Source organism: Spirulina sp. CS-785/01 (assembly GCF_028330525.1).
GTDB lineage: Bacteria > Cyanobacteriota > Cyanobacteriia > Cyanobacteriales > Spirulinaceae > JAQMSD01.
In genome coordinates, this window is the sequence record NZ_JAQMSD010000164.1 from 1 (window position 1) to 52,531 (window position 52,531).

A 52,531-nucleotide genomic window follows, 5' to 3' on the forward strand; every position below is an offset into this window, starting at 1 on the left:
CCGCCCCCTTACAGCTAATCCGGTCTAGAGAAACGACCAGTAGTGTTAATCCGCAATACCCCTGGAGAGCTATTCGCAGCTACGGGAAGGTTATCTCTCCCCACTCCCCCACCTCACGAAGTAGGTGGGGGTCATTGAAGACCAACTTAAATAAACAACGAAGAATCGAGACTAAAAGAAACTTACTAAAATGTTTCTCTATTACATTACCATTAACCCCAGAGACGAAAGAGTAACGTAAATTACGAGTCAGGGTATTTTGATAATTCTTTGTAAAACTTTAGGGGCAAGGGGAATGAACTGAGTTAAGCAGCCTCTATCTTTGAAGAACTGTTAAGCAAACGGGAGTTAGTCCTCCTCAACAGAATTCTGTAAAAAGTCTTCTAACCAAGTTTTGAGATGGTAAGTAGCCCGGCAATCATCTTCATTGTAACGAATAATCGTGTCCAAGAGACTGCGATCGCCAACTTTTAGCCATTTATCATATAAACAAACGGTCTGATCCCCACTCACCGCTTGATCTCGCCATGCAAACCCCAACCATTTCGCCAAAGTTTTTAAGGAATAATTTTCCACAGGTAATGTAGTCGAAGTGACAATCCAGTGATGAATATCCACAAAACGAGACACCAAACTCGATAAAGAAAAATAAGTACACCGATAAAGTTTAGTTAACCGTTTCACAGTTTCGACCTCGTATTCTGAGAAATGAAAAATGGGGGCTTGAGGATACCGCCAAATTAAAGCCAAAAACTGCTGCCACACCAACGGTTCATCCTCCGGACGTTCCGCGAGAAAGCGATAGAATTGTTCCTCTTGGGTTTCATGGTTAACACAGAGAACCCCAAATAAATAATCCACCTGTCGATCCGGTTCTGCTTCTAGGTCAAAATATAACTCAATGGGGGCAGAAGGAAAAGGGGGCAACCGTTTATTCGGATAGCGAAAGAGGGGGCGATTTTCCGAGATAGACTGAGCTTGTTGTTGTAATTGGGCAAATAACTCCCCTTCAATTAACTCCGCATCCGGTAACATCTCCGACTCTGCCAACTCCTCTGGGGTTTCAATTCCCAACGCTTGTAACGCTTCATAGCGACTGGGGGTAATCCCTGGCACAAGGGATAAATGATTTTTTTGTTGGGCGATACCATGACAATAGGTTTGCCAATCACACAACCCACAACGCTGTCGAGAAATAAAAACATCCGGTTCTTGCCAAGATTGCAGCATCGACCCGCAGGATTGCAATACCTCCTCCATGGGAGGCAACCACATCCCTAAATCCACCGTATAGCGTTTCCCACCCCGTAAGCGTAATTCGGGGGTTAGGGGGCAAAATCCTTGAATCTGCTGGAGTAAATAGCCATGAAAGGCCGCCACCACTTTATACTCGGTTTTGGGGCGTTTCCCGAGTTTGACATTCACCGGAATGTAACTCCATTCCCCCAACTGAGAGGGATAGGGTTGTTTAACTAACAAGGTGGGATGTCCCACTAGAGTTAAGGAGGGGAGGGTTTTTGTGGGTGGGGTTTGATGGGACAGTAAACCGCGATAAATGCACTCAACCCCCGCGTTCATTAACTGGATAGTTTGGGCAATGCGTTGGGGCCAGTCGCGGCTTGGGGCTTCGGGCCCGGTCCAGTTATATTGTTTTAAGAGTTCTTGAATTTGCCGTTGATTTTCTGCTTTCAGCTTACCCACAAACTCCCGTTCCGGGTCTCGTTGCTGGGGGTCCCCATACCGATTGAGGAATGCCCGGCGATCGCAACGTTTATAATCCAGCAATAACTCATCGGTTAACAGCAAAGAAGAGGAGTTGGGATTGCGGGGGGGAGAGAAAGTATTATTCATGCAAAACAATTCCAGTGCAGACTAGACGAGTACAAGTTCAGACGAAGACGAGAGAGACAAGCAATTCCCCTGTCTTAGCTTGGCATTCCTTTCCTCTTACCTCACTGTACCCAAAATAGGCAACTTGCGTAACTTCCCTTCTAGGATAGCCCACCGGGACGCAATGTCTCTATCAGCATGGCCCACGGATTTTCTCCCCCTCAGCAACCCAGTACAATAAAACTTGGTCAGCCAATAACCCCATTTATGAGTAGCGTATCTTCCACCCAAACCGCCATTAAAGAACATCGCCAACATTTTCCCCGTTTAGCCAATAAAGCCTATTTTAACTATGGGGGACAGGGGCCAATGCCGAAACCCGCCTTAGAAGCCATTTATCGCGCTTATGAGTTAATCCAACAACAGGGACCTTTCTCTGCTAAAGCCAACGAATGGGTCCAACAAGAAACCCAAGCAGTTCGGGCTGCCCTGGCCTCGGAACTCGAAACCAATCCAGCTAACATTACCTTAACCGAGAACGTCACCCACGGTTGTAATATTGTTCTCTGGGGAATTGACTGGAAACCTGGCGACCATATCCTGATTACCGACTGTGAACACCCTGGTATTATTGCCACCCTCAAAGAATTGTGTCGTCGCAAAGGAGTGAGAGTCACCACCTGTCCACTCCTGGCCACCCTAAACCGAGGCAACCCCATTAATGTCATCCAACAGCATTTACAAGACGAGACTCGTTTAGTGGTTCTCTCTCATTTATTCTGGAATACCGGACAAGTTTTACCCCTCGCCGATATTGTGGAACTGTGTCGGGGATGTTCCGGGAGTCGTCCTATTCAGATTTTAGTGGATGCAGCCCAGTCGGCGGGGTCTCTCCCGTTGCATTTAGATGAACTGGGGGCAGATTTTTACGCCTTTACGGGTCATAAATGGTTTTGTGGGCCGGCGGGAGTGGGGGGACTGTATGTCCACCCTAACGCCCAAGATAGCATTAGTCCCACCTTTATTGGTTGGCGGAGTGTGAATATTGATAGCACGGGGATGCCTGGGGACTGGAAACCTGATGGCCGACGGTTTGAGGTGGCGACTTCTGCTTATCCTCAGTATGCTGGATTAAGGGCTGCGATCGCCATTCATCAGAAATGGGGAACCCCCCAAGACCGCTACACCAAACTGTGTTACAACAGCGAATATCTCTGGCAAGGACTCTCAATTTTGCCCCAAATTAGTTGTTTACGACAGGAAACCCCCGAAGCGGGTATTGTTTCTTTTCAATTAAAAGTCGATATTCCCCATAAACAATTAGTACAAGCTCTCGAACAACAAGGGTTTTATCTCCGCACCCTAGCCAGTCCAGACTGTATCCGAGCTTGTGTCCATTATTTCACTTTACCTGGAGAAATGGATCAACTGATCAAAGTGTTAGGGTCTTTGTAACTTGAACTGTACCTGAACCTTGGGGGAGAGCCTAGAAACTCCACCAGTGGCTCAGAAAAAACTCAAAATAGGGGCAACCACCGTTACCCCTACTTGAGAGAATTAGAAAATTTCCACCTAATTATTTCCACCTAATTATTTCCACCTAATTATTTCCACCTAATTATTTCCATTTAATTTAGGCTAATTTAGGCCCCTAAATTAGGCGTGATACTTCTTAAACGCCAACGTTACATTATGGCCACCAAAGCCAAAGGAATTGGACAACGCCACCTCAATGGGAGTCTCACGACTCTCATGGGGGACATAATCCAAATCACAATCAGGATCAGGATTGGTTAAATTAATTGTAGGGGGAACACAGTCATTGGCAATAGCCAACGCCGTAGCCACCGCTTCAATCCCCCCAGAACCACCTAACAAATGTCCCGTCATCGACTTGGTAGAACTCACCACAATTTGATTAGCTCGTTCCCCTAACGCCTTTTTAATGGCTCGTGTCTCCGTGACATCATTGGCCGGGGTACTCGTCCCGTGAGCATTAACATAACTCACCTGTTCCGGAGTAATTCCCCCATCTTTTAACGCTAACTCAATAGCACGGGTTGCCCCTTGGCCATCGGGGACCGGGGAAGTCATGTGGTAGGCATCACAAGTCATGCCATACCCCACCAACTCACCATAAATTTTTGCTCCCCGTTGAACCGCGTGGTCTAACTCCTCCAAGATGAGAATACCGGCCCCTTCTCCCATGACAAAACCATCTCGGTTTTTATCAAAAGGACGACAGGCTTCCGTTGGATTATCATTGCGAGTAGATAACGCCCGTGCCGACGCAAACCCGGCAAAGGAGAGAGGCGTAACAGCAGCCTCCGTTCCCCCGCAAATCATCGCCTTAGCATATCCTCCTTGGATTAAACGGAAGGCATCACCAATAGCGTGAGACCCTGCCGCACAAGCAGTTACAGTGCAAGAATTTGGCCCCTTAGCCCCGGTATGAATCGCCGTTAACCCAGCGGCCATATTGGCGATCATCATCGGGATCATGAAAGGACTACAGCGAGACGGCCCCTTATTAAGATAGATTTCCTGTTGGTCTTCCATCACCTTGAGTCCACCAACCCCAGTCCCGATCAGCACTCCCACTTGGTCTGCATTTAACTCATCAATGACCAATTGAGCATCAGCAAGGGCTTGTTTACTCGCGGCAACCCCGAATTGTGCAAAGCGGTCCATGCGCTTTGCTTCCTTCCGTTCTAAATAAAGATGAGGGTCAAAATCTTTGACCTCTCCAGCAATACGACAAGTGTGTTTTGACGCATCAAAGCGGGTAACTTCACCGATCCCGTTACGACCTTCCATCAAGCCTTCCCAATAGGATTGGAGATCATTGCCGATGGGGGTAATCGCGCCAAGACCCGTGATAACAACTCGTTTCCGTTGCAAATTTGTCATGATTCTCGATAACTAGCTGGGTGAACCCCAAGAATGCAGATTGGCCAGAGAGTGCTTAGGGTAAAAGCGGGATGACAAGAGTTAGGCAGAGGCCATTACTTTTTCGCTGATGTAATCAACCGCTTTCTGTACGGTGTCAATACCTTCTGCGGCTTCATCGGGAATTTCGATATCAAACTCTTCTTCCAATGCCATGACTAACTCAACAGTGTCTAGGGAGTCGGCACCTAAATCATTGGCAAAAGTCGCTTCTGGCTGCACCTTACTTTCTTCAACTTCTAATTGCTCAGAGACGATGCTTTGTACTTTTTCAAGAATTTTACCTTTATCCATTATGATTTCCTCAATCCGTTTTGCCCAAACAGAAACTTATAAAAAAATTTACAGCATTCTTCATCATATCTGAAAGCGGTCACTCCTGTAGAGGGTTGTCTAAATCTTTTTTTACAAAGGAGGGGTGTGGGGGATGTGTAGGGGATGGGGAAGATGGGGGAGATGGGGAAGATGGAGGAGAACCCATTACCAATTACTTATTACCCCATCCAATCCATTACCAAAAAAAAAGCCAAAGGATGGTAGCGATCGCGCAACCCATAAGAGAGAATAAGACTATCGAGTCTAACCGTTATCTCAAAAGAAGCTACTCATGTCTGCTCAAACCTTACAATACGCTTACTTTCCGGGTTGTGTCGCTCAAGGGGCCTGTCGAGAATTGTACGATTCGACAGCAATTTTGGCGCAAACTCTGGGCATTGAGTTGATAGAGTTGAAAAAGTCGGCCTGTTGTGGATCAGGGACTTATAAAGAAGATTCCCAACTCCTCGAAGATACGGTGAATGCACGCAATATTGCTCTGGCCGAGTCCTTAAATTTACCCCTGCTTACCCATTGCAGCACTTGTCAGGGAGTCATCGGCCATGTAGATGAACGCTTGAAAGGGTTTCAAACGGATAATCCCGCGTATTTAGAGCAGGTGAATGGTTTTCTCAAACAAGAGGGGTGTTCCCCCTATCGTGGGACAACGGAAGTCAAACATCTCCTTTGGGCCCTAGTGGGGGATTATGGTTTAGATCAGTTAGCCGAAAAAATCACCAGACGGTTAGAGGGGTTAAATTGTGCGGCCTTTTATGGCTGTTATTTACTCCGCACCCAAGATAACTTACCCTACGATGACCCTGTTAATCCCCAATCCTTAGAGAACGTTTTTCGCACCGTCGGAGCAACCCCCATTTATTATCGGGGCCGCACGCAATGTTGTGGTTGGCCAATTTCCAGTTATGACCCGGACTCCTCCTTTAAAATGGCAGGACAGCATATTGAGGAGGCCATTTCATCAGGAGCAGATTGTCTTGTCACCCCTTGTCCCCTCTGTCACATGAATTTAGATTCCCGTCAACCGGAGGTGGCCAAACTCCTCGGTAAAGAATTGGGACTCCCGGTGTTACATTTACCGCAGTTAGTTGCTCTTGCGTTAGGAGTCCCCCCGAAACAGTTAGGGTTTGACCGTCATTTAGTCTCCCCCCGTCCGGTTTTGGAGAAATTGGGATTTTAGTGGAGAGTTGAGAGTTGAGAGTTGATAGAGAAACCGGGTTTCTGAGGCTCATTTTCCCGTGAAATACCAAAATTTAGATAGAAACCCGGTTTCTAACTCTCCTGCAAACCAACAGCAAGCAATCATCCCATCACCAATTAACTAGCGACTGATGACTATTTACTATTTACTGTTTACTGATTACTGTTTACTAATTACTGCTTACTGATTAGCGGTTTCCAAACGAGACTCTATAAACCGATCCATCCAGGGTTTGAGGAATTGGCGATTGGCGGCTTTTTCCTCCGGGTTATCGGTGGTGAAGGGATAGGGGGCCAACCCTTTTAAGGCCGCAGTGGTGACACAGAACATGGATTTTTGGAAGGTTTGGCAGATTTGCACCCGTAAATCATCTTCCCCTCGGATGGTGTTTTGATAAAACTGGTGTAAATAGTCGGGTAAATAATGGCGCATATCCTGCATTAATAAAGTCGGAGGAATGCCAGACCCCCCAATGGGTAAGGGATCAGCAAATAAGGCCCCGTAGGTAAACGCCCCTTGTTCATCGGGAATCTGATAGGCTTGGGCATTATAGGAAATTGTCCCCATGAAAGGGGCCCCCCGGAAGAAAATGGCCTCGACGTAGGGGACAGCAGTGTCCATTAAAAAGGTTAATCCCGCAGACTTGGGGAGAATGTCGTAGGTTTTCCCCCGTAACTGGACTTGATAGGTAATGGGTTTGTTGGCGGCGGCCACTAAGCCTTGTAGGATATGATCGACGACTTGGGGAATGGTTTGAATTTCGCCGTTGTCGTAGCGATCGCTCAATGCAATAAACAGATCACTCATCACCCGCCAAAATTGCCCCAACCCGCTATAGTAAGCCATCACGCGCACTTGTTCGGGGAGAAAATCGGGAAATAATTTATGCAATGTCAACATAAATAGATTCCCCTTCCACTTCCCTTGAATGGCCTTTTCTGCGGCCCGAGCAAACTCTGGGGTGTCTAAATACTCATCCAGTCCTCCCCCACCATGCCAAAACATGGACTTCATACAATATTCGGCATATTCATAATTAATCCGATCATGGCCCCAATGTTGCAAGAGACGTTTCAGGGAGACTTCACCGTTAAAGTATTTAAAAAAGGGAAAGGGGTTTAAAAATTGGTGTTCGGCAATATAGATTAGGTTGCGGGAATAGGCATCTAAGACAACTCCATAACTTTTGAGAATCCCCACCACCTCTAGCACGTGATCGGGGGTATCCTTGAGGAGAGCGTCTCCCTGTTCTAGACGTTGGATATAGACTTCTAAGGGATGGTGTTTTCGGGGTTTTTGTTCTAAGCTGACCATTGCTTGTATCAATAAACGGCTAAACTGAGAAAAATTATTTTACGGGTCTAGAGGCAATTGACTCACTGAGGCCGGGACTTCTAGGGTATCGCGGAGACTCGGTTCGACAATTAAGGCAGTGGTTTGGGTTTCACTCCAACGGACTAACCAACCTGGTTGTAGGCCAAAGATGATAATAAAGAGGGTTAAGACTAAGGCCGGGATGCGATCGCCCCATTGGACTCTCGGTAAATTCGACAACTGTTCCGTTAACCGACCGAAAAACACCCGGTTCACCATCAACAAGAAATAAACCGCCGTTAATCCTGTTCCTACCATACAGAGTAACGTAGGCAAGGGATAAATAGGCAAAGACCCCCGGAACACCATAAACTCGGCCACAAAACCCACCATTCCTGGAATCCCCGAACTGGCCATCACCCCTAAAATCGTTAAACTGCCAATAATCGGTAAACCGCGTTCTGGGTTTAATAACCCCCGTAACACCATGACATCCCGTGTCCCCGTTTTCTTATACACCACCCCTACTAACAGGAATAATAAGGCCGAAATTAAACCGTGACTGATCATCTGTAACATAGCAGCGATCAGACTCAAGGGAGTAGCAGCAGCCGCAGCCAGCAACACATAAGCCATGTGGGCAATGGAGGAATAGGCCACAACTTTTTTCATATCTTTTTGGGCAATGGCACTCAATGCCCCATATAATGCACTCACCGCCGCTAAAAATGCCAACCACGGGGCAAATGTTACCCACGCATCCAGATACAACCCAACCCCAAAGCGCAATAACCCATAGGTCCCTAACTTCAACAATACCCCGGCCAACAAAATCGACACTGGAGTCGAGGCTTCTACGTGGGCATCTGGTAGCCAAGTATGAAAGGGGAAAATGGGGATTTTGATAAATAACCCCACCAACAACATCCCCAGTAAAATAAACTGCAATTCTACAGGTAATGCCTGTTGTCGCAAGGGTTCATAGTCAAAGGTAGTGGCCTCACTAAACCACACCAACCCTAAAAAGGAGGCCAACACCAAAAACCCGGAAATGGCCGTATAAATGAGGAATTTCATGGCCGCATACCCCCGTCTGCCCCCTCCCCAAATGGCAATTAAGAAATATAACGGTACAATCTCCACCTCATAAAAGAGGAAAAACAGTAAAAGATTTTGCGCCAAAAATGCCCCTGCCACTCCCGCATTCAGGAGGAAAATTAACCCATAATAGAAGCGAGGCCGTTGTATATCCCGGTTACTACTAAAAATCGCCACCCCGGTTAAGAAGCTGTTGAGAAACAGCAACGGCAAGGATAACCCATCCAACCCCAAAGCATAATCTAACCCCAATGTCGGCAACCAAGGCAGAAACTCAGAAAACTGCATCTGGACATTATTGGGGTCAAATTGCACCGCCAAAACGATAGTCCACAGTAAGATCATGCTGGACAAGACCAACGCAATTTGCCGAAACCGCGAGGCAGCCCAGTCTTTAGGTAGCAAGTTGAGAAGAATTGCGCCTAAAACGGGTATCAAAATTAAAGCACTAAGCATTGATAACTGTAACCTCCTTCATTTTTCAATCTCCGGATTCAAATTTCTAGATTGCCCTCTACCCTCTGCCTTTTAACCCCTTCTGCCCTCTGCCTTTTAATCCCCTCTGCCCTCTGCCTTTTAATCCCTTCTACCTTTGAAAACCTGATTAATTCGCTAAAAATGACCAATAATCGAGGATGAGGGACCATTGACCCCGCAACAGTAACCAAAAGATCACTGCCAGTCCCATTAAAATCGTCAATAAATAAAACTGAGATTTCCCCGAAGCATTATATTTCAGGGTATTGCCACTAAAAATGGTCACTAACCCAATTAAATTCACTAACCCATCTACCACGTAACGGTCAAACCAAGCAGTCATCTTCGAGGAGAGAGACACCGCAGCAACAACGGTGACTTGATAAAGCCGTTCAATATAAAAATCGTAGGCCAGTAAATCTTGGAGAAACCGCCAGTATTTTTGCGTTGGTCTGACCCACATCCGTTGAGGTTTGCGAGATAGACCGATGATACAGCCAATTAAACTGGCGGCCATTAATAACGGCATCCCCCACTGTACGGGAAATGCGTCATAGTTACTCAAGGGGGCATTAGGACTCAGCCAAAATGACCATTCAATGGGGACGGAGGGGGCCAGTAAGGTGATGATGGCTAAACTGGCCATGGGAACGATAATCGGCCAATTGGCTTCTGGGACTCGACGGGTTTTCGGTTGGGGACTACCGAGGAAGACTAAGCGAAAGACTCGTGTGAGGTTTAAGGCGCTGAATAAATTAACAAACAGTAATAACCCCAGTAACCACAGAGGCACGTTCCATGTCCCATTTAACCAACGTTGCAGCGTCCAAAAGAAACCGAGGGGTAAGAGGGAAATTAAGCCCGCAGACCCGATGACAAAGGAGGTGCTGGTGACGGGCATTTTTGACCAAAGACCGCCCATTTCGGTGATGTTTTGGTTGCTGGTATTGAGAATAATTGAGCCAATACTCATAAAGAGGAGGGCTTTGGCGGTGGTGTGGGCAAAGAGGAGTAAGAGGGCGATGTCCACTTGGCCTAACCCGACGGCGACGAAGACTAACCCCAGATAGGCACTGGTGGAATGGGAGAGGGTGCGTTTGATGTCAATTTGAGCTATGGCCATTAACGAAGACCCAATGGCCGTAATAGACCCAATTAAAATTAACGCATCGGCGGAGATGGGGGAGAGGGTAAATACTGGCTCAAGTTTAATTAACACATAGGCCCCGGCGGCTACCACAATGGAATTCCGCAAAATCCCGGCAGGGTTGGGCCCTTCCATGGCTTCGTCTAACCATAAATTTAGGGGAAATTGGGCGCATTTCCCCGTTGGCCCGGCAATTAAGGCCAAACCTAATAAGGCGGCGGTTAAGGGGGGAATGGGGGTGCTTTCTGCCCAGGTTTCTAAGGAGCTAAAATCTAATCCTGCTCCATAACTGGACAGGCCCACAACTCCCATCAGTAAGATAATATCTCCCACTCGTTTGGTGAGAAACGCATCTCTGGCGGCAGTGACGACGAGGGGTTGGGCATACCAAAATCCCACTAATAGGTAGGTGGAGAGGGTGAGTATTTCTAAGAGTCCATAACTCAAAATGAGTGAGTCACTGATGGCAATACCGCCTAATGCGGCTTCAAAAAAGCCCATTAGCCCGAAAAAACGCGCCATGGCCCAGTCTTTCTCCATGTACCCTAGGGCGTACAGTTGCGCTAATAAGCTAATTCCGGCTACGACTTCTAGGGCCCCTAAACTTAGGGGGGAGATATCGAGGGTGAGGGTTAAATCTAGATCGGCGGCCTGTAACCAATGCCAGACGAGGTGTTGGGGGTCTTTTCCCCAGATTTTTTGAAAGGCGAGTGACCCATGGATAAAGGCTAAGAGGGTCATTAGTAAATTAAAATAAGCGGCGGGTCTTGGCCCGGTTCGTCGGATGATACCGATTGACCATGGTAGGGTTAAAAGCGCACCTATTAACCCGTATAACGGGGCAAGCCAACTGGTTTGTATTACAAAATCAGTCATATTTTAAGTTTTATATAGCTACTGAGCGTGGGGATTGTTCGCGCCACAGTTTGAGGCTTCTCTATGTCCAACCTAAAGGAATTATAAAGGACGCTCACCCCCCAGAAAAATTCTCACCCCTTTTTTGGGGGGATCCGGTCTCGCTCTGATGTATTAAATTTTATTAACTTTATTATTTGAAAATATCATAAAGATTTATATTGTCAAAGGTACAAAGGTTTCCTATGCTTTTCTTTAGGTCAAAAATTAGCACTCCCCGTCCAAAAATTAAATCGCCACTTAGAAAGTTTCTATCTGGGCGAGTTGCGATCTGGGGTTGGCGTTTGATCTGGGGTCAACTGATCTGGGGTCAATCGTTCAAGCGAAGCAAGTTCAAAAACACCGGCTTAGTCACCGAGAGATGATCATAGAGGAATTTTGCTAGAGAAGTTGTGCTAGAGAAGTTGAGCTAGAGAAGTTGTGCTAGAGAAGTTGAGAGAGGAGTTGATAGAGGAGTTGATAGAGGAAGCGTCGGTCGATTGAGGACAGTGGATGAGACAAGTGGAGTTCGTGGAATATCCTGGTTTGGGTCCCTGAGTTTCTCACGCGCGATCGCGCTGATGGCTAGAGTAGCTAGATTTTTTTCTAATCAACTGTCCTGTCTCTATTCTCATCGCCCCTATTCTCATGGCCTCTATTCTCATCGCCTCTATTCTCATGGCCTCTATTCTCATCGCCTCTATTCTGATGAAAATAGAACAGAGAGAGTCCCATGGGTGATCTCATGTCTAAGGGTCAAAGGTCTAAGGGTCAAACTAAGGAAAAAAGTGGGCTTGCCTCTTGCTACCAAGCATGGATTAGGAGTGATTTTTAACTCATATCTTTTTGTTATTGACTGGATTTAGGAGCGAAGAAAAAAATGCCAATTGCAGTTGGAATGATTGAAACATTAGGGTTTCCCGCCGTCGTCGAAGCGGCCGACGCCATGGTGAAAGCGGCTCGTGTCACCCTAGTGGGTTATGAAAAAATTGGGTCTGGGCGAGTTACGGTGATTGTGCGTGGAGACGTTTCTGAGGTACAAGCCTCAGTGTCTGCGGGGACAGATGCCGCTAACCGAGTGAATGGGGGAGAAGTGTTATCAACTCACATTATTGCCCGTCCTCACGAAAACTTAGAATACGTGCTACCGATTCGCTACACCGAAGAAGTGGAACAATTTAGGACTTATTAGCCGGGATTAACTAGCCGGGATTAACTAGCCGGGATTAACTAGCCGGGATTAGCCCGCTAATACGCCCAAAGAGCCAGCGTTCAGACTCCTGAGCGAGATGGCTTTAGTAAAGCATAAAGGAGGCTGTAATACGTCCTCCTAGAGAAAGATTAAACGGAAACAGCAAGCGAGGAAAAAATTATGTCGATCGCAGTGGGAATGATTGAAACCTTGGGCTTCCCAGCCGTAGTAGAAGCCGCCGATGCCATGGTGAAAGCGGCTCGCGTCACCCTAGTAGGGTATGAAAAAATCGGGACAGGACGAGTCACCGTGATTGTGCGCGGTGATGTTTCCGAGGTGCAAGCCTCCGTGGCCGCCGGGACAGAAAATGTCAGACGAGTCAACGGCGGAAAAGTTCTCTCCACTCACATTATTGCTCGGCCCCACGAAAACTTAGAGTATGTACTACCGATTCGCTATACCGAAGCAGTGGAACAATTCCGGGAAAGTGTGAACCCCGGAGCTTTAAGACGCTAAGACGGATTGGGGCAATAACATTATGCAGCTGGCTCAGGTTCGTGGCACGGTGGTTAGTACCCAGAAACTCCCAGCCATGCGGGGAATCAAACTTTTGCTTTTACAATTTATTGACCAGGAAGGCAACTTGCTCCCCCGTTACGAAGTGGCCGCCGATCAAGTGGGGGCTGGCGTGGGAGAATGGGTCTTAGTGAGCCGCCGTGCGATCGCGCCCCATCCCGAAGACGAGAAACAACGGCCTCTTGATGCCATCGTGGTGGGCATTGTCGATACCGTTTCCGTGGATAAAAATCTTCTTTATAGCAAGAAAGACGAATACCGCAGATAGTACGGGAGTGGAACGATAAAACCCATTACCCATTACCCATTACCCATTACCCATTACCTATTATTGAATTTGGAGGACAAAAATCATGGTAGTCCGAAGACGGGCGGCCCCTCCCACCCCCTGGTCAAGGAATCTCGCCGAACCCAAAATCGACGAAACCGCTTACGTTCATTCCTTTTCTAACATCATTGGGGATGTGCGCGTGGGGTCTAACGTCCTCATCGCCCCTGGAACCTCAATCCGTGCTGATGAAGGTTTCCCCTTTTATATCGGAGATAACAGCAACATTCAAGATGGGGTTGTCGTTCACGGTTTAGAAAAAGGCCGGGTGGTCGGGGATGATGCCCAAAGTTATTCCGCGTGGATTGGAAAAAATAGCTGTATCACCCACATGGCCTTAATTCACGGGCCGGTTTATGTCGGGGATAACTGTTTTATTGGCTTTCGGTCCACGGTCTTTAACGCCAGAGTGGGCAAAGGCTGTATTGTCATGATGCACGCCCTCATTCAGGATGTGGAAGTTCCCCCCGGTCGCTACATTCCGTCTGGGGCGGTGATCACCAACCAACAGCAAGCGGACCGTTTACCGGAAGTTCAAGAAGAAGATCGGGCTTTCGCCCATCATGTGGTGGAAATTAATGAGGCGTTGCGGGCGGGTTATCGCTGCGCCGAAGACCCCAGTTGTATTTTACCCCTCCGCAATGAAGTTGAGGCGGGCAACGGGGCAAGCCAACGGCCAACAGGCAATGGCAAAAGTCAAAAAACAGAGGTTGACTATCAATCATTGGTGGGAAATATGAGTTTGAGTGCAGATATTGTAGAACAGGTGCGATCGCTCCTAGGACAAGGCTTTAAAATTAGCTTAGAACACGCCGACAAACGGCGATTTCGGGCTAAATCTTGGTTAACGGGCAGTTCCTTTACAGGCCGTCCCAACCAAGTCTTAGCGGAACTAGAAGACCATCTCGCCGACTATGCCGGGGAGTATGTTCGTTTAGTGGGCGTAGACCCCAACGCCAAACGGCGTGTTTTAGAAGAAATTATCCAACGGCCCGGAGAGAATGGCAGTAATGGTGCGTCCCCCCATGGCCGCCAAGCCCAAGCCGCCCCAAGTAAAGCCCCGGCCTCATCAGGCCGTCGCCGCAGCAGCCAAGCTGCCGCCACCGCCGGGTTAAGTGCCGAGACCGTGGAACAAGTGCGATCGCTCCTCAGCCAAGGATACAAAATCGGCACAGAACACGCCAGTCCCCGCCGTTTCCGCACCAAATCTTGGTTAACCTGCCCCCAAATTGAATCCACCTCCGAATCCGCCGTTTTTGCGGAATTAGAAAACTGTCTCAGTGATCATGCTGGGGAATACGTCCGCTTAATTGGCATTGATCCCAACGCCAAACGGCGCGTCCTCGAAACCATCATTCAACGGCCCAACGGGGAAAACCCAGCCCAGTCTAACGGGTCAAAAATTAGCAGTTCTGGGGCTTCTCGTTCTGCCAGTCGTTCATCTCAGCCCAAGGGACAGAGTGGGGCTAGTTCCACCGGAACATCGGGATTAAGCCCAGAAGCCGTGCAAGAAATTCGCTCCCTCCTGCGCCAAGGCTACACCATCAGCGCAGAACACGCCGACCAACGCCGCTACCGGGCAAAATCCTGGCGGACTTGCCCCGGCATTGACGGCACTAGCGAAAGCCAAGTCGTTGCTCAGTTAGAAGATGTGTTAGCCGAATATCCTGGGGAATACATCCGCTTAATTGGCGTGGACCCCAATGCCAAACGGCGCGTGTCTGAGACTATTATTCAACGGCCCAACGGGCAATCGTCTGTAACTCAGACTACGGTTTCGGGAAAAAAGACTCAAACCGCCACTGCTCCCCGTCGCCAAGCCAGTAGTAATGGCAAAGTGAACACTCAACTCGACTCGGAAGTTGTTGAGCAGGTGCGCTCCTTACTCCGTCAAGGCTACAGCATCGGCACTGAACACGCCGATAAACGCCGTTTCCGGGCAAAATCTTGGCAACCCTGCTCCCCCATTGATGCCGGGAATGAGCAAGAAGTGTTCCAACACCTGGAAGGCTGTTTACAAGAACATAGTGGGGAATATGTCCGCTTATTGGGCATTGACTCCCAAGCCAAACGTCGGGTGTTAGAACAGATTATTCAACGTCCGTAGGCTCAAAATTGGGCTAATTCGGCTTATGGAGCAGTCGGGATTGACGGGAGTGGGTTGAACCGCTTGCCTCCTCCCCCCGACTCGCTCACCCCCCCTAGGGAGAATAGAAGCGGTTTTCTTGACACCTTACCCCGCTTTTCCGTCGCCTCATGTCTTTGCAACCCTTGCCACTTGCGAATCATCCTCATATCTGTGTGAGAGGGGACGTGGTGATTGATCCCAGTGCTGCGATCGCACCGGGTGCTATCCTCCACGCCGCCCCTAACTGCCAGATTTGGATCGGGCCCGGGGTTTGTTTAGGGATGGGAGTGGTGCTGAATGCCTGTCGGGGCAATATTCGCCTCGAAACTGGGGTGAGTTTGGGCCCTGGGGTGTTAATTGTCGGGGAGAGTACCGTGGGGGCGAATACTTGTGTGGGAGGCGCAACAACGGTGTATGAAGCCAATGTGGCAGCCATGGAGGTTATTGGGGCGGGAAGGGTGATCGGAGATACCTCCCGTCAAGTCTCTATGGAGGTTCAGGTGAAAGAGTCCACCTCGGCCAGTGCAGCGTCTGTAACCGATGATCTCTGGGATGACGCTCAAGAGGCCACCCCTCCAGCGTCAGACTCCTCTCCCTCTCCGGTACAGGAGGAGGTTGAGTCAACGGAGGAGGTTGTGGAACAGGAAGCTCGAGAGCCACCCCCTGAAGAAGAAAACTTGCCAGCGTCTCGGCCTTGGAGTTCTACTCCTCCCCAAACGACGGCCTCTGGGAAAGTCTATGTGAATCGACTTTTATTGACTCTTTTTCCCCAAGGACAGCAGGGAAAATTCTCCCCTGATTCCGCCCAAGATTCGTCGTCGGAGTAGCTCGGTGACAGATACAGCAGTAAACAGGAATCTGTAATTAGTAGTCTGTGAGCAGTAATCTGTTCGATAAGCCCTTTAATCATGAGGTTTTTTAGCGTTGACTCTGAGTGAATGTATTCCCCTAAGGTCATAAAAAGGAAAGGGTGATCCGGTTTAGGTCTTTTTCTCTTTTTTTAAAGCAAAAAGTGAGCATTTGCTCAAGAAATGTAAATAAATATTTCAATTAAGCGAGATAGAGGTGAGAAAAATCACAGACTCTGCGTTTTGAACAACTTGAGGCGATTATCTGGATAGTCTTGCTGTTTTTCTCAAGACAATACCTGTTTTTGTTCACGGCTCAAGTTAGTTTTATTAAATTTTAGACTAAGTTATAGGCTGGAATGCTTTCGCAGTGTTCCAGTATCTTCATGTTTTTTAAAACCTGTTAACAAAGTATTAAATAAGTTAATCTGACCGACAAGAAACCTATATTGCGGTCTGGCCAATTTTAGAAATTTTATTGTGAAAAAAAAGTAAACTTCGTGGTAAGCTAAGACATAATGAAAATTCATGGTCAAAGTTAGATTTGACATTCAAGTTGTTAACGCAGATTGCCTGAGTTGAGATTGCCTGAGTTGAGATTGCCTGAGTTGAAACGTAACAGGGGACAAGAATCAGTTGTTCGTCGGACTCTTGCTGGTCAAGAAAGGAGAACAAAGTGGGAAGCCTTGAAGACGCTCCCCCTTGTTTTCATGGCAACCCAGCAGACCACACAGCAACAGAAACAGCAACCAACGCTGACGGACCCCCAAGCCCAACAAAACGCAACCTCCTCAACGCAACCCCCTCAGCCGTTTACCCCCAAAGGAACGGGTCAAAAAGGAACGGGAGCGAACAGTGATTTAACCCATCATTGTTTAGGTCTGCGCCATAACCAGAATTAAGACTTATGCCAAGCGTGATAAGGAGAAATTGACAACATGGTACAAGCCAACAAACAGGGATTTAAGGCCGGTGTACAGGATTATCGTTTAACCTATTACACCCCTGACTACACTCCCAAAGACACAGACTTACTGGCCTGTTTTCGGATGACCCCGCAACCGGGTGTTCCTCCTGAAGAAGCCGGGGCTGCGGTAGCGGCAGAATCCTCCACCGGGACATGGACAACGGTGTGGACAGACAACTTAACCGACTTAGATCGGTATAAAGGGCGTTGTTACGAAGTTGAAGCCGTCCCTGGAGAAGATAACCAGTATTTCTGCTTCGTGGCTTATCCCATGGACTTATTTGAAGAAGGGTCTGTCACCAACATATTAACCTCTATTGTCGGTAACGTATTCGGGTTTAAAGCCCTGCGGGCTTTGCGTTTAGAAGATATTCGCTTCCCCGTTGCGTTAATTAAAACCTTCCAGGGACCGCCCCACGGGATTACCGTAGAACGGGATAAATTGAACAAATATGGTCGTCCTCTCTTAGGGTGTACCATTAAGCCTAAACTGGGTCTGTCTGCGAAAAACTACGGTCGTGCGGTTTATGAATGTCTTCGCGGTGGGTTAGACTTCACCAAAGATGACGAAAACATTAACTCTCAGCCGTTCATGCGTTGGCGCGATCGCTACCTCTTTGTCCAAGAGGCCATCGAAAAAGCCCAAGCCGAAACCAACGAAGTGAAAGGTCACTACCTCAACGTGACTGCTCCCACTTGCGAGCAAATGATGGAACGGGCAGAGTTCGCCAAAGAACTCGGTACCCCCATCATCATGCACGACTACTTAACCGGTGGTTTCACCGCCAACACCACCTTAGCTCGCTGGTGTCGCGCCAATGGCTTATTACTTCACATTCACCGAGCCATGCACGCGGTGATTGACCGTCAACGGAATCACGGCATTCACTTCCGCGTCCTCGCCAAATGTCTGCGTCTGTCTGGAGGCGACCACCTGCATTCCGGAACAGTTGTGGGTAAATTAGAAGGGGAACGGGGCATCACCATGGGCTTCGTTGACCTGATGCGTGAAGATTTCATCGAGGAAGACCGTTCTCGCGGTATCTTCTTCACCCAAGACTGGGCCTCTACCCCCGGAGTCTTCCCCGTGGCTTCTGGTGGGATTCACGTTTGGCATATGCCCGCCTTAGTGGAAATCTTTGGCGATGACTCCTGCTTACAATTTGGGGGTGGGACATTAGGCCACCCCTGGGGGAATGCACCTGGGGCAACCGCCAACCGGGTTGCACTGGAGGCTTGCGTCCAAGCTCGTAACGAAGGCCGCAGCTTGGCTCGTGAAGGAAACGAAGTCATTAAAGAAGCGGCTCGTTGGTCTCCTGAACTGAAATCCGCTTGCGAACTCTGGAAAGAAATTAAATTCGAGTTCGAGGCAGTGGACACCCTGTAAAAGAAAAATAGTAAGTTACTCTCTACGGGGAGTAACTTGGCTCTGTGGTCGAAAGGAACGGTTAAAGGGTAATCAATCGACCAATTTTTCCCAAAACTTGGGTTTAGAATCGGTCAGGTTGGGACAGGTGAAACCAATGGATGCTAAACAAATTGCGCGAGAAACTGCACGCACCTTGCAAAGTTACCTCACTTACCAGGCCGTCCGGGTGATCATCGAGCAGCTATCGGAGACGAACCCCCCCCAGTCTATTTGGCTCAGTAATTATTCAGCCGGAAAGTTGAATGATGGCGAAGCCTATCTAGAGAATTTAATGCTCGAACATAAAGACTTGGTGGTTCGCATTCTGACAGTACGTGAGGACATTGCCGAACAGGTGTTAGACTTTGTGCCGGAAATGGTGAGAAGTAATATTCAACAATCCAATATTGCCCACCGTCGCCAGCTTCTAGAACGTCTCACTCGTTTACAACCCACTGATTCCGATCCCCCTTCCTCCGATCAGAGATCAGGAGAATTACAAGACGATTCTCCCTCCCAACAGGATTCATCTCATTCTTCCGAGTAGTTACACGAAACCAGTCAGAACGCCATCCGTTTCAAACGGATGGATGAATCAACCGACTCATAGTAAAGGAAACAATCATGCAAACATTACCCAAAGAAAAGCGTTACGAAACTCTGTCCTATCTTCCCCCCTTGACAGACCAGCAAATTGCCAAGCAAATTGACTATATGCTCGATCAAGGGTTTATTCCTGCGGTTGAATTTGAAGAAAACCCCAGCCCTCAAGATCACCACTGGACGCTGTGGAAGCTGCCTTTGTTTGAGGCTCAAAATGCTCAAGATGTCCTCAACGAGGTGCGGGAATGCCGTCAGGAGTATTCTAACTGCTACATCCGGGTGGTTGGATTCGACAATATTAAACAGTGTCAAACGGTAAGTTTCATTGTGTATAAGCCTGGAATGAGCCGCTATTAAGGGAAACTTAGGCTTTTGAGGAAAGTGTGGGGCTATTCCCCACACTTTTTTTAGAAAGGTTTGCAAAATTCGAGAATAGTGTGTTAGATTAATAAATCGCAGGGACGCATAGCTCAGTTGGTTAGAGTACCACGTTGACATCGTGGGGGTCACTGGTTCGAGTCCAGTTGCGTCCATTTTTTATTTTGTTTTAAGGAAAACTGTTTCCTAGTGTTTATTGGCTAATAGAAAATATTAATGTATAGAAAGTGTTTTATATCAGTCACCTTTTAGGAAACAGGAAATAAAGCGTATTTGTGATGGTATGAGGTTCTATAAAAGCTGTGATGATCTCCTCTACGAAGGCTTATTCAAGGAAGAAAACCCTGAGAAAAGACGCTTAAAGGCTAGGTTATGTTTATGCGCCTCTTGGTCATTAGCTTTATCTAACAAAGATTTTTATGAGGATCAACTCAAGCTACATGATCCTATGGGAAAAGTGTTAAAATTTGAGCCAGACGAAATCAATGAAATTCGTAGACTCATTCATCTCAATTATCAAGCAGGATGAATTTAGAGGGAAAGAAGGGATGACAATTGGTAGTTACAAAAAGTTATATGAGACAGATTTTGCGATTTGGATCGAAGATACGGTTCAGAAGTTGCAGTCTCGCAATACGAAGGATTTAGATTGGGAGAATCTTATTGAGGAAATTGAGTCTTTGGGGAAGCGAGATAAACGGGAATTACAAAGTCGTTTAATAACGTTATTTGAACATCAACTCAAGCGGGGTTATGTTTCGTTACCCGACTGTTATCGGGGCTGGGAAGTCACGATTAATCGGACTCAGCAAGCCTTACAGTTGATTCTTGACGATTCTCCGAGTTTACGCAGTTATCTGTTGGCTGTGATGGATGATTGTTATCAGAAAGCGTTACAAAATGTTCAGAAGGAGTATGACGAGGAATTTCCCGTATTTTGTCCCTTTGTGAGAGATGTGGATGCGATACTGGAGAGGGAGACGTAAGGGGGAAGTGTGACAGATGACGAAACGTATTTTAATTATTGATGATGATGAGGGAATCCGTGAGATTGCTCAAATCTGTCTAGAAACTGTTGCGGGTTGGGATGTTTTGATGGCCGCATCGGGGAAAGAGGGTATTATGATGGCTCAGGTGGAACAACCGGATAGTATTTTATTAGATTTAACGATGCCGGAAATGAATGGAATTGAGACGTTTCAACAGTTACAAGGAAATTCACAAAGTAAAGAGATTCCCACCATTTTGCTTACGGCACAGGGCAATAAGGGGGATAATCAACAGTTTCTAGAGTTGGGATTTACGGGAGTGATTAATAAACCCTTTGAAGCGATGGAGTTAGTCACCCAAATGTGTCAAATTTTGGGCTGGGAGTTTTAATGGATAATGAATCATAGATAATTGAGAAATTTAATCAAGAATCAAGAGGCAAAAACCAAGAACAAAAATTACTTAAAAAGTTCCTGAAACCCTTTTCTACGAGTTTCAGGGGAGTTCGGTGTGATATAGCCCCATAAACTTTCCCAATAGAAGAAAGATACCCCGGAAAAGTCTTCTTGACGGACAATTTGGACTTGGTTTTTAATTTGTTCGATAGACACAGGTTTGGAGAGAACTCCGCTTAAAATACCAATGCTAACGGGAATCCGAGAGCGGGCAAATTGGACGGCGGGTTGGTGGAGTTCTTGGAGGAAGCGATCGCGCTTATTTCGATACACCTGTAACACTAACTCATCCACATACCCCCGTTCCACCCAACTTCGCCAATTTTGGAGCGAATGTTGATAGGAATAACTCTGAGAATTAGGTGATAAAGACACAATACAATCCGGGTTTACTGTTTTCACCGCTTGATAAATATCCCCCATAAACTCCGTTAATTTATTCGCTCTCCAGCCCATCCACCGGGGATTATAATAATTAAGCGGGGGTTTTTGGCCTTGGTGTTCTTGTTTGTAGAGTTCCACTGTATAGGAATCATAGCCCATTTCCACAGGCAGACCAAAATGATCATCGAGTTGTATCCCGTCCACATCATACTGGGAGACAAGCTCCACAATCATCCCTTTAATAAAATCTTGTACTTCGGGATGGAAGGGATTTAACCATTGTTGTTGAATGCCTAGAGAACTTTCTAACAGACGATTTAACCAAAAATCAGGGGGATTTTCAGCAATTCCTTCGTAGGGGACATCACTATGATCAATATTATGGGTTAACCAGTCGGGATGACGTTGGGCCAAAAGAGAGTTTTTAGGAGTCATTAACCCATACTCAAACCAGGGAATGACTCGCAACCCTTGACGGTGACTTTGTTGTAAGAGTTGCTCAAAGGCATCGGTCCCCCAGTGCATAATGTTATACAGAGGTTGCTGTTTGCGTCCTGTCACCCCCTGAACCACCTCACTAGGGTAAAACGTATCCCCTCGATTCCACACTACCGGATAGACGGTATTAAACTGCATTTTGGCTAAACTTGCGATCGCCCGTTGAATTCCCCAAGGGACAAACAACACCCCACTATTTACATTGGTTAACCAAACCCCTCGTACTTCTCCACTGGCCCCACTAGAAACCGAAATCGGAAGGGGAACACGCAATAAAGCCAGAATTAACCCCCCCATTAACCCCCACACCAGTCCCCTTTTCAGCCAAAGACGTAAATTTTGCTGCATCTACCTACAGGTATATATCTGCAATCCTAATTCCTTGAAAAATACCATCTTGACGGCTCGCTGCTTAAAAAAGTTTAATATAAACTAACGGAATTTAGAGTAATTGACTCAGTTCACTGTAACTTTTGCTAAGATTTCTTAAATAATAAGGGATCAACACCCAACCTTCGAGGTACACCAGAGAGAAAGCCCAGTCTGCTTTCCACCTCATCCCAATAATAGCGAGGACAAATCCAAGCCATGAGCATGGAAACCCTAGAATTTATCATCTATCCGGATGGTCGTGTCCAGGAAAAGGTCACAGGCATTGTGGGGGCTTCTTGTGCGGAGGTAACGGCAGCCATTGAGGAACAACTCGGCACCGTCTTATCCACCGAAAAGACCTCGGAATACTATGCTCAAACCCAAACAACCACGAACACAGTCACCCAAGCCGCTTGGAGTGATTGGTAAACGTCTGGGTTAATCACTTTTTGTCATATTCGTTTACAAAGCAACCCATATCCAACTATGTCTCATTTCAGCAACATCAAAACCAAAATTCGCAATCTCGATGCTTTAAAAACCGCTTTAACCGACTTAGGGATGGACTGGAAAGACGGCCCCGGTCAAGTGCGGGGATACCAAGGCCAAACCTATGATGCCCAAATCGTCATTGAACAAGAAAACAACTACGATATTGGCTTTAGCTGGAATGGCCAAGAATACGAAATGGTCACAGACTTGCAATACTGGCAACAACCCCTTTCCGTGGAAGGCTTTTTGCAAAGAGTGACCCAACATTACGCCTTAAATTCCGTTCTCAGCACCACCGCCCAAGAAGGCTTCCAAGTGGCTGAGAAGCAAAAAAATGAAGACGGTTCAATCCGTTTAGTTGTCCAACGCTGGAGTGCCTAATGACTGATTACAACCCAACTCAAGAGCGTTCTGGTTTAGAACCTGAGTTGGGTGGTGTCTTCCGAGATGCACCCGAACGCACAGGCTTTGAACCAGAACTCGGCGGTCAATTCCGCGAGAAAGGGGTTTATGTGGATGAGTTAACCTGTATTGGTTGTAAACATTGCGCCCACACTGCCCCCAATACGTTTTACATTGAACCCGATTATGGCAGAGCCAGAGCGATTCGCCAAGATGGTGATCCTGAAGAATTAATTGACGAGGCCATTGATACTTGTCCGGTGAATTGTATTCACTGGGTCGATTATACCGAACTCAAGGAACTTGAGGAGGAGCGCAAGTATCAGGTGATGCCCATTGCGGGTTTCCCCGTTGATGCCTCCGTCACCGCCGCCCACCATCGGTTACAACGGGAACGCAAAAATCAGAAAAAAACGAAAAAGTCAAGTTAATTTTATAACTTGTTACATTTTAGCAAAACTCCTTGCCTGTAGGTTGAGGGGTTTTTTATTGGTAATTGGTTCTTTGTTCTTTGTGTCTTTTGTGGTTCACCAATTCTCAATTCTTAATTCTTAATTCTTAATTCTTAATTCTTAATTCTTAATTCTTAATTCTCAATTCTTAATTCTCAATTCTTAATTCTTAATTCTCAATTCTTAATTCTCAACTATCCAATTGTTTGAGAGAAAGCGATCGCAAATACCCCCAACACCATAATACTAGCCCCTAACAACCGTTCCCGCAACCCAGTTTCCTGAAAAAATAACCGCCCCCAAAAGACACTTAAAATGGTGCTAGTGCGCTTAATCGAAATTACATAAGCGACTAGCGTTAAACTCAATGCCGTCATCTGACAGCTTACCGTCAGCCCGTTAAATAGACCCATTACCGCTAAATTTCGTAACGTTTTCCCCCGCACCTGCTTAAAATTAGCAGCACGAAACAAAGCCACAGGAAATAATAACAGCGTAATCACCGCATAAACACAAATAATCCAAAAAAGCGGTGAAGAATTTTGTAACCCCAATTTATCAAAATTACTATTCAAACTCCAAATAAACGCCACCGCCAAAGCACATCTTGTCCCCGTATCATTGCCTAATGCTTTCAGGGGGGCAAAAAAGCCCGCTTTGCGCTGGTTAATATTGAGAAAATAAGCCCCCGTAACAATGAAAATAATACCAATAATGCCCAATTGACTGGGGTATTCTCCAACAATCAGAGGAGAAGTAACAAGAAGAAAAAGTGGGGTAAAACTGGTAAGCGGCATCACCTTAGATAAATCGGAAAGTTGAATCGCCTTCATTAACAGAGAAAACGCGATCGCATTTCCCACCCCACCCCCAACCAAGGCAACCCAAAACGGTTGGCCAATCTCCGGAATCTCAATAAAAAAGAGTAAAGGAGAGAGAAATAAAACCGTAAAAAAATTTAACGCCGTCGCCACAAAAATCGCGTCTAAATTTTGCAGCGACTTCTTACTAAAAATATCCTTACAAGACTCAAAAAACGCCGTTGCCCCTGCAAACAATAACCAAAGCATAGAAAAATCCAGTCATACAGAACTAGAGTACATGATTCTTGACTATTACGAACTGTCTCCTCTCTGGGAAACTTCATCAAAACTTCACATAAAAGCCGCCCAATGCTTACACACTTCACACAATCTTGTCAGAGATTCTACCACCAACCTGCTAAAGTCAGGGTAGATGGATAAATCTCAGTCATCGACTCCCGACACCAAACCATTTAAAATCTGCTTGAGAGGGTGCTAACCATGCTAGGACGTTTATTCCGGAAATCTCCAACCCCAACCTTAGAAGTAAACCGAGTCAGCGACTCCACTCAACTCTTACAACACTGTGAACTACCGGATGAGTTAATTGTCTCTGAAGACAATACCCCAGAGCAAACTTCCTCAGAGACTCCTCAACCCACCCCAGACCCTCAAAATCCCCTTGTGATAGAGGAAGTAACGGTAACAGAAGATAAGTCCTCAGAACCCCAAAAAAAAACCTCAGAGAGTCCTCAACCCACCCCAGAACCCGAAAATGATGAGTTAATTGTTACTGAAGATAAGTCCTCAGAACCCCAAAAGAACCCTTCAGAGAGTCCTCAACCCACCCCAGAACCCGAAAATCCTGTTGTGATAGAGGAAGTAACGGGAACAGAAGATAAGTCCTCAGAACCACAAGAAAACCCCTCAGAGACTCCTCAACCCTCCTCAGAACCTCAAAATCCTGTTGTGATAGAGGAAGTGACAGTCCCAGAGGGAAGTAACCTAGAAAACCCTGATCCTGTGATTCCCTTTGCTCAACAATTTGATGCAGGTATCTTCACTGTAGATGAAACTGGTCAAGTGAACGTTGATTTCCTCGCAGATGGTCGCAAATATCGGGGTCAACTGGCCATGATCAACGTCGAGGGGATGGAACAATTTGACTATGGGACAACAGAGTTCATTCAAGAAGCAGCAAGACGCGCATTGAGTGACTCCCCTCTCGGTCGCATCATTATTTCTGACCGAGACGAAGGAGCAAGGTTTAATAAACAGTTCTTTGGTAAATATAACCGATCCAATTACTTAGGAAACAAAACCTTTGATCTGCAACCCGGTGGCCAATATGCGTTTATGCTCATTCCCAAGGGGAAAATGAAGTCTGTACTGAAACGGCCTGTTTTAAATAAAGTTCGCAGTCCCCTCTTTTCCTTTGAACAAGAGCAAATGGCCTCACTCTCCGGGGGTGCAGCATTTGCTTGGGAAGATTTGGATGTGGAAAAAAGAAGTGATGCGGATTTTAATGACTTAATTTTTCGGGTTGAGGGAGTCACAGGAGAGGCTGTAACGAGTGTAGAGGAAGCGATTAACCCCAGTCAAGATTGGCGGGAGACTGAAGCAGGTCGAGAGGTTTTAGACTATCTGGAGTCTATCCAGATACCACAGGAGAATGAAACTCCTCAAGATGTGAAACTCTTGGTGGATGCGGTTTATAATCCGGGGGAAACGTTGTCGTTTCCGGGGTTGGTGGCCGATGAAGATGGGGGAAGTGATATTGCGCGAGTGGATTTCTGGTTACAGCAGGATGGGGGAGAGTGGGTTGATATTAGTGATGCGGTAACGTTTACTTCTGATCATTATGATGCAGAACGGGCTAAGTTTAATTATGAATTAGAAGGACTTGACCCTGGACGGTATCAATTAAAAGCTGTGGCCTACGATAGTACGGGGGCAGCAGGGGAAGAAAGCACCCATGGGTTTACGGTGTTATCTGTACCGGAAGATGCGGGACTCTCCGATCGCACTCGCATGGCCATTGAGCGATCGCTGAATCTCAACAACTACAACCCCAATGCCCTCAGTCAAGCCACCCAATGGGTTGTCAGTGTCAACTCTAGCATAGCAGCCGATGAGTTAGCCGCAGCTTGGGGCGCGACCAATTTAGGAGCAACGGGAGAGATTCCCAACACCTACACCTTTCAGTTTACCTCTGGGCTTGACCCCTATTTCCTCACCAGCCAATTAAACCAAGATGCGGCCATTGAATTTGCCTATCCTCTCGTCCCCATGTACCTCGATTTTTACGGCAACCCAGAGGATGAACCCTTGGTGAAAGATGGCACACAATGGCATTTACGCAGTGGCATTGAACCGGAAGCCGATGCCAATGTTACCCAAGCATGGCAGAGTACAACGGGAGAGGGTGTTGTTATTGGGGTTGTGGATGATGGGTTTGAGTACCAGCATTCCGACCTGAGCGACAATTATCGTTCGGAATTAAGTTATGATTTTGACGAATACGACGGTGAACCCACCCCTCGGTTAAAACAAGTTCAGGTCGATTATCACGATTGGACGGACAATTGGATTAATGATGAGGCCAATTATTTTCAGGTAGGAGTCCCGGCCAGTGGGGATGTGGCCCAATTGACCCTGACGTTTGATCTCTGGCATGATGCGATCGCAGACCTAGACATCTCCCTCAAAAGTCCCCACGGCACAGTCATTCCCTTAGAAAACATCGGCGGCCCCTCCTATTCCGCACCCCTCCATGGGTTTACCGGAGAAAATGCCCAAGGATACTGGACATTAATCATCGAAAAAAATGAATCCGTAGCCAATGGGTTACTCGACTCCTTTTCTTTAACCCTAGACACCTACAACGGTCACGGGACAAGAGTTGCAGGAGTCGCCACCGCCCATGGAGAAAACAGCTTTGGCGGCAGTGGAGTCGCCCCTAATGCCCACTGGGCCGGGTTACGCATGGGATCAACTGCCGTCACCGAATATCAAATTACCGATGCCCTCTCCCACTACAAAAACGACATTGATATTTATAACAATAGTTGGGGGCAAGGCTTTTATAGTGCGGCTCTGCCAAACGTTGAGAACCTGTTTGCCAATGTTGAAGATGGCCGCAATGGAGCAGGGAATATTTATGTCTTCGCTGCGGGTAATGATCGCATCGATCCCCACACAAATAACTATCCCTACGGTAACGTCAACTATAACAGCCTAGCCAATGCCCGACAAACCATCGCCGTCGGAGCAATTGACCACCACGGAGAGCAAACCGTTTACAGTACCCCAGGGGCCGCCTTACTGGTGTCGGCCTATTCCGGAGATGGGACAACCGACATTACCACCACCAGCGTTAATAATAGTTATGTGGATGACTTCAGTGGGACTTCTGCCTCAGCCCCCTTTGTATCGGGTGTAGTCGCCTTAATGTTAGAAGCCAATCCTAATTTAACCTGGCGAGATGTCCAAACCATCTTAATTGAAACCGCCCAACCCGAAAACGGCAACCAAGACAACTTAAACGACCCCAACGACCCCGACTGGGTACAAAATGGAGCAGGATACTGGGTTAATCATAAATACGGTTTTGGGGCTGTCGATGCTCAAGCAGCCGTCGAAAAAGCCACCAACTGGACACTGTTAAACCAAGAAACAAAGCTCTCACAACGCGCATTAGTCGCCCAAGCTATCCCCAAATATAACCCCAATGATCCCTTAACCTCCACCATCACCCTTAACCCCCAAGACAACCTGAGTGTAGAATGGGTAGAAGTCGGTTTTAGCACCCAACACCGCTACATCGGCGACTTAGAGATTACGCTCATCTCCCCCGACGGTACAGAATCCGTCTTATCAGAACAACACTTCCACCACAGTTACAACCACCACAACTATCAAGAGAAAGTCTATCATTGGACCTTCACCTCCGCCCGTCACTGGGGCGAGTCAGCATCCGGAGAATGGGAATTACAAGTCCGAGACAAACACAACGGGAATGGGAGTAGTCCCTTCTTTCACAACATCTGGAAAAGTTGGAGTCTCAACCTTTACGGCACATCCCCCAACACTCCTCCAGAATTTAAGATAGTCACTAATACCAACGATAGCGGTGCAGGCAGTTTACGGGCAGTACTAGAGTGGGCAAATGCCAACCCTGGCACAGATCTGATTTCCTTTAACATTCCCACTACAGACCCCGGTTACAATGCAACTACCAACACCTTTACCATTCAACCCCTCTCCGCTTTACCGAAAATTACTGACGCAATCATCTTAGATGCAACAACTCAACCCGGATTGACCAACAAACCCATGATCGAACTTGATGGCAGTTTAGCAGGAAATGAAACACATGGACTGCATATCAGAGCAGGAGATAGCACTGTAAAAGGTTTTGTTATTAACCGTTTTGACCGTCAAGGAATTTATCTAGACTCTGCCGATAATAATATCATTCAAGGAAATTATATTGGAACAGATGTTACAGGAACAAAACTTGGTCGTAATGGTGGAAATGGTATTTATATGGCTTCTTCATCAGGTAATTTAATTGGAGGGGCTACATCTAATGCACGGAATATTATTTCTGGCAATGAAAGTTATGGTGTAAGTATTTATTCCTCAAAATGGCAAAAAAACTTCGTACAAGGAAATTATATTGGCACTGATATTACAGGAAAAAAAGATTTAGGAAATAATAAATATGGAGTGGTTATTGGCAGTAGCAGTAATAATGTTATTGGAGGTATTAATCCCGGTGAAGGAAATATAATTGCATATAATGGATGGGATGGAGTAAGAATTAAAAATAATAATGCTACCACGATTAATAATAGTGTGCTTTCCAATTCCATATTTGGAAATAAATATTCTGGAATAACATTAGGTAAGTATTTTAATCAAAGTTTACAAAATGATGAAAAAGATATAGATGAGGGTGAAAATCACTTACAGAATCACCCAAATTTGGTTTCTGTAAATCTTGCGGAAAATTCAATAGAAATAAATGGAAATTTTAATAGCACGCCAAACAAAAAGTTCCGATTAGAATTTTTCGGTAATCCCAATAATGATGGAGAAGGGAAAAACTTTTTAGGTTCTCAGAAAGTCACTACAGACAGCAATGGTAATGCTAATTTTAATATATTTTTATCTAATGTTGCGGCAGATCGATTTGTAACGGCTACAGCTACTGATTCACAGGGAAATACCTCCGAGTTTTCCAATGCAATCAGAATTGTTGGGACTCCCAATAATTCTCCTACTTTAACTAACATCGATTTACTTTCAGGAGTAGTTGGTAATCAACCTTTTAAGATTAATTATGAAGATTTGTTAGCAGCATCTAATGCAGCAGATACTGACGGAGATAAAATTTCCTTTCTTATTCAATCAGTAAATTCTGGAACTCTAACCAAAAATGGCAAATCTGTAATTTCTGGAGTAACAACCCTATCTCCTGGAGAAGTTCTAATTGGTGAATATAGCCAAAAAGATTTTATTCAAACCATGCATTCATACATTCCTGCGTTTACCGTGACAGCTACGGATGGTATAGAAAAATCTCAAAAACCTGTAGATGTAACCTTGTCATCAGGATACTACTTAACACAACCAAAAATTGAGCAATTTAGTCTTTCAAATGCAAATGGATTAACTTTATCAGTCCAAGGGTATTTTCCAACTCAGGGGTGGACATTGAACCCCGTTACACACGAACGCGACGGTAATACATTTAAAGTTGGAATCACTGCACTTGCTCCTTATATAGGACTCACAGCAATAGAGTCGTTTAGCAAAGATATTGTATTGGACTCCGATATTTTTGACACGGAAAATTCTTCCTATAAAGTCATCATCAATGACACGATAACAACAGAAATTTCTCTCACTTCATCCACTATAACTTCTTTCAATACCAACCCCTACACTAATCCCTACCAAAGCGAAACCGACAGTCCCTTCTATACCCACCCCAACCTCATCCTCGAAGACTTTGAAGACGGACTCCTGAACACCCCAGGAGTCACCGCATCCACCGGGACAATTTCCAACACCACCAACACCGTGGACTCCCTCACCGGACAAAGTTGGCGTATCTCAGAAAACACCCTCACCCTCACCTTTGATGACACTGTACTCGGTATATACCCCATTGATGTTGGCGTGGCCATCACCGACATCGAAACCAACAACGGAACAGGAACAGTGAGACTCGAAGCATGGGACGCACAAGGCGTTTTCCTCGGTGCAACCCAACCCCAAGACTTCGGGGATGGCCTCACCAACGGGTCAACCGCAGAAGACCGTTTCTTAGGCATTAGCCACGATAACGGCATTAGTAAAGTCACCCTAAGCACCGATAGCACCAATTGGGAGTTAGACCACCTCCAGTACGTCGTTTAACCTTTTGGGGAACTGTCACCCCCTCCTCACACCAGCACAGCCCATTATGAAGTTTTGTAAAAAATTGCCATCTCTTGCATAAAAATTTCCCTTTTCCCAAGAGATCAAGACAGAGTTCCCAGTCCCATAGTCAAATTAAGGAGAAACAACCATGCCTTACTGGTCAGCAGAAACCCAAAGTTACCAGAATACAACCGGATTAGCCTTTGACTTAATGAACAGTGGCTATCTAACCATTGCTCCATCCAATGATGCAACGGAGACAATAGACGTTCCCTTCGTCTGGTGGCTACCCTCTAGCAGCTATTCTTCAGGAATTAATTGGTGGGATGATTTAGAGATTCCCACAGATAGCAGTTCCTCAGATGCAGGACTGGATACCCTCGATTTTGTTAATTTTGACCTCTATAATGCTCCAGATGAATATTATCTAGTGCTGCCAGAGTTAGAGAGTAACGCTTTCCGTGAACTAGATGGAAACTGGTTAATTTCAGACGGCTATGATCCCACAGTGGACAATAGCATTTTTGAGCAAATGCTGACCGAGGATTATCAGTTCGTCTCGGTACAAGAGAAAGATGTAAGTATTGAGGACTTAGTGAACTATCCCGTCAGTCCACTCCCTCCCAATGACACCATCCCGACTTCCGTTCCCGAACCATCTTCTGTGGTGAGTACCCTAATTTTAGGTGCAGTTTTTGTGGGTACAGTCGTCAAACGGATCTTTTTCTCCAAAACTAAAGCGAAAACCGCTTAAACTGCATTTTTAAACCCCTTACACCCGAACCCGTTTTGTCAACAATACTCCATTCCAGAATTTATATGAAAATCACCTAAAAATGTGCAACCTTGTGCATAAAAAATCATCAAAATCCCAAAGGTACTCCTAGAACCCTTAAAACTAAGGAGAGTCAGTGATGGTTTATTGGCAGGTTGCGCTAGGTTGGTGGAAACCCGGATACTGGTCAGTAGAAACCCAAAGTTACAAGAATACAACCGGATTAGAATTTAACTTGATGAGTAGTGGTTATCTGACCATTACTCCATCTCATAATGGAATACAATCTATAAGTCCTATTCCTTTTTCGTAAATCCTTTTAGAATCCCCTGTATCCCCTGCCGGGGAGTACGTCAAAGAGGCAAAACATCGTCTAACCGTAGTTGTAAATTAGGCAGTAGTCCCGATGAAATCGCTTCACCCCGTCGATATTGCTGCTGACAATATTCATCTCCAGCCAGTTGGCAGACAGTGAAGGTGGGTTGTTTGGGTTTGCCAATGAAGGCATTGCCTCCTAGCCCCCGATAATCGACGATCCAATATTCAGGAATACCTAAAAGCGCATATTCTTCAACTTTACGGGCATAGTCGGTTTCCCAATTGCTGCTAACCACTTCTACCGCTAATTTGATGGAACGACCTAATGTAATCACAGGTTGCCGTTGCCAAAGGGGTTCGTTGGCCAAGACTGTTTCGTCTAGAACGATAATGTCGGGACGACGCGCTGTAGCAATGTCGGTAAAGGGTTGAATGAGGCAAGTGCGGGGGATAAACCAAGGGTGTTTGGCCTGCATAACCGCCATCCCAATATGAACGGCCAGCTTGCCGCTAACGGTTTCGTGAGGCCCGGTGGAGTCCATGTCAATCAGTTCTCCATCCGCCAATTCGTAACGGGCCTCATCGCCATAGCGAGCAATAAATTGGTTAACGGTGAGGGTTGATGTTGGTGTGTCAGTCATGGTGCTAGCGTATGCGCGACTTCCTGCCCAAGACTGATTGCTCCAGCATAATTCGCTTTTTGCTGTAAGTCGGCATAGACTTCATCACTGAGTTCTAGAGTGAGTCGCTGACTCATGTTTTTGTCTTGGCTAGAGCATTCAACCGAATCTACCAGTAATTATAGTTTCATAAGGGCGATCGCACTCCTCGAAACCCTTTCCCAATTTCCCCCAACTAGCCTACAATTTTCAGCAAACACTAGAGAGAAAACTCCCCGTGCGGCTCAAAATTGGACTCCTAACCACCCTACTCTCCCTTAGTATCTCCCCCACCCTAGCCAAAGCCCAAGTTAGTGCAGATACCACCCTCCCCAATAACACCATTGTCACCCCTGCGGGTGCAGCCTTTCAGATTACCGGAGGGACAACAGTAGGGAGTAACTTATTTCACAGCTTTAGTGACTTCTCCCTCAATGCAGGAGAAGCGGCCTTATTTTTCAATAATCCCGCCATTAACAATATCTTTAGTCGCGTAACAGGGAATAACATCTCAACCATTAACGGGTCAATTCAAGTACAAAATCCCGTTAACTTCTACCTCCTCAACCCCAACGGAATTCTCTTTGGCCCCAATGCTAGTTTAAACATCGGCGGTTCATTCTTTGCCAGTACCGCAGACAGTCTCATTTTTGCCGACGGTACAGAATTTAGTGCCACCACCCCCACCACCTCCCCACTCTTAACCCTGACTGTCCCCATTGCACTACAATTTGGTGGTTCTCCTGGCAATATTACCGTACAGGGGACAGGACATAATCTGCAATCGGGGCCCGGTGGAGCAGTGGTTTCTTTGCCCCCTGCAACGCAGTTAAACGGAACAACTGGGCAAACTATTGCGCTAGTAGGAGGGGAAGTTAATTTAGAAGGGGGAAATGTAATTGCCAGAGAAGGAGAAATTGAAATTGGCAGCGTAGGAAGTAATGAAAGAGTGGCGATTACGCCGGATTTAAACTTAGATTATACCGGAGTTAGTACCTTTCAAAATATTAACCTCACTCAAAAAGCCTCAATTGATGCGAGTGGAGTAGGAGGAGGCCGCATTCATCTCCAAGGCCAACAAATTAATGTTAGCGGTGGGTCAAATATTCTCTCCATTACCGAGGGAGGCAATGCAGGGGTTGGAGTGACGGTGAATGCGTCGGAGTCGGTGAATTTAGTCGGGACAGATAGCACGGGAGTCATTCCCAGCGCTATTCTCACCGAAACCATTCCTCGGTTTCCAGGAGGGGGGTCTGGGGGACGGTTGGAGATCAATGCACCGCAAATTAGTATTACTGAGGGGGCCCAAGTGTCGTCTTCGAGTTTTACGCAAGGACGAGCAGGGAATATTGTCATTAATAGTCCATCTTTAGAGATTCGTGGGAAAACGCCTCAAGGGTTTCCCAGTGGGATTTTTGCCGCAACGGTGGGGTTAGGTGCAGGGGGAAATGTCACAATTAATAGTGAACAAATGACGCTGCAAGATGGGGTGAGGGTCGAAAGTACCACCCGACAAGTTGGAAACCAACCCGCAGGGAATTTAACAATTACGACGCAAAATTTATTAGTGGAAGGGGGGTCGCAAGTATCCACTTCTACATCCGGAGGAGGGAATGCAGGAGGGTTACGTATTGAAGCAGAAAATATCCATCTGAGAGGGACAGGAGAGCAAGCAAGTGGTCTGTTTAGTCAAGTCAATTCCTCGACTGCAACGGGACAAGGGGGGAGTATGACCTTGGAGACGCAGCAATTACAGATCGAAGCAGGAGCGCAAATTTCAGCAGGGACATTTGGCCGAGGGGATGGGGGTGTAGTTGATATTCGTGCGTTTGAGGGAATTGAGATAGAAGGACGGGGGAGAAGTCGTCAGGGTCAACCTTTGCCAAGTGGCATTTTTACGCAGGTGGATGAGCAAGCAAGGGGTGAGGGGGGAGATATTCGGGTGCAGACTCCTCGTTTAACGGTGCGGTCGGGGAGTGCGGTTTCTGCGGGGACATTGGGGATAGGAAATGGGGGGACGGTGACGATAAATGCGTCAGAGTGGGTGGAGATACAAGGGGAGAATACGGGAATTGCTGCACGGACTAGGGGGAGTGCAGATGCAGGTGATGTGAGTATTACGACTCCTCAGTTAATTATTGGGAGTCAAGGGAGTGCCACGGTGGAAAGTTTGGGGAGTGGGGATGCAGGGAATTTAAAGGTGAATAGTAATTACATCGACCTCAACCAAGGCCGCATTACGGGGGAAACGACTTCTGGACAGGGGGGGAATTTAACGATTACGGGTCGTGATATTCGCCTTTTAAATAATAGCCAAATCTCGACTACTGCGGGAACGGAGGATCAACCGGGAGATGGGGGAAATATTACTATTACCACAGATACCCTAGTGGGGTTACAAAATAGCGATATTACGGCCAACTCCTTTCGCGGTCGGGGGGGTCAGATTAATATTACCGCAGAGGGGATTTTTGGCTTGGAGGTGCGGGAGGAATTAACCCCCAATAACGATATCACAGCCTTTTCTCTGTTTGACCCCAGTCTCAATGGGGAAGTGAACTTACGGACTCCAGATATTGACCCCACCCAAGGGTTAACGGATGTTCCCACCATTGAGTCTCCCGAACAGGTGACAGAAGTCTGTCCAGAACGCGCAGATAATGAAGCGAACGAGTTAACCACCGCAGGCCGCGGTTTACCCACTGATCCCACTGCACCGTTAGGAGAGAGTGAAATTCTGGTTGAACCCATTGCTCCGGTTACGGAGACGGGAGAGGGGATCAATTCTTCCCCCCAAGTGGAAACGACTCGTCGGGAGGTTTTGGTGGCTCAAGATTGGTATATTAATGAGCAAGGCCAGTTAATTCTAACGGAAATGGCGGTTAATTTGAGTCCACGGTCTTCTTTAAAGTTTCCGGTGCGCTGTCAGAATCGCCCTTAATTGTTGTTTTTGGGGTTAATTTAGCCTTGGGTTTAAACCTAAGGCTGAGAGCGAAAACCCGTTAAAACGGGTTGAAGATAAAAGATTATATGAAATCCGCTTTATTGTTTATTGGTCTTCAATTGGCTTAAAAAGAGAGAGTGAGAAACCGGGTTTCTTATTAGTATATTGTGGCACATCAACAATTTTGAAAGAAACCCGGTTTCTTGAACTACAGTGAAATTCCCATATCTGCCAAAAATTTCATTGCATTAACTCCACTGGTTTATCTGTTTGATCCCAGTCTCAATGGGGAGGTCAATTTACGCACTCCTTGATCAAGGACAAGGAATTGATTACAAGATAGTAATTCAGCAATTAAAAGAGAAATCACAAAAATTAAAAGAAATGCAGACAACAGATTTAAAATAAAGATGCTCAATCTGTTAATGAGTCAGTTCATGAGACGGAACAGAGTGTTTATGATCGGTTAGCCGAGATAGGAGCAATTGGTGTTGCTAAGAATTTACCCCCTGATCTTAGCAAAAATTATGTTAACAAACGCGCTAGTTTTTTATAAACTTCATCATCATTTCGTTTATCTACTAAAATCACTTCTACTAAGTCCTCTTCGGGGTTAAATCGATAAACGATCCGATATTCACCACTATCAACCCGATAATAACCCGGATAACCTTTTAACGGTTTGCTGTCATTAGGTAAAGGGTTTACGTTGAGAGATAAAGTTTTTTTGGCAATTTGAGCAGCAATTTTAGGTTGTAAACCTTTTAAGAAATCTAAAACTGCCTCTAACCCGTCTAGTTTAGCCATTCGCCAACTTCTCTAATGTAGTGGTAAACGCTTCACTCCCTACCATTGAAGATTGACTTAGGGCGTTTTCTGCTGCCTGTCCCCAGTGTAAATCCTCTAATTCTTCGAGTCGGGTCACGAGTTGCTGATAAGCCTCTGCTGACAGAATAACATGGCTAGGGCGTTTTTGCTTGGTGATCAGCACGGGTTCAACTGTTGCTTGATCAAAGACTTCCCCATGTTGATTCCGCGTTTGGGTCAAGGTGTAGCTTTTCATAGTTATGAGGGGTTGAGGATTATCTTGAACATTATGTCTATAATAGCAAAAATGTACATTTTTTTAATTAATAGTTTGTCCTGACCCAATTTTTAAAATGTTGAATGGCTTGACTACTGCCAGAAGTTTTGCTTTGCTGGACATATTGATTGACTAATTCAATGATCGGAATCTCAGGAAAATTAGGACTATAATTTGCTTCTCTATATTGTCCATTTTGTAGTAAATTAATCTGGAGTCCAGTGGCAGAATATCGCCATAATTCCAACCCCCCTAAACGCTGATAATTGTCTAATTGAGTCCGTGATGTTAAATCAATTTCTATGGCTAAATCCGGCGGAGGATCAAGGGTCATATCTAAACGGTTTTTGCCAATGACTGCGGCTTGATTTTGAATATAAAAACAAGCATCGGGTTCAACGGCCTGTGTCATGAGTTCATTTTTTAAAGTGGTTGAACCCAAGGTTTCATAATTCCTGCCTTGTTCGCTGAGTAAAATTTTGCTCATGTCGCCAATGATTTCTTTGGCTTTTTCATGTTCAGGGAGGGGGACTCTAATTTCTAGTAAACCATTACTATAAGAAAATCTGGCAGCGCGATGTTCTCCAAATTCAGTTAAAATACTTTCAAATTGCTGCCAGCTAATATCTTCTAGTAAGAGTTGTTGCCCTGCTTGTAGCTTTAATTGTCGTAATTCCAATAACATCTTGTTTTCCCTTATTCAATTGTCAATATGAATCGCCAACTGTCAAATACTCAACTAGGAACTTTTTTTGCTTCTTTTGGGGTGGGTGCAACGATCGCGCTTTTCCCCCATTCCATATTAGCCCAAACACCTCCCAATCCCGAACTCCGACCCCCCACCCCTAACCGCGAAACCCCCACTCTCCCTAACAGGGAAACCCCGGAATTGCGACAAGGGGAGGAGAGTTTCTTTAATACTGATGCGGCCACAGAATGCGAGATAGAAACCGCCACAAAACCAGAAAAATTGTTAGAGACTATCCCACCCCCAACTGGGGAAAGAGGCGCGATGACAAACCCACCTAACTCCCTCACTCTAGAGTTTATCGGCAATCGGGTTTATAGTGACGGCCAACTCCAACAACTCCTAGAAGATCAGCAAATTCCCACCCAACCTGACTCCTTCCCCCAAGTCCTCGCAGCGGCCTCGGCAATTACAAAATATTACAATGATACGGGATATATTAACTCCTATGCCGTTCCCCCACCGCAAACGGTGACAGATGGCGCAATTAAAATTGTGGTGATTGAAGGGGGGATTGAAACGATTCGACTGATCCGGGAGAATAATAGGAGTCGGCTTAGGGATAATTATATTTGCGATCGCATCGCCGCAGCCACTACCCCCCTCAACCTCACCCAACTCCTCGACACCCTACGACAACTCCAACTCAACCCCCTCATCAAAAGTATATCCGCAGAATTAACCCCCAGTGCGCGGTTAGAAAGTCATCACCTCAACCTCCGCTTCCAAGAAGCCAAAACCCTCACCGCCAGCACCACCCTCGCTAACAGTCGGCCCCCCAGTGTTGGGGGGTTTCGTCGTCGCGGCCAACTCACCCAAGCCAACCTCTTAGGGTTAGGAGACAGTCTCACCGTGGGTTACAGCAACACCGACGGGAGTAACGCCTTTGACATCAACTACACCCTCCCCATCAACCCCCAAAATGGCACAGTTACCCTCGCCTATGGTACAGCCTCCAGTGGGGTGATTGAAGACCCTTTTAAAGCCTTAAACTTACTCGGAGACTCCCAATATTTTGACTTCACCTTCCGTCAACCCCTCCATCAAACCGCCAGCGAAGCAGTTGCACTCAGTGTCACGGCCTCCCGTAGAAATAGTCAAACCTCAATTTTAGGCTTTAACTTCCCCCTCTCCCCAGGGGCCGACGCAGAGGGAAAAACGCGACTCTCTGCCCTGCGTTTTGGGGTAGAGTGGGAACAACTCAGCGATGTAGAAGTTTTCGCTTTGCGGGGCCAAGTGAGTGTCGGGTTAGATATCTTCAATGCAACCATTAACTCTGACTCCCCCGATAGTCGCTTCCTCTCCACCCAAATACAAAGTCTCTGGTTACGCAGTTTAGCCCCCGATACCCTCCTATTATTACAGGGAAACCTACAATTAGCAGATCGGCCTCTCCTCTCTCAAGAACAGTTTACCTTGGGCGGGTTAGGGAATGTGCGCGGTTATCGCCAGGATGCCTTTTTACGGGATAATGGGGCGTTTGCGTCGGTGGAGGTGCAATATCCCCTCTGGGGCAACTCTGAGGCGAATTGGGGCGTTTTACAGGTGACTCCCTTTCTTGATTTTGGCACAGCCTGGAATCATGGGGAAACCACCGAGGCACAAACGTTATTATCCATTGGCACGGGATTACGCTGGTCGATTGGCGACCACACATCGGCTACAATTTACTGGGGTATTCCTCTAATTGATATTGCAGGACGAGAGGCAACATGGCAAGACAATGGCATTCATTTCGTAATTCAATCCCAAGGCGGATTTTAAAGCAATTGGGGCGATTTTTTGGCCTTTGTCTGTGTAGTCTCTTGCTCATTCTTGGGGTATCCACAGTGACGGTTTCCCAAGTTTCTCCCCCTGCAACGGAAATCGACAGTTTAGAAGCCAGTTTAGTGGAGTATCGTCAACAGGGGGATATTCTCAACCAAGCGGCCACGTTGAGTAATTTATCTCTTGCCTATCAACAACAGGGGAATTGGCAAGAGGCTGAGAATAGCATACAACAAAGTTTGGGTTTGTTGGCGGATTATCCGGTGACAAGGGCGAGGGAGGAGGTTTATGCAGAAACCAATAATATTTTAGGCCGTTTATATTTTGCTAAGGGGGAGTTCGATCGCGCTTTAACGGCTTGGGAAAATACGGTGAATCTTTACACTAATTTAGCACAACCCATAGGGGTGCAACGGGGGTTAATTAATCAAGGGAAAGCGATGCAGGAGTTGGGGCTGTTTGATCGCGCTTGTACGGTATTATTACAGGCAACGGGGTTAAAAGGTCAGTTAGAAGGGGTTGAGGGGATTAGTTATTTAGATTGTCAGGCATTTATTGAATGGCAAACACAGTCTGAGGGACTAAATTTATCCTCTCTTTCTCCTAGCATTACTCAGGTTATCGGGTTAAGACGATTAGGAGATATTTTACGACCTATTGGGGAATTTGACTTAGCTCAAACCATTTTAGAGCAGAGTCAACAAATGGCGCAAAAATTGGGGGATAGAGAGCAAGAGTCTCTCACTATACTGAGTTTAGCAAATTTAGAACGGGCTAGGGGCGATCGCGCCAAAGGCCAACAAGATGCCGCAGGTTCACTCCGCTTTTCCATTACCTTCTGTCCTCAACTCCCAGAAACCGGATATAACCAGGCAAAAGAACATTATCAAGAGGCGATAAGATTATATAAAAATGCTGCTCAATTGACCCATTCAACTGTTCAATTTAAAGCAGAAGTTAATCAGCTTAGTCTCTTATTAAAGCTCAATAATCCTGTAGCAGCTAATCCTTTAATTCAAACAATTTCTCAACAAATAACACCAGAATTTATTAAAAATCAACGAGGGATAGATTATAGTTTAGTTAATTATGCCCAAAGTTTAGCTTGTTTACAACAAAAGTTAAGTTATAAGAGTTTAGATAATCAAAAAACTTGGCAATTCATTCATGATTTATTGTCCAGAACTATTGAGCATAGTAAACAACGACAAGACTGGAAAGCATTAGCTTATACATCAGGATATTTAGGTCATTTATATGAACAAGAATATCAAGTTAATTCCTCTAACCCTGAATTACTTAAAAAAGCAAAAAAATATACAATAGAAGGGCTAATAAATGCCCAGTCGGGAAAACAAGATGCTGCTACTATTGCTTATCAATGGCAATGGCAACTAGGTCGCATTTTAAAAACAGAAAAACAAGCCGGTTTTGATATTTCTCAAAGCAACATTATTAGCACTTATAAAGCAGCATTTAATACATTACAAGTTTTGCGAAATGATTTACTTGCGTTTAATCAAGAAATTCAGTATAATTTTAGAGATAAAGTTGAACCCGTTTACCGAGAATTAGCCGATTTATTATTAACTCCAGTTAATAACCAACCTATTTCTCAACCGAATTTAAGAGAAGCAAGGCAAGTAATAGAAGCGTTACAACTAGCTGAACTTGATGACTTTTTTCAAAATCCTTGTACATCAGTCAATCAAGAAAGTATAGAGGGGTTAGACCAAAAAACAGCTATCCTTTATACCATTATTCTTAAAGATAGAATAGAAACTATTATCAACTTACCCAAGCAAAATGAGTTAGAACACTCAAGTTATAAAATACAATGGGAGGTAGCACAAAGTTGGTTAGAAGAATTACAAAAGGCACTAGGTGAACCGAATGGAACAAACCGAGTTCAAACCAATTCTCAAGAAATTTATAAATGGTTAATTAAGCCAATTCTATCTACCTTGCAAACGCAACAAGTTAAAATCTTAACCTTTGTTTTAGACTCGCCCTTGCGGAATATTCCTATGGCGACGTTATACAATGAAGCAGGACATTATTTAATTGAAGATTATGCAGTATCTCTTGCACCTGGTTTACAGTTAGTCGATCCTAACGTTTTAGAAAGAGAACAATTACAAGCTATTTTAGCAGGTTTAACAGAGTCTAGGTTCGGATATGCACCGTTAAGAAATGTGAGTGGTCAACTCGAAAGCGTTAGTGCAGTAATCCCTAGAGAAAGTAATATTTTATTAAATGATAATTTTACGCAAAATGATTTTCAAGAGCAAGTGAAATCCTCTGCAAGTCCTATTGTTCATTTAGCCACTCACGGTCAATTTAGTTCGCAAGCTGAAAATACGTTTATTGTCACATGGGATAACCGCATTAATGTTAGAGAATTAAGACAGTTTCTGAAAGGACAAGAGCAAACCCGCCAAAACCCTATAGAATTACTGGTTTTGGCGGCTTGCGAAACGGCTCAGGGAGATAAGCGAGCCGCATTAGGACTGGCTGGTGTTGCTGTAGAAGCAGGAGCAAGAAGTACCTTAGCGACCCTCTGGAAAGTCGTTGCTGATGAGTCACCGAACAAAATACTGACTGAATTTTACAGACAGTTACAAGACCCCACAGTGAGTAAAGCAGAAGCCTTACAAGCGGCTCAACTAAAATTTATCAATGATGACCGTCGCCGAAACCGTCGTCCTTATATTTGGTCGCCCTATATTTTAATTGGGAATTGGCTCTAATCGCCCAAAATCTCTACAATTGGCTCTTGTGTTAAATGAGAACGGTCAATTTGTTCTAATAGTTGTTGCCAATAACTGGCGATCGCAGCATCATTAGGATTAGCATAATACAATCTTCCCAATTCCGTCAGAGTTTCCAGTAAGACCCCCTCATCCGCATATAATTGAGCGCGTTCCAAGGCCGTCAGATCATCCAGAGGTTGTTCTAAAGGAGGATAATGTTCCAACCATCCCTCCACATAATCATCTGTAGATTCCTCGATATCACATTTAATTTTGAAAAACCAATGATAGAGTTGTCCCCGGTCTAAAGTAACAGTGTCCGGTAACTTTAACCCAACGATACCAGGAGTTTGCTGAAGCTGAAAGCGAATGGGGTCGTGGACTTGTTTTCCCTGTTCATCCTGTAAAATAAACTCAACCCAAGCTCCTGCTTCATAGGGAACATAAAACCAAAGGGTAGGACGAGCAGAGGTTGTAGTTGCCCATACCTCGTACTGTTCGGGATTTTCTAACACTAATGCTGATAGAGGTAAAAACGCTGTTGTTGTTTCATCTCTAGAACAAAGGCCATAAGTCCCTGAACCTTCACCAACTCCTTCTCTCGGACTTCCTCTGTCGGGTGCGTCAGGTCGGTTAAAAATAATTAAGGGATTATCTCTAGACTCATTCTCCAACTCTAATGGCTGTGCCATAATGGAAGGTAAACTAGGGGAAAACCCCCACAATAGGACTGTACTACTCACAAGGATAGTTAAGGGAAATTGAATAAGTTTCATAGTTTTTGAGCAAAATGACGAGGATATGACTGTATTTTTCTTGAAGGTATGGGAAGCAATTTCAAAGCAACTTCAGCCCCAAAAATTCCCATAGCTGCTGGAATCAAAGGAATCCATCCTCCTTGAAGAAAGAGCAAATAACAAACTCCGGTTAAGAGTATAACTGTAACGCCTTGAGCTAATCTGAGGAAACGGGGATAACGGATTAAAAGAGTTAAAACTACCCCAACTGTTGACCACACAAAAATCCAAATAATTTCTATCCATTGACTCCACGACCAAATTAATGTTCTCCCTTCTAATACAGCACTGAGTAATTGGCTGAGTTGCTGTGCTTCTATAAAAATTCCTTGAATCTCCTCACCGTAGGGAGTCCGAAACAATTTAGCATAACTACTTTCTGTTGTACCGATTAAAATAATCGGAGACTCATATTCTTGTAGCCAACGTTCCGGTATTCCATTTTCTAAAATATCTCGTAAAGATAACTTATGAAATGCTGTCTCTGGACGAGAGTAAGCTCGATAATTAATCATTATCTGATATCCTCTCGCATCAATACCTTGATATCCACTGGTATGACGAGTTAATCCTTGTATGGTAAGTTCTTTCCATTGCCAATCTTCTTGAGAGTTTGAAGACAATTGAATATTGTGAATCCGTGAAAGATAGTCAAGTGCGATCGCGCTACTAAAAGAGAATTTACTTGGACAAGGAGTAGCGTCCTGCTGAGTTAAAAGAACACGACGGACTGTACCATCTCCATCTTTCAAAAAATTATTAAATCCTGATTGACGGGGAGAAAGATTAGAGGGTGAAGCTACTCCCTGATTATTATTATCATCTTCGACAGAGGCAGCTTTACAAGTAATGTAAAAATGCTGGTTCTGTTGTACTTGGCGGGCTAATCTCTTGTTTAAACCATGAGGTCGATAAATGTTTAACCCAATGGTCGGAGACTGGAATTGATTCAACTTATCTAATAACAAAAGCAGTGCTTGATCAGAAATTGAGCCATTTCTCTCCATATTACGCTCATCCTGATAGGCAATATCTTCTGCATCAACTGTGACTAATAAAATGCGGGGGTCTTTCTGCACTTCTCCTGGTTGTAACCGCATAAATTGGTCATAGGCCCAAAGTTCAAAGGGTTGCAACCATCCCAGCGATCGCAATCCCACAATCCCCCCTGTCACTAGCACTGTAGCCAACACCCCCAGTTGCACCCGTTTTCCCCAAGATACCGGACGAAACCCAGACTGGGGCGGAGAAACGGGCATTTTTTCCACCCTTTCCTCCCCCTGTCGCATCTTGGGCCACGTTAACTCCTCCGCTTGGGGATGTTGGCATAAAACAGGCAACCAACTCACGCAAGGATAACGGTTTTCTAACCCGTGTAAGCGTTCTCTGGCCTCTCGGACTGCTGTATAAAGAGGTTTTTGCTCTTGGGCAAAGGCTGTGAGGAAATACTCTAAAAAGCGTTGTGCGGCTTCATCGGGGATGCGTTCCCGCATGACAATAATGGCAGGGATTTGCAGATCGGACAAGTCCCTCGCTAACTGTAAGCCGTCGCAGGAGTTGAAAATGGCCAGCTTTAACCCTTGGGAAATAGCCTGCCTCAAGGCATATTTTAAGTCCTTAATGGTCAAACTTTCGGTTTCATTGATAAAAAACCGTCCCGCTTGACGACTGGTACTATGGCCCGCAAAAAAGAGAATATCTGCTTGTTGTTGCCATAATGCGTTATTAATGGTTTCCCGACGACTGGCGATTAATGGCTCAAGAATCTTGGCATCGTTGGGTAAATTATCTTGTAACAAGTTTAAATCTGCATCCACATTGATATCGGTGGCTTCCCCTAAAATGGTTAAGAGACGAACGTGAGTCTGCTGGGGGCGATTAACCGGAGTGAAAGGGTTTTGGGCGATGTGCAGGGCAATATCGGAGTTCGGATAGCGTTGAAAGAGATCGCAGAGATGCCAGGGTAACTGCCAGAGGATGTTATCATTGGCGCGGATGAGGAAACGAATGCGATCGCGCTCTTGCAAATAAGACAACAACCCCTCCCGCACCGGACGAAACCGCCCATCAGCACCATTTAACCAGTCATTCAACCGCACTTCTAACGCCTTAGCCGAATCCTGAACAGAAATGTGCGTCACTTCCTCCTCAACCACCTCCAAAGCGCGATAAACCCCCATTCCTTGCGTTCCATAGGCCGCTTGCCAATCCCGGTATAATTGGGGAATTTCAGGGGCCGGCGGTAATTCCCCATCAATCTCAATGTCCGGTTGATGATTAACTTGAATGCGGAGACTGACGAGAAATCCCCGTTCAAAGTCCCCCGCACCAATTTTAAATTGAACAATCTTAATCATTTTTATAGTTGATAGTTGATAGTTGATAATTGATAGTTAATCGGAGTGAGAAACCGGGTTTCTGTTCCAAATGGGCATCTTTATTTAAAAGTGGCATAAGAAACCCGGTTTCTATAGTTACTCCCTAAATAACAAACCGTTCCGTCATACTGTACTCATCTAACGAGACTGTTATCCCGAAATGATCGCCCTTTTGACCACGGAAACTTAACTGCATCGCAATATCTGCCGTTCGGGTTTCTTCTTGGCGTAAAGTTTGACCCATTTCATCTAAAATAGCTAGTTTTAAACGTTCCGGTAAATACGCCTCACCCAACGGACAAACCCGTAAATGAATATTAACTTTCTCATTGGCCTCCGGTAATAACGTGATAATTAAAGACACTTGTGTTTGCTCGAAACGCATCCCAAAATCAATCACCTTCACCCGTCGGACTCCTGCTTGGGGGTTAGTGGGATCAATTTTACCTAAACTTACTGCCGCTTGTCGGCGAATATCTCCATCGGTAGCAGTTTGTCTTTGTTCACTTAACGCTGCAATGGCCGCTGGATGACCATAACCAATTTGACCTAATAAATAAAGTGTTGAAAGGGTTGTTTCTTTATCTGGATTACTTCTTAATAACGCTAATAACCCCGGTACAGCTTGGGGAAACCCGGCCACTTCATCCCGAAAACGAGGAGTCCCCGCAAAGCGATAGGCAAACTCCGGTTGTCCCAAGGTTTCTAACAAGTCCTCCACCGTTTGCCAACTTTGATCAGTCCAAGTCTGCACATTACTCACCACCGTATTAAACCAACTTTGTAACGGGGTGGCAACATCCACCACTTGCTCACTGAGGAGGACTTCGGGACTGGGGGTGGATGTTGTGACTTGGGACAAGCGACGCTGATATAATGCTTGTCTCCATTGTGAATTGCTGATCAATGCCCCCCACTGAGGAAAAGGGAGCAATAAACGAGGGGTGATAGCATCACTTTCACTAAGGTGTTCTAATAATTCCCTTGCTTGGGTGAAGGATAGGGAGGGGAGAGGACTTAACGCCACTTGACGACTACCCACAAATTGACGGGCGAGAAATAATAAGCTGATATCGTCGGTGAGGTCTTGCAGAGGGAGTTCATAGAGGCGTTCTTCTGCATTGTAACGGGCAATTTCTTTACAGTCTCGATGGGTTGCATAGCCCAAAAATTCTAACCCGCAATCTTCCTCCCTTTCGTCTAATTCGAGATGAACAAAAAGATAATAGTCGGCGGCAAAGTCAGGAATATCCACCCATTCTTGGCTAATGGAAAAGGTGTCGCAGTCTTCCTCATCTGTGGGAATGATGACTAAACGAGTGTCTCCCATTTGCAGGACTGTTCCGTCTAAAATATCCCACAAACTGGAAAGTTCTGTAATGTAGGAGGTGCAAGTTTCGCCAGAAGTCTCCTGTAACCAAGGCAGCAAGGTGGCGGTACTCAAGGCATTGAGATAGGCATTCCAAGCGGTACTATTATGATTATGGTTTGCCGCTTCTTGTTCTGCTTGTTGTATGGCAGTCTGAGGGCAAGAGAGATAGAGCAAGGGGGTTTTTTCAGTACGTTGGGCGAGATTCATCATTATTGTAAACTCCAATCTGAGATGTTAGGTATAAGAGGTTTAAGGGGTTTAAAGGTTTTGCAACCACAGGGCAACGGCTTTGTCAAATTTTTTGCGCTGTGCCGTTGTTAAGCAAGGAAGATCAAGGAGCAGGAGGAAGCTGTTGTGCAACCAATGGGTTAGGGTTTCAATAACGCGCTGCTCAAGGGGAGGGGTTAGCTGTTTTTGCTTGGGGGAGAGGACATTGTGAAAAATCCATTGATGACAGTAATCTCGGAGAACGCCATCTAGGGCTTTTTGGTTGTCTTTGGCGAGGGCTTGAAATTGGGGATTTTTTTCTAGGGGGGTATTACTCTCCTCGTTAAAATGACTCCAGAAGCTCTCGCGTAATTCCTCGGCAAATTCTTGAATACATTGGATAAAGAGACTAATTTTCAGGGTTTTAAATTGCCGGGCTAGAACATATTGGGCAATGTTTTTCTGATTAGCTTGTAAGAGTTGGGCTGTTCCTGACTGCATCAGGTTTAAGCCATAACTGATCAAGAGGCTTGCCCAGAGGGTGATGTTGGTTTTACCCAAGGTGGGTTTATGGGAGAGTTTCGCTTTTTGTTCGAGTTTGGTTAACTCCCGTTCAATGATTTGCAGGATACGTTCTTGGCTGAGTTTCTGCTCACTCTGGGAGTCTTGGGTTTCTTGGTCTTTGATGGTTTGCTCTTGTAGTTGTTTTTTTTGACGGTTGGGGAATTCCTCCTCTTGAGGGTCGCTGGTTTGTTCGAGGGATAAAATGATTAATTTGTCGCCTTGTCCGTTTTTTTGGTTTAACCAATGCTTGATCTGACGATAGACCAAGGTTCTGATGTAGTTTTTGGTGGATTGGCTAGGGTCAAAGTTTTTGAAGGTGTTGCACGCCTCCTCTACGGTTTCAAAGGGGGCTGTGGCGACCGCAAAGACATCGGGCCAACTGGCTAAAGGGTAGAGGTATTTGACTTTTCGCCAGAGTTTTTTGGTGATCCAAAAGCAGGTTTCTTGGTAAAAGCAGAGTAGGGCTTTTTGGGCGGTTTGTCGGTTGGATTGGGGTTGAGAGGGGTCTCGGAGGGTGGTGAGAAAATCAATCAGCCAGTCTTTGTCCTCTCGTTGGGGAGAGGTGGCGATGATTTGTTGAAGCTGCGATTGGAATTTGCGATCGCAGGCCCATTGAGACCGAACCCGACCCTGCAAGGGTTCAAACACTAACAGGGTTGAGAAACGGGCCACCCTATCTCGCCGACGGGGAGGATAAAAGGGAACTTCGTTATCACTCGCGTGTAAAGCCATCCGGGATTACTCCTTGGGAATGATCACACAAGGGGAGAGGACAGAAAATATGGACTTCACTGGGAAGCATCAGGGTTGTTCTGTCTCATCCTTGACTTGGTTCTATTTGTATCTTTAGGAAAGCCCGGAAAATTATGCAATCTTTAGCAGAAGTTTTTTAAAGGCAGAAGGCAGAGGGCAGAGGGCAGAAGGGTTTAGAAGGCAGAGGGCAGGAGGGTTTAGAAGGCAGAAGGCAGAGGGCAGGAGGGTTTAGAAGGCAGAGGGCTGACCACTAATAGCTGAATGCTTACCTCCTCTGAAGGCTTAAAAATACTCGATCATACTGGCTTTTTCGGGGAGTTGGGCGGTTTGTTGGCCTTCGCTGCGGGCTTGGAAGGTGACTAAATCTAGGGGGGTTCTGACCATATCCAGAAGATTGGCCCGACGTAACAGGAGTTTGACGGTATTTTTGGGGAGGTCTTTGAGTAACCAACGGGTGAGGAGATAGGTGGAATACTTCACGCTAAAAGGACGCATGAGGTCCACGCCGTAGAGATCATGGAGGTAGCGGTTGGATTTGCCGTAGCGTCGCCACTGACTGCGTAATTCGGCGAGGGTAGCCCGGTGACGGTGGCGGATGATGGCTTGGGGGGCTAATTCAATTTGCCATTGACTGTCTTTGAGGATGCGCCAACAGATGTCTGCGTCTCCTCCGGTGGTGAGGTAGGGGCGAAATAAACCGACTTCTTGAAAGATGGCACGACGGATGGCTAGATTGGCAGTTTGGCCGTAGGGGCAAAAGGGGTGGTTGAGGGTGTGTTTTTGGGAGAGGGTGTCTTTTTTGTCGGCGTAGCGTTCTAGAAAGGTATGACTGGGAAGGGCAATGATTTCTCCGGCCACAATGCCGATGTCCGGCTTCTCGAAGGGTTGGAGGAGGTGGGTTAACCAGTTGGGTTGGGGGCGACAGTCTGCGTCGGTGAAGGCGCAGAGTTGCCCCTGGGCGGCGCGGATTCCGGTGTTGCGGGCGGCGTAGGAACTTTGAATGTCGGGTTGGGAGAGGGGACGGAGGGTGAGGTGGTGATCTTGGAAGGTTTGGACGGCTTGCTGGAGGTGATGGGCGGTGCGATCGCTGCTATTATTATCAACCAGCAAATATTCTACTTGGTCGGAGGGATAGGTTTGTTTGAGCAAACAGTCTAGCAGATCACGGAGATCGGCTTCACCGTTATAAATGGGGATAATAACTGAGACTGTAACCATGCGCCTATAGGGAGTTGGGGCAATCCTATCTTAACCTTGAACGGGGTTAAACCCCTAGGCGACTGAGCCAGTTTAATAGTTTTTGCTTAAACTGATATTGTTGCGACCATCCCCCAAATAAAATTTTCCGAAAGAACCAACGACGCAACAAGACAAAGAGTTGTTGTAAGAGCCAAGCTAAAATCGGTTTACCCAATATGCTATACAGAAAAGACGCAATGATTTGCCATAGGGGAAATTCACCCTTTTGCAAAGCATGGATATCCCAAACAATGACTCCCCCAAGAATCAGTAAATAAGGAATCCACGCCAGTTTTTTAAACCAGTCAGTCCAAGCTAATCGTAACGCGGTTAAAAGCTGTTCAATGAGCCAATAATGGGAGATAGTTAAACTTTGAGCCAAGGCTTCATCTTCTAAACAAGTTTGATCAATTTGATAAACAATATCACCGTCAAAGGAAATTAAACTCCGTACCAATGGCTTTACGGCTTGGTTTTGTTCATAATAACTTAAAACATTGAGTCCCAAGGTTAAGCTGTTTCGTTCAGCAAAAAAGAGATAATACCTCAGCACCGAGAGAAACTTTTTCGGGATATAAAGGCGTTGTTCGCTTTCTTTGGCTTGTTGTATCGCGTCTAGGGTTTCTGGGTTAAGATAGAAATGAATGGCCTGTAAATAACTCTGGTGTGAATTGTGCCTTTCTAATAAAAGACGAATATTGCGATTCAAATAAAGATAACGCGCTTCAGGGGGAGAAGTTCGTTGTTTTGAGGTTAAAGAATTCAGCCATCCACGAATAACCACTGCACCACACAGGAAATTTTTAATGCGAATTATGATTTAGTTAACAAATTCCAACCTTTTTCAACCGCTTGCTGCATCAAATCAACGATAAATTCAAATAGGCCACGCCATTGTTTTTCCCCTGCTGCAACACTTTCTTGATGGAGTTTTAAAATTAAGTCTTTATGGGGATGATCTAAGATTTCTTTACTATAGCGAGTGATCATATCGCCATCGAGTTGGATCACGGTTTGAGCATAGATAATATCGGTTTTAATTTCTTGCCCAATGACTTGACGGGATTTATTAGGGGTTTGGGAATCACTCACTTTTTCATCAATACTACGCTGATGGTTGTCAAGACAGGCTTTTAATTCTGACATTTTACGCAGCGATCGCACAAAATGGTTATTTTTTAACAGCGATCGTAATTTCTCCAACTCCCCTGGATTATTTGTCTTTGGATTAGGAAGCGGAATTTGTGCAGGAGGAGCATTCAAATATTGTTTCATACGCTCCTCATAGAGTCCAGACTCCTGATCTGTTGTCACCAGTACATATTCTAACGCCAATTGATTCCGCAAAGACAAATAACGCTTTTGAGTTTCTTCATCAATTCCCCACCGTTGTGCATTCTGTCGATTAATCTCGTAAAGACTACAGTAGGTTTGCCAGGGAATAAACTTATCTCCCGTAATCCGATCAACCACCATCGTATTAATTTCTAAAGCCGTCAAATCCACCACAATCTCACTAATGGATTGAGCAAAATTCCCCAAAATTTGCTCTGGTTTAGATTTTGTATTCGCTCCTTTTTTCGGAGCAGTATTTTGTTTTTTTTCCAGTGGAGAGGGATTAGAGGACATTTTGATTTTGGGTAATGGGTAATTGCTAATTGTGAATTGCTAATTGTGAATTGCTAATTGCTCACTGCTTATTCTCAGAATCAGGTAACTCAAAAATGAAATCATCGCCAAACAAATCATCCTCCCAATTCTCATCAAAAGTTGCAAAATCACTGTCCCCCTCCCCAATTAAAGGATCAGCATCTCCGTTTTCACTATCCCCTAAAATCTCAGAATCCCCAGAACGATCTTCAAGAGGATTAGGATAAGGTTCTAATTCACTCACCGTGAAATCTTCCCAATCTTCCTCCACCACCGACGTATAGTTGTCATTATTCCCATTCTCCGACATCGCAAAAGGATCAATCATTTCATCCCCTTCTTCAGGTTGGGGAGACTCCTCTACCCATGCTCCCCAATCTTCCTCCTCTGATAACTCAAAGGGGTTGACAAAATTCTCCTCTTGTGCATTTACCTCTTGTGTACTGTCTTCCGTTGACGGAGGAGGAGAAGACGTAGGTTGACTGGGAGAACTATCCAACTCCCAATCTTCCTCCATAAACTCAATAAACCCACCCCAATCATCATCTTCTTCCGGTTCAACAGAAGTCGGGGGAGGAGTCACCATCGGTTCTTCCTGTTCCTCCTCATCCTTGGATTCTGTTTCCGGAGGGGGAGGAGTCACCATCGGTTGTTCCGAATCACTCATTTCTGCAAAATCCGGTAACTCCAACTCAGAATCCTCAAACCAAGATGCTTCTGTATCTTCCGTATCTTCTTGTTGTGAGACGATAACATCCCAATCTTCCTCTCCTTCACTATCCCCAAAATCCAGAGATTGTCCTTGAGAGTCGGGTAAATCCGGTTCAGACGTTGCTAAGGTAAAATCATCCCATTGGGTATCATCGGAGTCGGGGAAACCTCCGTCTGTATCGGGTTCTTCTTCCTCCTCACCGACAAACCGATCAATATTAAAGAAATCACTAGACTCCTCACTTTCTCCGGTTTCTTCCTCCACTGAAGACCTTGCTGGAGTTTCTTCTTGTTCCTCCGATTCCACCGTCCGGAAAAATCCAGAGAGGGATTCTTCATCTTCTTCAGGGGATACATTAAACGCAAAATCATCGTCTTCTCCGGTTTCTTCCTCCACTGAAGACCTTGCTGGAGTTTCTTCTTGTTCCTCCGATTCCACCGTCCGGAAAAATCCAGAGAGGGATTCTTCATCTTCTTCTGACGGGGACTCAAAATCAACATTAGAAGGATTATCCCATGCTTCAATTTGTAAATCATCCTCTGAAGATTCAGAGAAATCTAAAGATTCTAGAGATTCTTCTGGCCAATCTGAACTGGTAAAGATTGTATCTTGAAACTCGTCTTCTTGTTCCTCTGACGACGGTTGAGGTTCACTTTCGGTACTCTTTTCTAACCAATCGTCTCCTAGTGATAAGTCTCCACTATCTTCTAAGGATAAGTCTTCACTTTCTGCACTAGGTTGAGGGGTTTCTGTGCTATCTTCTAACCAATCGTCTCCTAGTGATAAGTCTCCACTATCTTCTAAGGATAAGTCTTCACTTTCTGCACTAGGTTGAGGGGTTTCTGTGCTATCTTCTAACC

General features: G+C 45.7%; 41 protein-coding genes and 1 tRNA gene. 22 read left to right on the forward strand and 20 right to left on the reverse strand.

Going from position 1 to position 52,531, the window contains the following annotated elements:
- Positions 1–348: 348 nt before the first annotated feature.
- Positions 349–1,851: a TM0106 family RecB-like putative nuclease gene (locus PN462_RS10855; RefSeq protein WP_272128213.1), complete on the reverse strand. Its 1,503-nt coding sequence runs from the start codon at positions 1,849–1,851 to the stop codon at positions 349–351.
- 246 nt (positions 1,852–2,097) lie between these two features.
- On the opposite strand from PN462_RS10855, the gene PN462_RS10860 reads away from it, so the two are divergent.
- The gene (locus PN462_RS10860) at positions 2,098–3,285 is read left to right on the forward strand and encodes an aminotransferase class V-fold PLP-dependent enzyme (RefSeq protein ID WP_272128214.1); all 1,188 of its coding nucleotides are present in this window, start codon (positions 2,098–2,100) and stop codon (positions 3,283–3,285) included.
- Between the two features lie 201 nt (positions 3,286–3,486).
- On the opposite strand, the gene fabF is transcribed toward PN462_RS10860, so the two are convergent.
- Entirely contained in the window at positions 3,487–4,740 is a 1,254-nt protein-coding gene (gene fabF / locus PN462_RS10865; RefSeq protein WP_272128215.1) for a beta-ketoacyl-ACP synthase II, read from the reverse strand.
- An 81-nt stretch (positions 4,741–4,821) separates the two neighbouring features.
- The gene (gene acpP / locus PN462_RS10870; RefSeq protein ID WP_272128216.1) at positions 4,822–5,073 is read right to left on the reverse strand and encodes an acyl carrier protein; all 252 of its coding nucleotides are present in this window, start codon (positions 5,071–5,073) and stop codon (positions 4,822–4,824) included.
- Positions 5,074–5,386: 313 nt separating this feature from the next.
- Between acpP and PN462_RS10875 the strand changes: the two genes are divergently transcribed.
- A complete protein-coding gene (locus tag PN462_RS10875; protein ID WP_272128217.1) occupies positions 5,387–6,292 on the forward strand; it encodes a CoB--CoM heterodisulfide reductase iron-sulfur subunit B family protein in 906 nt (301 codons plus the stop codon).
- A 201-nt stretch (positions 6,293–6,493) separates the two neighbouring features.
- Here PN462_RS10875 and PN462_RS10880 read toward each other — a convergent pair whose 3' ends face one another.
- The 3 genes from PN462_RS10880 to PN462_RS10890 all read right to left on the reverse strand — a co-directional run bounded on the left by PN462_RS10880 (position 6,494) and on the right by PN462_RS10890 (position 11,225).
- Positions 6,494–7,627: a CO2 hydration protein gene (locus PN462_RS10880; protein WP_272128218.1), complete on the reverse strand. Its 1,134-nt coding sequence runs from the start codon at positions 7,625–7,627 to the stop codon at positions 6,494–6,496.
- Positions 7,628–7,666: 39 nt separating this feature from the next.
- Positions 7,667–9,181 (reverse strand): NADH-quinone oxidoreductase subunit M, encoded by a 1,515-nt coding sequence (locus PN462_RS10885; RefSeq protein ID WP_272128219.1) that lies wholly within the window; start codon positions 9,179–9,181, stop codon positions 7,667–7,669.
- 148 nt (positions 9,182–9,329) lie between these two features.
- Positions 9,330–11,225 carry an NAD(P)H-quinone oxidoreductase subunit F gene (locus PN462_RS10890; protein ID WP_272128220.1) on the reverse strand — a complete coding sequence of 632 codons (1,896 nt, stop codon included), beginning with the start codon at positions 11,223–11,225 and terminating at the stop codon, positions 9,330–9,332.
- An 898-nt stretch (positions 11,226–12,123) separates the two neighbouring features.
- Here PN462_RS10890 and PN462_RS10895 point away from each other — a divergent pair.
- From PN462_RS10895 to PN462_RS10950, 12 genes are all read left to right on the forward strand, one after another.
- Positions 12,124–12,435: a carbon dioxide-concentrating mechanism protein CcmK gene (locus PN462_RS10895; RefSeq protein ID WP_272128221.1), complete on the forward strand. Its 312-nt coding sequence runs from the start codon at positions 12,124–12,126 to the stop codon at positions 12,433–12,435.
- Between the two features lie 180 nt (positions 12,436–12,615).
- Positions 12,616–12,951, forward strand: coding sequence for a carbon dioxide-concentrating mechanism protein CcmK (locus PN462_RS10900; protein WP_272128223.1), 336 nt, complete (start codon positions 12,616–12,618; stop codon positions 12,949–12,951).
- Between the two features lie 22 nt (positions 12,952–12,973).
- On the forward strand, positions 12,974–13,279 hold the full coding sequence (locus tag PN462_RS10905; RefSeq protein WP_272128225.1) for a EutN/CcmL family microcompartment protein: 306 nt from the start codon (positions 12,974–12,976) through the stop codon (positions 13,277–13,279).
- Between the two features lie 85 nt (positions 13,280–13,364).
- On the forward strand, positions 13,365–15,446 hold the full coding sequence (locus tag PN462_RS10910; RefSeq protein ID WP_272128226.1) for a ribulose bisphosphate carboxylase small subunit: 2,082 nt from the start codon (positions 13,365–13,367) through the stop codon (positions 15,444–15,446).
- A 206-nt stretch (positions 15,447–15,652) separates the two neighbouring features.
- A complete protein-coding gene (locus PN462_RS10915) occupies positions 15,653–16,294 on the forward strand; it encodes a hypothetical protein (RefSeq protein WP_272128228.1) in 642 nt (213 codons plus the stop codon).
- A 731-nt stretch (positions 16,295–17,025) separates the two neighbouring features.
- Positions 17,026–17,217, forward strand: a complete 192-nt coding sequence (locus tag PN462_RS10920) for a hypothetical protein (protein ID WP_272128229.1) — start codon at positions 17,026–17,028, stop codon at positions 17,215–17,217.
- A gap of 36 nt (positions 17,218–17,253) precedes the next feature.
- Entirely contained in the window at positions 17,254–18,669 is a 1,416-nt protein-coding gene (locus PN462_RS10925) for a form I ribulose bisphosphate carboxylase large subunit (protein ID WP_272128231.1), read from the forward strand.
- Positions 18,670–18,805: 136 nt separating this feature from the next.
- Entirely contained in the window at positions 18,806–19,237 is a 432-nt protein-coding gene (gene rcbX / locus PN462_RS10930; protein WP_272128232.1) for a RuBisCO chaperone RbcX, read from the forward strand.
- Positions 19,238–19,314: 77 nt separating this feature from the next.
- Positions 19,315–19,650 carry a ribulose bisphosphate carboxylase small subunit gene (locus PN462_RS10935; RefSeq protein ID WP_272128234.1) on the forward strand — a complete coding sequence of 112 codons (336 nt, stop codon included), beginning with the start codon at positions 19,315–19,317 and terminating at the stop codon, positions 19,648–19,650.
- A gap of 102 nt (positions 19,651–19,752) precedes the next feature.
- A tRNA-Val gene (locus PN462_RS10940) sits at positions 19,753–19,826 on the forward strand.
- A gap of 393 nt (positions 19,827–20,219) precedes the next feature.
- Positions 20,220–20,657: a DUF29 domain-containing protein gene (locus PN462_RS10945; protein ID WP_272128235.1), complete on the forward strand. Its 438-nt coding sequence runs from the start codon at positions 20,220–20,222 to the stop codon at positions 20,655–20,657.
- A gap of 16 nt (positions 20,658–20,673) precedes the next feature.
- A complete protein-coding gene (locus PN462_RS10950; RefSeq protein WP_272128236.1) occupies positions 20,674–21,051 on the forward strand; it encodes a response regulator in 378 nt (125 codons plus the stop codon).
- A gap of 68 nt (positions 21,052–21,119) precedes the next feature.
- On the opposite strand, the gene PN462_RS10955 is transcribed toward PN462_RS10950, so the two are convergent.
- Positions 21,120–22,346, reverse strand: coding sequence for a glycoside hydrolase family 10 protein (locus PN462_RS10955; RefSeq protein WP_272128237.1), 1,227 nt, complete (start codon positions 22,344–22,346; stop codon positions 21,120–21,122).
- A gap of 240 nt (positions 22,347–22,586) precedes the next feature.
- Here PN462_RS10955 and PN462_RS10960 point away from each other — a divergent pair, with 240 nt between their 5' ends.
- Genes PN462_RS10960 through PN462_RS10970 form a run of 3 tightly spaced genes read left to right on the forward strand, consistent with a single transcriptional unit; the run spans position 22,587 to position 23,695 of the window.
- On the forward strand, positions 22,587–22,799 hold the full coding sequence (locus PN462_RS10960; protein WP_272128238.1) for a DUF2997 domain-containing protein: 213 nt from the start codon (positions 22,587–22,589) through the stop codon (positions 22,797–22,799).
- Positions 22,800–22,856: 57 nt separating this feature from the next.
- Complete coding sequence (locus tag PN462_RS10965; RefSeq protein WP_272128239.1) at positions 22,857–23,243, forward strand: DUF1257 domain-containing protein; 387 nt, start codon at positions 22,857–22,859, stop codon at positions 23,241–23,243.
- Positions 23,243–23,695 (forward strand): ferredoxin, encoded by a 453-nt coding sequence (locus PN462_RS10970; RefSeq protein WP_272128240.1) that lies wholly within the window; start codon positions 23,243–23,245, stop codon positions 23,693–23,695. The genes PN462_RS10965 and PN462_RS10970 overlap by 1 nt, the downstream gene beginning before the upstream one ends.
- Before the next feature lie 215 nt (positions 23,696–23,910).
- Here PN462_RS10970 and PN462_RS10975 read toward each other — a convergent pair whose 3' ends face one another.
- Positions 23,911–24,786: an EamA family transporter gene (locus PN462_RS10975; protein WP_272128241.1), complete on the reverse strand. Its 876-nt coding sequence runs from the start codon at positions 24,784–24,786 to the stop codon at positions 23,911–23,913.
- Between the two features lie 234 nt (positions 24,787–25,020).
- On the opposite strand from PN462_RS10975, the gene PN462_RS10980 reads away from it, so the two are divergent.
- Both PN462_RS10980 and PN462_RS10985 read left to right on the forward strand, forming a co-directional pair.
- On the forward strand, positions 25,021–30,948 hold the full coding sequence (locus PN462_RS10980; RefSeq protein ID WP_272128243.1) for a S8 family serine peptidase: 5,928 nt from the start codon (positions 25,021–25,023) through the stop codon (positions 30,946–30,948).
- A 151-nt stretch (positions 30,949–31,099) separates the two neighbouring features.
- A complete protein-coding gene (locus tag PN462_RS10985) occupies positions 31,100–31,705 on the forward strand; it encodes a PEP-CTERM sorting domain-containing protein (RefSeq protein WP_272128244.1) in 606 nt (201 codons plus the stop codon).
- Positions 31,706–32,079: 374 nt separating this feature from the next.
- Here PN462_RS10985 and PN462_RS10990 read toward each other — a convergent pair whose 3' ends face one another.
- Positions 32,080–32,685 carry a Uma2 family endonuclease gene (locus PN462_RS10990; RefSeq protein ID WP_272128246.1) on the reverse strand — a complete coding sequence of 202 codons (606 nt, stop codon included), beginning with the start codon at positions 32,683–32,685 and terminating at the stop codon, positions 32,080–32,082.
- Positions 32,686–32,941: 256 nt separating this feature from the next.
- Here PN462_RS10990 and PN462_RS10995 point away from each other — a divergent pair, with 256 nt between their 5' ends.
- Positions 32,942–35,644, forward strand: a complete 2,703-nt coding sequence (locus PN462_RS10995; RefSeq protein ID WP_272128247.1) for a two-partner secretion domain-containing protein — start codon at positions 32,942–32,944, stop codon at positions 35,642–35,644.
- A 528-nt stretch (positions 35,645–36,172) separates the two neighbouring features.
- On the opposite strand, the gene PN462_RS11000 is transcribed toward PN462_RS10995, so the two are convergent.
- From PN462_RS11000 to PN462_RS11010, 3 genes are all read right to left on the reverse strand, one after another.
- On the reverse strand, positions 36,173–36,454 hold the full coding sequence (locus PN462_RS11000; RefSeq protein WP_272128248.1) for a type II toxin-antitoxin system RelE family toxin: 282 nt from the start codon (positions 36,452–36,454) through the stop codon (positions 36,173–36,175).
- Complete coding sequence (locus PN462_RS11005) at positions 36,447–36,710, reverse strand: type II toxin-antitoxin system Phd/YefM family antitoxin (protein WP_272128249.1); 264 nt, start codon at positions 36,708–36,710, stop codon at positions 36,447–36,449. Before PN462_RS11005 ends, PN462_RS11000 begins: the two co-directional genes overlap by 8 nt.
- A 67-nt stretch (positions 36,711–36,777) precedes the next feature.
- Positions 36,778–37,416, reverse strand: coding sequence for a Uma2 family endonuclease (locus PN462_RS11010; protein ID WP_272128250.1), 639 nt, complete (start codon positions 37,414–37,416; stop codon positions 36,778–36,780).
- Between the two features lie 27 nt (positions 37,417–37,443).
- Here PN462_RS11010 and PN462_RS11015 point away from each other — a divergent pair, with 27 nt between their 5' ends.
- Entirely contained in the window at positions 37,444–39,243 is a 1,800-nt protein-coding gene (locus PN462_RS11015) for a ShlB/FhaC/HecB family hemolysin secretion/activation protein (RefSeq protein ID WP_272128252.1), read from the forward strand.
- 65 nt (positions 39,244–39,308) lie between these two features.
- Positions 39,309–41,996, forward strand: coding sequence for a CHAT domain-containing protein (locus PN462_RS11020; RefSeq protein ID WP_272128253.1), 2,688 nt, complete (start codon positions 39,309–39,311; stop codon positions 41,994–41,996).
- Here the strand turns inward: PN462_RS11020 and PN462_RS11025 are convergent.
- The 8 genes from PN462_RS11025 to PN462_RS11060 all read right to left on the reverse strand — a co-directional run.
- Positions 41,993–42,775, reverse strand: a complete 783-nt coding sequence (locus tag PN462_RS11025) for a DUF928 domain-containing protein (protein ID WP_272128254.1) — start codon at positions 42,773–42,775, stop codon at positions 41,993–41,995. The genes PN462_RS11020 and PN462_RS11025 overlap by 4 nt on opposite strands.
- Positions 42,772–45,153 carry a CHASE2 domain-containing protein gene (locus tag PN462_RS11030; protein WP_272128255.1) on the reverse strand — a complete coding sequence of 794 codons (2,382 nt, stop codon included), beginning with the start codon at positions 45,151–45,153 and terminating at the stop codon, positions 42,772–42,774. Before PN462_RS11030 ends, PN462_RS11025 begins: the two co-directional genes overlap by 4 nt.
- Before the next feature lie 124 nt (positions 45,154–45,277).
- The gene (locus PN462_RS11035) at positions 45,278–46,756 is read right to left on the reverse strand and encodes a DUF1822 family protein (RefSeq protein WP_272128256.1); all 1,479 of its coding nucleotides are present in this window, start codon (positions 46,754–46,756) and stop codon (positions 45,278–45,280) included.
- Positions 46,757–46,804: 48 nt separating this feature from the next.
- The gene (locus tag PN462_RS11040; protein WP_272128257.1) at positions 46,805–48,049 is read right to left on the reverse strand and encodes a hypothetical protein; all 1,245 of its coding nucleotides are present in this window, start codon (positions 48,047–48,049) and stop codon (positions 46,805–46,807) included.
- Positions 48,050–48,352: 303 nt separating this feature from the next.
- A complete protein-coding gene (locus PN462_RS11045; RefSeq protein WP_272128259.1) occupies positions 48,353–49,288 on the reverse strand; it encodes a glycosyltransferase in 936 nt (311 codons plus the stop codon).
- A 46-nt stretch (positions 49,289–49,334) separates the two neighbouring features.
- On the reverse strand, positions 49,335–50,093 hold the full coding sequence (locus PN462_RS11050; RefSeq protein WP_272128260.1) for a hypothetical protein: 759 nt from the start codon (positions 50,091–50,093) through the stop codon (positions 49,335–49,337).
- 29 nt (positions 50,094–50,122) lie between these two features.
- Positions 50,123–50,938, reverse strand: a complete 816-nt coding sequence (locus tag PN462_RS11055) for a hypothetical protein (RefSeq protein ID WP_272128261.1) — start codon at positions 50,936–50,938, stop codon at positions 50,123–50,125.
- 61 nt (positions 50,939–50,999) lie between these two features.
- Positions 51,000–52,531: hypothetical protein (locus PN462_RS11060; protein ID WP_272128262.1), on the reverse strand; the 1,532-nt coding region annotated here is incomplete at its 5' end.

What these genes read in the sequence shown, in the direction of transcription:
- PN462_RS10855 (WP_272128213.1), bottom strand. Translation starts at nt 1,851, where the DNA reads ATGAATAATACTTTCTCTCCCCCCCGCAATCCCAACTCCTCTTCTTTG.
- PN462_RS10860 (WP_272128214.1), top strand. Translation starts at nt 2,098, where the DNA reads ATGAGTAGCGTATCTTCCACCCAAACCGCCATTAAAGAACATCGCCAA.
- fabF (WP_272128215.1), bottom strand. Translation starts at nt 4,740, where the DNA reads ATGACAAATTTGCAACGGAAACGAGTTGTTATCACGGGTCTTGGCGCG.
- acpP (WP_272128216.1), bottom strand. Translation starts at nt 5,073, where the DNA reads ATGGATAAAGGTAAAATTCTTGAAAAAGTACAAAGCATCGTCTCTGAG.
- PN462_RS10875 (WP_272128217.1), top strand. Translation starts at nt 5,387, where the DNA reads ATGTCTGCTCAAACCTTACAATACGCTTACTTTCCGGGTTGTGTCGCT.
- PN462_RS10880 (WP_272128218.1), bottom strand. Translation starts at nt 7,627, where the DNA reads ATGGTCAGCTTAGAACAAAAACCCCGAAAACACCATCCCTTAGAAGTC.
- PN462_RS10885 (WP_272128219.1), bottom strand. Translation starts at nt 9,181, where the DNA reads ATGCTTAGTGCTTTAATTTTGATACCCGTTTTAGGCGCAATTCTTCTC.
- PN462_RS10890 (WP_272128220.1), bottom strand. Translation starts at nt 11,225, where the DNA reads ATGACTGATTTTGTAATACAAACCAGTTGGCTTGCCCCGTTATACGGG.
- PN462_RS10895 (WP_272128221.1), top strand. Translation starts at nt 12,124, where the DNA reads ATGCCAATTGCAGTTGGAATGATTGAAACATTAGGGTTTCCCGCCGTC.
- PN462_RS10900 (WP_272128223.1), top strand. Translation starts at nt 12,616, where the DNA reads ATGTCGATCGCAGTGGGAATGATTGAAACCTTGGGCTTCCCAGCCGTA.
- PN462_RS10905 (WP_272128225.1), top strand. Translation starts at nt 12,974, where the DNA reads ATGCAGCTGGCTCAGGTTCGTGGCACGGTGGTTAGTACCCAGAAACTC.
- PN462_RS10910 (WP_272128226.1), top strand. Translation starts at nt 13,365, where the DNA reads ATGGTAGTCCGAAGACGGGCGGCCCCTCCCACCCCCTGGTCAAGGAAT.
- PN462_RS10920 (WP_272128229.1), top strand. Translation starts at nt 17,026, where the DNA reads ATGGCAACCCAGCAGACCACACAGCAACAGAAACAGCAACCAACGCTG.
- PN462_RS10925 (WP_272128231.1), top strand. Translation starts at nt 17,254, where the DNA reads ATGGTACAAGCCAACAAACAGGGATTTAAGGCCGGTGTACAGGATTAT.
- rcbX (WP_272128232.1), top strand. Translation starts at nt 18,806, where the DNA reads ATGGATGCTAAACAAATTGCGCGAGAAACTGCACGCACCTTGCAAAGT.
- PN462_RS10935 (WP_272128234.1), top strand. Translation starts at nt 19,315, where the DNA reads ATGCAAACATTACCCAAAGAAAAGCGTTACGAAACTCTGTCCTATCTT.
- PN462_RS10945 (WP_272128235.1), top strand. Translation starts at nt 20,220, where the DNA reads ATGACAATTGGTAGTTACAAAAAGTTATATGAGACAGATTTTGCGATT.
- PN462_RS10950 (WP_272128236.1), top strand. Translation starts at nt 20,674, where the DNA reads ATGACGAAACGTATTTTAATTATTGATGATGATGAGGGAATCCGTGAG.
- PN462_RS10955 (WP_272128237.1), bottom strand. Translation starts at nt 22,346, where the DNA reads ATGCAGCAAAATTTACGTCTTTGGCTGAAAAGGGGACTGGTGTGGGGG.
- PN462_RS10960 (WP_272128238.1), top strand. Translation starts at nt 22,587, where the DNA reads ATGAGCATGGAAACCCTAGAATTTATCATCTATCCGGATGGTCGTGTC.
- PN462_RS10965 (WP_272128239.1), top strand. Translation starts at nt 22,857, where the DNA reads ATGTCTCATTTCAGCAACATCAAAACCAAAATTCGCAATCTCGATGCT.
- PN462_RS10970 (WP_272128240.1), top strand. Translation starts at nt 23,243, where the DNA reads ATGACTGATTACAACCCAACTCAAGAGCGTTCTGGTTTAGAACCTGAG.
- PN462_RS10975 (WP_272128241.1), bottom strand. Translation starts at nt 24,786, where the DNA reads ATGCTTTGGTTATTGTTTGCAGGGGCAACGGCGTTTTTTGAGTCTTGT.
- PN462_RS10980 (WP_272128243.1), top strand. Translation starts at nt 25,021, where the DNA reads ATGCTAGGACGTTTATTCCGGAAATCTCCAACCCCAACCTTAGAAGTA.
- PN462_RS10985 (WP_272128244.1), top strand. Translation starts at nt 31,100, where the DNA reads ATGCCTTACTGGTCAGCAGAAACCCAAAGTTACCAGAATACAACCGGA.
- PN462_RS10990 (WP_272128246.1), bottom strand. Translation starts at nt 32,685, where the DNA reads ATGACTGACACACCAACATCAACCCTCACCGTTAACCAATTTATTGCT.
- PN462_RS11000 (WP_272128248.1), bottom strand. Translation starts at nt 36,454, where the DNA reads ATGGCTAAACTAGACGGGTTAGAGGCAGTTTTAGATTTCTTAAAAGGT.
- PN462_RS11005 (WP_272128249.1), bottom strand. Translation starts at nt 36,710, where the DNA reads ATGAAAAGCTACACCTTGACCCAAACGCGGAATCAACATGGGGAAGTC.
- PN462_RS11010 (WP_272128250.1), bottom strand. Translation starts at nt 37,416, where the DNA reads ATGTTATTGGAATTACGACAATTAAAGCTACAAGCAGGGCAACAACTC.
- PN462_RS11015 (WP_272128252.1), top strand. Translation starts at nt 37,444, where the DNA reads ATGAATCGCCAACTGTCAAATACTCAACTAGGAACTTTTTTTGCTTCT.
- PN462_RS11025 (WP_272128254.1), bottom strand. Translation starts at nt 42,775, where the DNA reads ATGAAACTTATTCAATTTCCCTTAACTATCCTTGTGAGTAGTACAGTC.
- PN462_RS11030 (WP_272128255.1), bottom strand. Translation starts at nt 45,153, where the DNA reads ATGATTAAGATTGTTCAATTTAAAATTGGTGCGGGGGACTTTGAACGG.
- PN462_RS11035 (WP_272128256.1), bottom strand. Translation starts at nt 46,756, where the DNA reads ATGATGAATCTCGCCCAACGTACTGAAAAAACCCCCTTGCTCTATCTC.
- PN462_RS11040 (WP_272128257.1), bottom strand. Translation starts at nt 48,049, where the DNA reads ATGGCTTTACACGCGAGTGATAACGAAGTTCCCTTTTATCCTCCCCGT.
- PN462_RS11045 (WP_272128259.1), bottom strand. Translation starts at nt 49,288, where the DNA reads ATGGTTACAGTCTCAGTTATTATCCCCATTTATAACGGTGAAGCCGAT.
- PN462_RS11055 (WP_272128261.1), bottom strand. Translation starts at nt 50,938, where the DNA reads ATGTCCTCTAATCCCTCTCCACTGGAAAAAAAACAAAATACTGCTCCG.